This window comes from Grimontia indica, from assembly GCF_000333895.2.
Classification (GTDB): Bacteria; Pseudomonadota; Gammaproteobacteria; order Enterobacterales; family Vibrionaceae; genus Enterovibrio; species Enterovibrio indicus.
The window spans coordinates 57,672-114,423 of sequence record NZ_ANFM02000016.1 but is presented as its reverse complement, the minus strand read 5'-3'; the positions used below and the strand labels follow the sequence as shown (position 1 = coordinate 114,423).

The window sequence follows — 56,752 nt, the reverse complement described above, 5'->3', positions numbered from 1 at the left end:
TGTGACTCCAGCAAGTCAGAGTCACCGCCCTTTAATCAAAATATCTGCAGGCACCTGGACAACCATGCATTTGCTGGCGCATATCGACACGTTGTCTGGCTCGCCGCAAGATTGCCTTATCCGCTTTGTCACATCAGAAAAAGTGCTCGATATTTCTCACAGAGAAGTCGTTATTGGTTTTCGAAATCAGCGCCCAATGGAAGATAACCTCGTTTGTCGCAAACTCGGCAGGGTCGAGTTTGCACCATATGGCACTAAGGACGCGCCGCAAAGATGGATAAAGGTTATTGCCGAAACACCTTCAGCAAAATGGATTTCAAAGCATTCAGCAGCAGAAGTATTTGTAGAAGTCAGCTCACCAAGAAACAGTCTGGATTTGGCTCTCGCAGGAAGAGGCGTTGCCCTGCTGCCTACCTTCATTGGCGACACCGAAGAAACGCTCACTCGCCAGGGTTCCATCATAGAGGAACTCAGTCACGATCAATGGCTGGTTACTCACCATGAAGACCGTTACTTACCCGAAGTCAGGCGATTGATTAAAAGGCTAAATGAGGTGATAGATTCGTAAATTTCAACGGAAGTCTACCCGCTAGTCACCCAAGACTAACCACCTCAATTGGTGGCAAATTGTGCGATCTATGCCCACCAAAAATGGGGATTTGCTGACCCTTTCAATGCTAATATTCTTCCATAGCATTGAGCGTTTAACTTATTGATTCACGGTAAAAACCTTCTATTTACCCCTGTTAAGGTGAAACCAATAAGGAGAGATAAATGCTCAGATTTCAGTTCTATAAATCACAAGACGTTGTCACTCACGTAAAGCTAGATACCCCTACAACTGAAGATGAGATCAGGCAGCTGGCAGAGCAGGGTTTTACTGAGTCTGGCGATGTCATCTCTGCACCGACGATACTTAAAGCCATGGAGCAGCATCAAAACCGTCATGAAGATACGATTAAAGAGTACGCGACTATCGGCGTGATTTTGGGTCTTTTTTCCGGTTATCCCTAGGGTCTACTCGTTATAAAAAAAACGCGCCTGTTGGCGCGTTTTTCGTTGTTTCCGTTCATCATTGTTCGCAGAAACCATCAAAAAGTTCCGGCGTATTGTCAAAGCCTTCCGCTTCAGCCAGCTCCCATGGTCGCTCACATTGGTTCGTGTAAGCGCACCATTGATAGCCTGCAGAAGGAATACAACCAAACTCATCACGATCTGCACCTACCGCGTTGTTTTGCACATGGCCTTGAGTGCATCCAAACAAGAGTGAAACCGAGAGTGGGATCAGAAAGAGATGTTTCATAGAGCACCTTGTAGCGTTAGATATTTGAAGACTTTTATACCTACATAACCTGAAAATGCATGATTCAGGTTGTTTGGGTTTATATAAGCATCTTTTCGTTGGCAAGAAGAGTACGAATTTAGGATAAACCAACAAAAAGACGCGCCAGTGGCGCGCCTTGGTATCCATCAACGATGCGCATTATTTCGCTTGCTGCAAACGGCGGTAGAGCGAGTCCTTCAATACTGCGCGGTCATGCTTGAGCTTATGCATTTCCTCATCATCAATCGGTGAATCTCTGAGCTCCAGGCTTCGAATTTCTTTATCAAGTGCGTTGTAGGTTTTCGTGTCTTCTGCAAATGAAGCATCTTGAGAAGAGAGCTCTGAGATCAGATCCTTGAACTCTGGGAACTCATTCAAGAGTGAGTGGTTTTCACCTAACATATCAGCCCCTTATTTATTTCCTTTGTCGTTGAGCTTTCACCATAAAAAATTCTCAACCATGTAGATATACCCATGATTGAGAATAGTCGACTTCGGCTGATATCCAAACATTGAGTGACCTTAAGCAATACGTTCAATCACCAAAGTGAATGGCATACCCTTCTGTTATTAAAGAATAAAACTCTGTGTGATAGCGCTCAAGGATTGATGATTTTCTTTCTAGAAATCACCGCCATAATCAACTCAAATAATAGGCTTGATGCTCATATTTCAATCTGTGACAAATAGAGCATTACTGACTAAATACACCACCAAATTTTCAGGATATTTCTATTAGTAAAACACTTTTCAGTTCCACTAATAAAACTAAGAAGTATTAGGTGTTTAGATGGCATACAAACGTGACTGGATTCGTAGACGTTACACCGTTATGTTTAGTCGTCATAGATAAGAACTAAAAAGGTATGAGAATGTTCAATTGCATTCGACGTTACATCTTGGATGAGTCTGGGGTGACCGCCATCGAGTATGCCATTATCGGCGTTGCTGTTTCTGTGATTACACTTGCCATGTTTTCAGAAAATTCTGCGCTTCCAAGCGCACTGGTTAGCGCAATAACAGTCATAGAAACCAATATTAATGCCGCTGGCAATTAAAGAACGCGCCTTATCTGGCGCGTTTTTCTTATCCCGTTAAAGCACGGGCTCTACACCCATCTGGTCAAGACAGAAAGCATACACATCAGCGCCCAAGTCCAGCACCTTGTGCATTGGCATACCAGCGCCATGTCCCGCGTTCACATCAATGCGGATCAGCACTGGGTTTTCCCCTCCATGTTTTGCCTGAAGCTCTGCAATAAACTTATAGGAGTGCGCGGGCACCACGCGATCATCATGGTCAGCCGTCGTTACTAATGTCGATGGATACACAACACCTTCTTTCACATTGTGCACAGGTGAATACCCCAGCAGATATTGTAACATCTCTTCACTTTGCGCAGAGGTACCATAGTCGTACTTCCAGCCCTCACCGGATGTGAACGTGTGGTAGCGCAGCATGTCCAATACACCTACGGCAGGTAACGCAACTCTGAACAGGTCAGGACGCTGCGTCATACATGCGCCCACCAGCAAGCCGCCATTAGATCCCCCGCGAATAGCCAGTTTCTCTGATGACGTGTACTTCTCAGTAATCAAAAATTCAGCTGCCGCAATAAAATCATCAAACACATTTTGTTTCTGAAGCTGAGTGCCAGCCTGATGCCAGGCTTTACCATACTCACCGCCACCTCGCAGGTTGGCGACGGCATAGATGCCGCCCATCTCAATCCAAGCTGCAATACTTGGGTTGAACGCAGGCTCCAAGCTGATATTGAATCCACCGTAGCCATACAGAATAGTGGGATGTGAACCATCGAGCTCGATGCCTTTGCGGTAGCAAATGGTCATCGGTACTTTGGTGCCATCTTTGGAGGTATAAAACACCTGACGGGATTCAAGCTTCTCACTGTCGATGGTGCAGGCGCTTTGACGATAAAGTGCAGTCTCACCGGTAACCGGGTCAAAGCGGTAAGTGTCTGCTGCTGTGGTGTAGTTGGTGAAGGTGAAATACAGCGTTTTGTCTTTTCCGCGACCTGAGAAGCCAGACGCTGTGCCTACATCTGGCAGAGCCACATCACGCACCTTCTCGCCACTCAGGCGATACTGCTTAACCTGGGTCTGAACATCGACGAGGTAGCTGGCGAACAGGTAGCCCGAACCCGTTGAGATGCTAAGTTCATGTTCGGTTTCAGCAATCAAATCTTCCCAATTTTCCTGCTGCGGATTTGCAACGCCCACCGCCACAATACGCCCCATCGGTGCGTGCCAATTGGTGTAGATAAGGAGTTTGCCGTCGTGATGATCGATAACATCACTGTCTGCGCTGTCATCGTCAGTCAGACACACGCGTTCACCACTGCCTTTCAGGTCTTGCACATAAAGCATATTTCCTGAGGTGGCATTAGCACCAGAGATCACCAAATAGCGGTCATCCTCAGTGGTGTAGCCGCCAACATAACGGAACTGCGGATCATCATCTCCACCAAACACCAACACATCGTCCGTCTGTGCGGTGCCTAAAGTGTGGAAGTAAAGCTTATGGTGTTCAGTTCTGGCTGAAAGCTCGCTACCTTCTGGCTTGTCATAGGTCGAGTAGTAGAAACCCTCACTGCCACGCCACTCGATACCAGAAAACTTCACGTTCTCGATTTTGTCAGTCAGTAACTCGCCAGTTTTTGCATCCAATACATAGATGGTTCGCCAGTCGCTGCCGCCTTCAGAGGTCGAATAGGCAATGAATTTGTCGTCGCGGGAAAAGCGCAGTTGGTCAAGTGATGTGGTGCCCTCTTCACTCCAGCTATTTGGGTCAAGAAACACCTCGGCGTCCGCACCCTCTCCGCTGGTACGATACACCACTGACTGGTTCTGCAGACCGTCGTTGCGATAGAAATAGGTGTAGTCCCCGCGGTCGAACGGTGCTGACTCTTTCACATAGTTGTTGGCCGCTTCGAGTCGCTCACGAATAGCATGACGGAAGGGAATATTATGCAAACAACCAAAGGTGACCGCATTCTGGGCTTCTACCCATTGCGCGGTTTCGTCACTTAAATCATCTTCCAGCCAACGGTAAGGGTCGGCCACTTTCTCGGAGAAATATGTATCGACGATCGTATCTTTGCGTGTTTTTGGGTAATCAAACATGACTTCTCCATCCATGGTTTGGGTCTAAATGAGCGAATTATAGAAAGTGGGCTTTAATGAGACCTTGGTCATACAATATTTTTCATAGGTCGATCGCAAACTCACTCATAGGAACGTTGTAAACCAATAATTCCAGCAATAACTGAGTGTCTTTAACTTTGAGACGATTTACCTCGCAAAGTCGTGATAGCTTAAGGCCGTTTTTCGCTAACAAACATAAGCTTATACTTATCGACCTCAGCGAGCCTTCAGCTTAGGTGGGGATAATGATTCAAGGACTGACAGGATACCACTATGGATATGCTCGCCGGACTGCTTTCAGGTCTGCCAAACTTCATCATCTATTTTGCTGCTTCGCTGGCATTTGTGCTGATTTTTAAGTTCATCTACATCCGCATCACACCCTACGACGAGTGGTCATTGATCAAAGATAAGCAAAGCGTAACAGCAGCAGTTGCTCTTGGTGGTGCGTTCTTGGGTTACTGTATTGCCATTGCCGGTGCGGCGCAGAACTCCGTCAACATCGTCGACTTTATGGTATGGGGCGTGATCGCCATGTTAGCGCAGTTCATTGCCTTCGCCATCGTTCGTTTTGTCATGCTGAAAGAGCTGACTACTCGCATTGAAAACGACGAATTGCCAGCCGGTATTATTCTGGCAGTCGTCTCTGTTTCCATCGGCGTGCTGAACGCTGCGTGTCTGACCTACTAACGGAGGCAGTCATGAAACGGAGTCAAAACGTTATTCGTCCAACCATGGACAAAGCCGCTAAGGTGATCCCCTTTGCGTTTGTGGGAGGTATCTCAGGCTGTTTTTTCGAGCCTGAAACAGAGGGTTTCGTGTTCCAGTCCGCACAGGATTGTGCCCGTTCATTTCCAGACCAGATTGAAGAGTGCCGAATCGCGTATCAGGATGCGCTTGAAGATGCCGCGCAATCTGCCCCACGTTACAACAATGAATACGAGTGCGAAGTCGACTTTTCAGATGGCTGTGATCGTTACAACAACTGGTACATTCCGGCGATGGCAGGCTTTTTCTTTGCCAACATGTTGGATGATGACTACTTCAAGAAAAAGAAGAAACGTTACTATTCAAAGCCGCTGTATGGCTATCGTGGCAAGTATTATTCTGGCGATGGTAACTTCTATAGCTCATCGAGCAACAAATCGGTGAAGGTCTCTACCAGCTCAATCACCAAACCAAAATCCAGCGGCACCATTGGACAGGTCATGTCTCGCGGCGGCTTTGGTAAATCCGTCTCGCGCGCATCTTCTTCACGTAGCGGCGGTTAGAACATGTTCCGGCGGCAAATCCCAGAGCGTCCACACTGGCGGGAACTGGCAAAGCAATACGGCTTTGGGTTTCACACCATGTATGGCGAACCTTATTGGGATGAAACCGCCTACTACCAGTTCAACCTCAAGCAAATTGAAGAGGATCTTGAAAAGCCCACCGAAGAGATCCACCAGATGTGTCTTGATGTGGTCGAGCGCGTCACCCGCAGTGATGAGCTGCTGACCAAGTTCGGCATCCCTGAAGCCATGTGGGATTTGGTCGCAGGTTCCTGGCGACGCCGGGATCCATCGCTGTATGCCCGTCTGGATTTCACCTATGACGGCGTCAATCCTGCCAAGCTTTATGAAAACAACGCTGATACTCCCACTTCCTTGTTTGAAACCGGCTTCTGGCAATGGGTATGGCTGGAAGACGTGGTGAACAGCGGGCGCATCCACCAAAGTGCCGACCAGTTCAATATCCTTCAGGATTACATCATGGAGCGCTTTGCCGAGCTCGCCAAACGCCAACCGGGCCAAACGCTTCACTTCAGTTGCTGTAAAGACACAGAAGAAGACCGTGCGACAGTTCAGTACCTTGAAGACTGCGCCAAAGAAGCCGGGTTACACACGGGCTTTGTCTACGTTGAAGACATTGGTGTGAATGATGGCGGCGAATTTGTCGACATGAATGGACGAGTCATTCGCTGGATGTTCAAGCTCTATCCGTGGGAATTCATGTTCGATGAGGAATATGCCCAATTCCTGGGGAACGCGACCATTAATTGGCTGGAGCCGATGTGGAAGTCTGTGCTTTCCAACAAAGCACTGCTTCCGATGCTTTGGCAGCTTCACCCGAATCATCCCAACCTGCTGCCTGCCTACTTCGCGGATGATCCAAAAGCATCTTCCCTGTCTGACTATGTGGTAAAGCCATTATTTTCACGCGAGGGAGCCAACATCGAAATCGTCAGAAATGGCGCGTCGACCTTTAAAACTGATGGGCCTTATGATATTTCCCAAGCTATCGTCCAGCAGTACCAACCACTGCCAAAATTCGGCGACAACTTCACCCTGATAGGCAGCTGGCTGGTCAACGATCGCGCTGCTGGGATTTCGATTCGCGAAGATGCCTCCCTCATTACACAGGATCTTGCCCGTTATCTGCCTCATATTATTCTCTAGGGTCTGTTGATCTTTGGTGATGATTTTTGCAGCAGTTTGTGGGGACTTTATGCAAGGCAGAGGCTTCGATGTGTAGCTAGCCTACATGAGAAGCTGATAACGCAGCAGAAATTCCCCACAAACGCTGCCCGAAGGGTTCGACTGCGCGTCCCGTACTCTAAGCGTTTTATGCTTTGTTGAGGTGTATTTGCTTAGAATGACTAGGCGGCACACACCTCGCCGCGCCTAAAACGCTTATAGCCAGAACAAAATTTAACCACCAAAGGTCAACAGACCCTAAGGTCTGTTGCTCTTGGAGATAAAAAAAGCGACTCAGATGAGTCGCTTTGGCTTAGGGGGATGTTTTCTTTAAATGATTACTGCTGATTTACCGCAGGGATCACTGGATATTGGACGCCCGCCATCTGCTCGATGCAGTGAATCACCTGACAGCTGTAACCGAATTCATTGTCATACCAAATGTAGAGCACGCAGCGATTACCGTCGGCGATAGTCGCTTCGCTGTCTACCACACCCGCATAACGAGAACCTACGATGTCTGAAGAGACGATTTCAGTGGATTGGGTGTAATCAATCTGACCCGCCAGTGGTGACATCAGCGCCGTCTCACGCAGGTAGGTATTCAGTGAATCGCGGTCCACGTCTTTGCCCAAGTTCAGGTTGGCAATCGCCATCGAGACGTTGGGGGTTGGAACGCGGATAGCATTACCCGTCAGCTTTCCTTTTAATTCAGGTAAAGCTTTCGCAACGGCTTTTGCAGCACCTGTTGATGTCAGCACCATGTTTAATGAAGCTGCACGTCCACGGCGATCACCGTTGTGGAAATTATCAATCAGATTTTGATCGTTGGTGAATGAGTGTACCGTCTCGATGTGACCCGACTCCACGCCATAACGATCGTTCATCGCTTTCAGCACAGGTGTAATTGCGTTAGTAGTACAGCTTGCCGCTGACACTATGGTATCGCTGTCTTTGATGTCACCGTGGTTAACACCAAATACGATGTTCTTGATGTCACCCTTACCTGGTGCGGTCAGCAACACTTTACCTGCGCCTTTGGCGGTCAGATGATTACTCAGGCCATCAACATCGCGCCACATGCCTGTGTTATCAACGACAACGGCATTATTGATACCATGCGCTTCATAGTCCACTTCAGAAGGATGGTTCGCGTAGATGATCTGAATGTAGTTACCATTCACGATCAGAGCGTTACGGGCATGGTCTACCAAAATGGAACCGTTAAAAGGCCCGTGAACAGAATCACGACGCAGTAAGCTGGCGCGCTTTTCAAGATCGCCATCTTTACCGCCACGTACAACAATCGCGCGTAGACGCAGTGGGTAGCCTGGTCCGCTTTTTTCTACCATCAGGCGCGTTACCAAGCGCCCAATTCGGCCAAAGCCATACAACACGATATCTCTGGGCTCCTTAAGACTCGTGGACGGCGGCAGGTCTGCGATTGCTGTTTTGAGGAAATCATCTAGTTGGGCTAAATCTTCATGGTCACGCCAGTAAACGTTCGCAAGACGACCAATGTCGATTCGGCAAGGAGAAAGTGGCATTTGTGCCAATGCTTCCAGAATAGGGAGTGTGTGTGCGGTAGTGACTTCCTGTCCTGTATACCAGCGCGCTACACGGTGTGACTTCAGCAGATCAATCGTACTAGCGTTAATCACAGCACGACCATAAATTTGAATTTCGACGCCCTTCTCACGGTACAGCTTGCTAATGAGAGGTGACATGGTTTCTGCGTCGGCCTGACTTTGTTGCCATTGGGTAAGATGTTGTTCTGGACTCATCGTGACTTTCTTTGCCTTTTTGGGATTTAGGGTATAAAAGTGTAATCAGTAACTGTTTTTATTATTTTGGCGACGAGTCTAACGGCCAGATTATTATTAACCTAGCAAAAATAAGTCATTGTTTATCTCATTAAAATTCAGCCAGTTACTCCTCTTTCTGTTAAAATATTACAAGTGTAAAACGCTTTCATTTTCTTTCTCTTAAAATCTGATTGAAAGTTTACTACGTAAACCTTTCAGTTCTTTCCTCCAAATCAACTTAATATGCCTCACTAAAAAACGACAGACCCCAGAGCCTGTTGATCTTTGCTCAGCGAAACAACAACAGTTAACACGGGATCTGTCGCTGTATTCGGTTTTCACCTCTTATCGATACAGAATGATTAACTTAAAGCACATTGATTACACATCTAAATGTTTCAATTTTGCGTCATTTTTATTGAGCACATATAAAACAGCGACTTATAGACATAAATATGCTTATTTGTGACTCAGACTTGATAAATATTCCATCAGATGTATCATTTAAAGGGCTTAAATGCTTAGACCTCTAAAGGAATAACTGAAACAATGAGTACCGAGACGATACACCAGAGCGCGACATTGACGCGTTTGAGGACGGAAAACGACGCCTGGGTATTTCGCATTCCGCGAATCGAAGATGGCATCAGGATCCACGAGCTTATCGCCAGTTGTCCCCCACTCGATGAAAACTCCTCGTACTGCAATTTCCTTCAATCTTCCCACTTCAATAAGACCTGCATCCTCGCAGAGCACAAGGGTTCTGTAGCCGGATTCATTTCTGGATACTTAAAGCCAGAAGCCCCTAATGAGCTGTTTGTCTGGCAAGTCGCTGTTTCTCCAGAAGCACGCGGCAAAGGTCTCGCTTTTCAAATGCTGCAAGAGCTTTTGATGCGCGATCACCTCTCAGACGTCAATGTTGTAGAAACCACTATCACTGGATCCAATAAAGGCTCCTGGAGCTTATTCCGCAAGCTCGACGCCGCACATGGTGAAAACGGTGAAGTCACAGTGTTTCTGGACGAAAAACAGCATTTCAAAGGAAAACACGACACGGAGTTTTTGTTCCGCATTCCTCTGAAATAAAACCATTCTTAAAAATATAAAATGGATTCCAAATGGAAATTTTTAACAAGCAAGAGTCAAACGTTAAGTCATATTGCAATAGCTTCCCTGTTGTCTTTACCTCGGCAAAAGGGTGCTGGCTGACCACAGACTCAGGAGCACGCTACATTGATTTTCTGGCCGGCGCAGGTTCGCTGAACTACGGCCATAACAACCCAATTCTGAAAGAAGCCTTGGTCGAATACATTTCCAACGACGGCATTACCCATGGCCTGGATATGTTTACCGAAGCCAAAGCTGCTTTCCTAACCGCACTCCGTAATCACATCTTCGCGCCACGAAATCTTGATTACAAAGTGCAGTTCACCGGCCCTACCGGTACGAATGCAGTAGAAGCAGCGATGAAGTTGGCTCGCAAAGTGACGGGCCGAACCAACATCGTGACTTTCACCAACGGTTTCCATGGGTGCACCATGGGCGCACTGACAGCTACCGGTAACCAACACCACCGCGGTGGTGCCGGCACTCCGTTGTTTGGCACGTCCCGCATTCCTTATGAAGACTATGCTGGCATTGATGGCCTTGCGCTGTTCGAAGCCATGCTGAACGACAACTCAAGTGGTCTTGATAAACCTGCAGCAGTGCTGCTGGAAACCCTACAAGGTGAAGGTGGTCTGAATGTCGCTTCAAACGAGTGGCTACAGAAGCTGAGCAAAATCTGTAAAGCCCACGGCATTCTGTTGATCGTTGATGATATTCAGGCTGGTTGTGGCCGCACTGGCACCTTCTTCAGCTTCGAACCTTCTGGTATCAACCCAGACATTGTGACCCTGTCTAAGTCTATCGGCGGATACGGTCTGCCAATGGCGCTTGTGCTGCTTAAGCCTGAGTTGGACAAATGGCTTCCAGCTGAACACAACGGTACTTTCCGTGGTAACAACCACGCCTTCGTTACGGCAACAAAAGCGATTGAGCATTACTGGCAGAATGATGATTTCGAAGGCCACATTGCTGAGCGCAGCCAACAGGTCTCCAAGACTATCGACCGTTCGCTGAAGCAACTTTCTTCTCTGTTCGTTCGCGCAAAAGGCCGCGGCATGATGCAAGGTATTGAGTGTAAAAGCGGTGATATCGCCAGCGCGATTTCACGTCGTTGCTTTGAGAAAGGCATGATCATTGAAACCGCGGGCCCTGACGATGAAGTCGTGAAGTTCTTCTGTCCGCTGACAATCAGTGAGTCAGAGCTTGAGCAAGGCCTGCACATCTTTGAAAAAGCAGCTCAGGAAGTTGCTAATGAACTTACCCGCAAAGCGTCTTAAGGGAAATAAGAAACATGATCGTAAGAACTCTGGAAGAGTGTAGAAATAGCGAACGCCGCGTAGCATCAGAAACCTGGGAAAGTGTTCGTATGCTGCTGAAAGATGACCAGATGGGGTTTTCATTCCACATCACGACCATCTTTAAAGGTACTGAAACTCACATTCACTACAAAAACCACTTGGAGTCTGTGTACTGCATGTCTGGTGAAGGTGAAATCGAAGTGGTAGGGGGCGAAACTTACCCAATCAAACCGGGCACACTTTACATTCTGGACAAACACGATGAACACTTCCTTCGCGCTTACGAAGGTGCGGACATGGTAATGGCGTGTGTCTTTAACCCGCCAATTACTGGACAAGAAGTTCACGATGAAAACGGCGTTTATCCGCTGGTAGATTAATAAAAATTAGCGTCTTTTGGGGGCCATTTGCCCCCTTTTTTCTATTTACGACAGACAAGGATTGCAATTATGACTTACACCGTTGAGAAAATCGGCGGCACGTCTATGTCGGCATTTGATGCCGTATTGGACAACATTTTCCTTCGCCCCAAGAATCCGTATAACCGTGTATTTGTGGTTTCAGCCTATGGCGGTATTACTGATGCCCTACTTGAAAGCAAGCGTTCTGGCGAGCCAGGCATCTACCAACTGGTTGCTAAGCGTGATGAACAATGGGCAGATGCGATCGATGCGCTCGAAGTGCGTTTGAAAATGATCAATGAAAACCTGTTTGCAGATCCGCTCAACCGCACCCGTGCAGACAACTTCATTGCTGAGCGTCTGAAAGATGCCAAAGACTGTATTTCCAACATTCTGGCGACCTGCAGCTATGGTCAGTTCACGCTGCGCCAATACCTGCCACAAATCCGAGAGTTTTTATCTTCAATCGGCGAAGCCCACAGCGCTTACAACACTGCTCTGAAGCTAAGAACTCTTGGTGTAAATGCCAAGTTTGTGGATCTCTCAGGATGGGACAACACGCTTTCCGGCACGCTGGATGAAGTGATTGTTGAAGCGTTTAAAGAGATTGATGTCACTACCGAGCTGCCAATTGTGACTGGCTACGCCTACTGTGACGAAGGCCTGATGAAGACCTACGATCGCGGTTACAGCGAAATGACCTTCAGCCGCATTGCCTGCCAAACCTCTGCAGATCTGGCGATTATCCATAAGGAGTATCACCTCAGCAGCGCAGATCCTCGCATTGCAGGCCCAGAAAACGTATTACCCATCGGCCAAAGCAATTTTGATGTCGCAGACCAGCTAGCCAACCTCGGCATGGAAGCCATCCACCCGAACGCAGCTTCCGGTCTTCGTAAAAAAGAAATTCCGCTACAGATCAAAAACACCTTTGAGCCAGAGCACAAAGGCACGTTGATCTCTCAGGCTTACCAGCCAGATTCCGAAAAGATCGAGATCATTGCAGGTCGCGACAAGGTTTTCGCCCTGCACATTTTTGATCAGGCAATGGTGGGTAACGTTGATAACGTTGGCTATGAACTGATGGAGATGATCGCTGACGAAAGCGTAAATCTGGTCGGTAAAGAGATGAGTGCCAACTCCCTCACTTACTACCTGAGCGGCGTCGCCAAGAACCTTAACAAGCTACTCTACCGCGCAGAAAAACTCTTCCCTGACTCGACAATCACGAGCCACATGGTTGCTCTGATTTCCGCGATTGGTTCGCAGATCAATACCAACACTACCTTGAGCAAAGGTGTGCTGGCACTGATGAACAGCGATATTTCACCGATTGCTGTCCACTCTTCAATGCGCAACGTGAACGTGCAGTTCGTGGTAAAAGACGAGATGTATGAAGGTGCTATTCGCGCACTACACGACGAGTTTTTTGTGCAAACAGCGAAGAAAGACAAGCAAGTCGCTTAATACCAATCACAGTAGGTAGATGGTCAGAAATAGCGCAGGAAAAATGCTCGAGAACAAGGCTAAAAAATTTCGATAAGTAGTTATTCTACAATCAAATTTTTCAACGCAGTTATCGAGCATTTTAACAAGCTAGGATGAGCAGATATTTACGACGATTGGTATAACACTCAAAACAACTAAAAAGGCCAGAGCAATCGCTCTGGCCTTTTTTATTTTCGGCTCTTATTTCTGGCTGGCTTTAATCAGCACAGAGGTATCCATTCTTCCAAGCCCTTGCGCTTGAAGGCTGGCGTATTTTTCATCTACCTCTTTGGTGAGTGGTAATTCAATACCCTTGCCAGTGGCCTCATCCAAACATATCCCCAAGTCTTTACGCATCCAGTCGATAGCAAATCCAAAATCGAATTTGTCCTGCGCCATGGTGACAGCACGGTTTTCCATCTGCCACGAACCCGCTGCGCCATGCTTAAGCACGTTGACCATTTGTTCGATATCCAAACCCGATGCTTGCGCCAGAATTAGCGCTTCACTTAATCCTTGCAAGATACCCGTGATGCAAATTTGATTGGCCATTTTACAGCGCTGACCCTGGCCATTTTTGCCCATCAAAACGGCTTGCTTGGCGTAAGCATCAATCACAGGTTTCACCGCATCAAAGACTGTCTGGTCGCCGCCACACATCACGGTTAACACGCCATTTTCCGCACCTGCCTGACCGCCTGAGACTGGCGCATCAATAAAGTGAACACTTTTCTCCTTGCATGCTTCGGCGAGCTCTTCGGCCAATGTTGCAGATGTAGTGGTGTGATCCACCAGCACACTCCCTGCTTTCATACTGGCCAGTACGCCATCATCGCCATAAATCACGCTGCGGACATCATCATCATTGCCAACACACACAAATACCACATCACAGTCTTGTGCCGCCTCACGTGGCGTAACGGCAAAGTCACCTTTGTATTCATCTGCCCAGGCTTGAGCTTTTGCAGTGGTACGGTTGTAAACGGTGGTATTGAATCCAGCGTTTTTGAGATGGCCAGCCATCGGATAGCCCATAACGCCGAGACCGATAAATGCGACTTTTTCCTGAGCCATGATGACTTCTCCTTTTGGTATTCGTTGATGTCCGTAATGGAGGTTGTTTAACTATCTCTTGAGCGACTATAATTGCATCAATTGACATATGTCAATTTTAAATAATGACATAATTAAGTTATTTCAATTATTCGTACCTTTGGTCATAATTTAGTCCATGCCGCGAGCAGACACAGGGAAGACCTTTTGAGTGAAACCAAATTCAAAGACATTGCCAATCAGATAACCTCTCGAATCGAGCAAGGTATTTACGCTGCTGGGGCCAAACTACCGCCTCACAGGGAATTGGCCAATGAACTTGGCACCACGCCAGCCACTGTTTCAAAAGCCTACAAGCTGCTGGCGGAGTTAGGGCGCGTTGAATCATTTGTTGGGCGTGGTACCTTCGTTAGGGACAAGTCTGCTCTTAGTCAGGTTATCCAACCTCAACATCAGGAATTAGATTTTAACTTTTCTATTCTCCAGCCCTGTTTGGGTTTGAACCTCAATGCACTTACTCAGGCATACTCCCGGGCAGCTGAAACCCTTTCACCGACGTTACTCGCGTATGCTGATGACTCAGGCCATTCTTCCCACCGGGCGGCCGGAGCAATCTGGTTACAGAAACATGGCCTTCAATCTGCAAGCTCCGAGAATGTACTGCTAACAAACGGTGCGCAGCACGCATTGTCGCTCTTAGTTGAAACCCTGACAGAGCCTGGGGACACCATCGCGGTCGAAGCGCTGACATACCCCGGCATTCTGGCGATTGCCAATCTCGCTGGCCGAGAAGTTGTCGGTGTTAACCTTGATGAAGATGGCCTCTGTCCCAAACATTTGAGGAAGGTGATCAAGCAGCACTCCCCGAAGCTGGTTATCTGCATTCCCTCACACCAAAACCCGACTGGCATCACCATGTCTGTTTCAAGACGTCAGGCAATCGCCGACGTCATCAAAGCCTCTGCAACTTATCTGGTCGAAGATGACATCTATGCCTTCCTGAATAATGCTCCTATCCCGGCTATTTCTGACCTGCTGCCGCAGCAAAGCATCTATATCACCAGTTTGTCGAAAGCTGTCAGTCCGGCGATGCGCTGCGGTTATATCAAAGCACCGGATACCTTGCTGCCTGTTCTGGCAGCTCATATCCGCGCGAACATCTGGCTGGCTTCTCCCATTAATTTCGCCGCTGCGACAGACCTGATAGAACAAGGCTCCGCCTTTGAACTGGCACGAGCACAACTTCGCGAGGCTGAGTATCGCCAAACTCTGGCAGCAAATATCCTCAAAGACTTCTACGACACAGCGTCGGGTTTTCATATCTGGCTGAAGTTGCCGGAGCATTGGCGAGTAGACAGATTGGTAGAAGAAGCTAAAAAGAGAGCGATTCTTGTCAGTCACGGCGGGTATTTTTCAGTCGGTGACACCCCTAATTGCGTCCGACTGTCGCTGATGGCTATCAGCTCAAGAGATCAGTTTGAAGAAGGGCTGGGCCAATTCGCAGAATTATTGGCCAGTAAGCCTATGCCATTCAGTGATTTCCTGAATTAACGACACAGGAATAAAGCACCTTTGGAATGAAAGTGTTACTCTAACGGCGAAATTTCCCATGAGAATTGAAAAATGAGCAAACTAACTGCAGACGTTCAGGCAAATCTGATGTTGTTCGTTGAAGAAACCAAGCGTACTAACGTGGTTTGGGGTCTGAAAAACGAAGAGGAAGGCTGGCTGGCTTGCGACTCGAGCGAGTTCGAAGAAAGCGAAGTGATGCCATTCTGGTCTTCAAAAGAAGATGCTGCGCAACACAACGTCGATGAGTGGGCTGATTTCGAAATCACTGAAATCCCACTGGATGTGTTCGTTGAAGACTGGCTTATCACGCTGGATGAAGACGGCGTGCTGGTTGGTACCAACTGGAATGCAGAGTTGGAAGGCAAAGAAGTTGAGCCTTCTGAGCTGGCGAAGATGTACCTGTAAAGGTCATTACTTCCAAAAAAAAGCCGCGACCATGTTCGCGGCTTTTTTGTTTAGGCGAAAATGCCTTTCAGCCTTGGCGTCCAGTCTTCTACTTGCTGCGTTTCCATGCGTTTGTGGACGGTACGCGTCCAGCTAGCGGACAACCCTTCCTGTGCGGCAATTAATCTCAAGCCTTCCAGGTTTAGTGGATCACCAAAGTAGTAATCGCAGGTTTGTTTGATGGTCAAAGCGTTTTCAGCGCGCTCAATCAAAATCAGTGGCTCCGCAGCACTGACAAACCCGGGCGTGATCACACGGTACAACCAGCCGCATTTGGCTGTTTCCTGCATCACCTCTGAAAACGTCTCTACATCCCAACGCTTGTTGAGCTTGTAACAAGGTGATCGGGGCTGACTTACCTGAATTACGGCTTTACCCCACTGATATTTATCACCAATGCAGACATCGTCTTCTGTCATGCCTTCAGTGCTGATGTTTTCACCCATCCCTGCAGGCTGCCAGTCGGCCTTATCACCAAACTTCGTGCGCCAAAAGTCATAATGCTCAGAAGGATACTGATGCAATGCCCTTTCAACACCACCATGGTGTTTGTCAGACGCGCACTCATCCCCTTGAAGCCCCAGCACGGACAGGAATATCTCCCCTTCGACCGGCTGCTTCCCCATGGCGGTCATCATGCCAAACTGACTTTTCACTTTTCCGGTAAAGACCTTCTTGATGGGATACATTTTTTGCATCGTCCTTCCCTGTTATTCGTGGTTCGAGAATTCGATTTTCTTTTTATTGTCGAGCGATCGCAGAAATGCTGTCATGTCGTCAACATCCTGCTCATTGAGTTTGACACCCAGTTGATGCCACGCCGTATCGCGCACGGCCTGTTCCAGCGAAAATACTGCGCCATCGTGAAAGTAGGGTGAAGTCTGACCGACATTTCGCATCGTGGGAACTTTGAAGATGAAATTATCTGCGCTGTTTCCAGTCACTGACGCTCTTCCCTTGTCGATTTCATTGGGATATGGATTCACCAACCCCATTTTCATAAAGAGTTGGCCTCCCATCAAAGGGCCATTGTGGCATGCATGACAGCCCACCGTAATAAACCGCTTCATTCCCCGCTTTTCCTGCGCTGAGAGTGCGGTGTCGTCACCCATCAGCCATTCATCAAATCTGTCTTGCGTCACCAATGTACGTTGGAACGCCGCTAAAGCTTGCGTGATGTTATTGAACACCAGTGGGTTTTCATCCTGAGGAAAAGCAAGGTCGAATTTAGACTGGTAGCCTTTCTCTTTCAGTCTTCGCACTGCTTCTTCTTCGGTAGACAGCGCCATTTCAATCGGGTTCAGAATTGGGCTTCTGGCCTGTTCATGCAACGTTTTCGCTCTGCCATCCCAAAATTGTACGAATTGGAAACCTGCGTTCCATGTAGTGAGGCTGTTGCGGGTACCCTGTTTTCCCAATGCCCCCACAGACACCGATAACGGTTCTGTACCCGAGCCGGATTTATCCAGGTCATGGCAACTGTTACACGACTGACTGCCATTGCCAGATAGCGTGGTTTCAAAGTAAAGGGCTTTTCCCAGTGCAACTTGTTCTGACGTGTCGTTCTCACTGCTGGGCATAGCCATCGGCATGACACCAAACACACTTAAGCCCAATTGCCGCAGATCTTCTGAAGCCATGACATCCAACGAAAACAACCACCCAACTGCCAATGCAGCTTTGCTTAACCTTGCCAAACTGTTTCTTTGCATGTGCTTTTTCCTTTCGCTGAGGATAGAAAACACTTAGCACATGGTTTCGACTCAATACAATTAATTTATCCGATAGCCATCCTCGGAATTATCAATGAAGATGATTCGCATCAATTTTGGACTGTTCTAGTTCATTGATACACGAGGAAATATCGACGGTAAGTGCAGATTAGGCGGAAGAAAGGCCAAAAAAGAAGGGGCGCTATTTCGCCCCTTCTTTCTCAATTTTGCTAGTTAAGCTGTCGCGATTGGCGCCCCAACCGCCACACTATCGAACAGCGCAACACCCGTCAGTTTGGACACTTCATCCAAGTACTGACGAACATTGCCTGGATAGCGCAAACCTTTCGTCACTGTGTAGTTTCGAAGGAATGGGAATATATTGATGTCGTCATAGGTCAGCACGTTGTTGCGCTGTGAAGGTGGGACCAACCAATCAAGTTTCAGCAGTTCAACATTCAGCTTAGCAATGTACTCTTCGCTGTTAGCAAACGCCTCATCGAAAGACATTTTGATCATGGCTGATTTGTTTTTAGTAAACCAGGCTTTCGCTTCTTCACTCTGGAATTCCGGCAACTCAATCATCGTCCAACGTGGATAAATCAGGCGTGAGCCGAACTGGCCAGCAATGTTCATCCAAGCTGAAATACGCTCACCCATTGTGCCCTCAGCAATCGCTGGATTACCGTCGAGATTGTCGAGGTATGAGGCGATATCCAGACTCTCTGCCATGTAGCTACCGTCTTCTTTTTGAAGGATCGGAACCAGGTTGGCGCCGACTTTTTCGATACGGGCGTCGACGTCGTGGTTTTGCAGATAAACCATTTCCAAGTCTATCTTCTTCAAGCCTGCAACCATCATCGCTTTCACGCAGAACGGGCAGTGGTCAAACACAAACAGTTTCATGAGACATCCTTTTTGAAACAGGTGCGCCTACACTCTTGTGGCACAAATATGACGCGCAGATTGTAGAGCGTTTTCTCTCAAAGGAAAATGATGATGTTTCAAGCAGGATCACACCGCGATTAATTCGCGAACAAAATCTCATCGCCACAAAAAAGCCCCTTGTCGGGGCTTTTCAGGTTATTCGAGTGGCTCTGTGGGAATCCAGCAGTTTTCAGCGTCATCGTTAGCGTCTGACAACACCACCAGAAGCCCCATATCAACCATTTCTTTAAGCGTTAGGTCGTCGGCAAGATGCATGGTTTCTCCACGCTCATTTTCCAGTTCCATATCACTCACTCCTCAACGGTGATTCACTAAAGATAGCAGTCGAAAGGCACTGAAAGCGGGTTTTCTGAACCCGAAAAATAGAGCAAAAGAAAGAGGCTAAGCCTCAACCTTTTTTGGTGTTCTGGTAAACAACAGATAAATAAGAGGAACTGCACAAACAAAAGGAAGCATCACCAAATTCAGGGTCTGCCAACCTAAGTTCACCTCAAGGTTACCGGCCATCAATGCTGTCAGTGTGACGCTACCAAACACGGCAAATTCATTGATTGCCTGGGCACGTGGCTTGTCTTGTGGCAGGTAAGTTTGGGTCAGTTGACTGGTCGCGCCGATGAACATGAAATTCCACCCGACGCCCAGCAATACCAATGCAATACGGAAATGCCATTCAGAGACGCCGTTAAGGTTCACCAGAATACAGCCAACGAAAAACAGACTTCCAAGAAGTATCGTCATGCGTGCACCAATTTTCCCGATAATACTGCCGGTAAAGAAAGAGGGTACAAACATCCCCAGTACATGCCATTCAATGACTAAGGCCGCCTGCTCAAAATGGAAACCGTGTTTATGCATGGCAATCGGTGTCACTGTCATCAACAGATTCATGACCGCATAAGCGACAACGGCAGCGATAACAGCCACTAGGTAACCCGGCGCTTTAAGAATTTGACCTACTGGGCTTTGGGCAGGTTGGTCTTGTGACGGTACAGCTGCAGGTAAGGCAATAAAATTCAATACCAGTAAAGAGAGAATATAAAGGACAGTGATTCCGATAAAAGCGCCACTGAAATGGGTACCAGGTAGCCAATGTTGGCTGGCAATAGCAAGGTTAGGTCCAAGAATCGCTGCTAACACGCCACCTGCCATGGACAGAGAAATCGCCTTGTCACGGCTTTCCGGGTCGCTCACTTCTATCGCTGCAAAACGATACAAGGTGCCAAAACCAATGCCGATACCTAGTAACAAGGTACTAAAGCAAAACAGCCAAAACGCCCCTTGTTGCAGGGCATAGACACAAAGTAGCGCCCCGAAAATACCGATGATATTGCCGAGTCGGAAGCCATTCTTGCGTCCAATTTTCGCCATGATAAGAGACGCAGGAATCGTCGCCATCATCAGGCCGACAAACTGGGTTGAAACCGGCAGCGTCACCCAAGTGTCGCTGGGTGAGAGTTGTTGGCCTATCAATCCGTTTACAGATATCAGCACAATGTTGCCGCTCATTAACAGCGCCTGACAAAGTGCCAACAACCAAACATTTCTATTCATTCCATGAAATTCCTGAAAAGGCGGGACGAAGTTTCGAGTATCCCGCAGCATGTGATATACAGCAACCTCTTGGCCTGACTTTATCGACACTGAAAACCATAGCTTCCAACAATATAGTCATCCGGAAAATCTGCGAATCCGCTCAAACCCGCGCTCCACTTGGTGTAAGGAGTTCTAACACGCCTGTCTCGAAATTAGTTCATGCAAATCCGACAATTTGTGTGAATCTGTATGTGGTAGGAATTCACTATCAAATCAACAAGGAAGGTGCTGAACATGTCGGTGATTTCGAATGAGCCAGTTGAGATTTATGGCGAGTCTGATGTCGATTTCCTTTACGGGTCAATCCAGCGCGATTATTTCAACTTGGAACAAGACACTGATGATATCACTGTCATTGCTTACAATGGCGATGACGATATCTTTGGAAGCTACGGCGACGACCTGCTCGTTGGCGGCGCTGGTAATGACTTCATCTATTCTCGCTATGGTAGCAACGTCATGCGCGGAGGCTCGGGCGACGATCAACTGCTGAGTAAAAACCACCCCAGCGATGATCGTGGTGAATACCGTGATGTGCTTTCAGGTGGCTCAGGTAACGATGTGCTGTCATCAGAAAGTTCACAAAACTGCACCATGGATGGCGGCTCAGGCGACGACATTTTCTCCTTCCGCGATTTAGGGGCGGCGCAGTCTGGCGTCAGCTTTTGTATTGGTGGAGAAGGTGCGGACATATTCCGGTTCTACGAATTCGAAGCCCATGAAGATATCGACCCGACTAACTCAGTGGTTCGCATCAAAGACTTTGAAGTCGGTGTCGACAGCCTCAACTTCCACTATTACAGCGATGAATACCGCACGGATGAGGATACCTCCTACATCATCAAACAAATGGGTTCTAATATGGTCATCGACTTTGAGGACAAAGTGACCATTATGCTGCACGGTGTTGATAGCAATACCGTTACCATGAGCGATCTCTTCGCCAACAACCAACCCGACCCAATAGACCCGATTTTGTATTGAATAGAAACAACCGGAAAAGCATCGCTCAGGCGATGCTTTCTTGTTTGGTGACTGCGAAAAAAAACCTCAGCGCAAAGAGGCTGAGGCCATGGTCTGTGACCTTGGTGTTTAAACCCTTTACAGGGACAAAACCAGAGAGTGAATAGTGCATACCCAAACAACCTGATGAAGCAGGATTTAGGTTGTTTGCTTATATCGGAGTGCACGGGTATGGTGGGTTCCCCATGTTTCAGTAGCATGAATATTCAGTCACTATTTCATGACGTTTCCTCTAAGGCTAATTAAGTGTTAAATCCCCACAAAGAGTGGTTGCATCCTGAGATGTTACTGCTCGAAGGTATTTGATATTCAGCTCACTTATTTCAGCCCCCATTCGAGTCACTTCAATCTATTGAACTTATGTTGTTAAACCCGCAGGGTTTTCTGGGCAATTCGTTGTTTTTTTCAACACTGTCAATAACATGATCTTGTGTTAAGTTGTTTTTGGAAACTAAAGCCTTGTCAAGCAAGTTGAGCCGCACCAATAATACGGCCGGCATCATCAATTCCCTGTGGCAATCCCCCGGCGTCTCTCGTATAGATGTCGCGGCAAAGCTGGGGTTGGATAAATCCACAGTCACCAAAACCGTCAACCATCTGTTGGACATTGGGATGATCCTCGAGCAACCACAGGTCGTGACGGGCAAAGGCGGTCGTCCTAAAGTTTCCCTCGTCTTCAACCCCGACTTTGGTGTGCTCATTGGTGTGGATGTCAACTCTGACACGTTGAAAGTTTCCGTCGTCAACTTGCTAGGCCAAGTCGTTTATCACGACATGTTACCCATCGACACTCAGGCTTCTATCGATAAGGCCCTGTTGGATGTCCTCGTTCCCTGTGTCGATACCATACAAAAACTGTTTCCGCGGATTCTCGCCATCGGTATTGGCATGCCGGGCGTGATCGACCCCGATAAGAGTCAGCTGTTGGTTTCCCATGCACTGACTGCCCGCACTAACATTAACTTCGCCAATCAGTTCAAACGCCTGTTCCCCTACCCTGTTTTTCTCGACAATGATGCCAATTGCGGCGCCTGGGGCGAACTGATGCAACAACGCAGCCTGCCTTACGATCATTTCCTCTATGTGCTGCTTTCTACTCACCATGCCCGAGAGCTTTACCATCGTCTTGGCATTGGTGTTGGCGTTATCCTCAACCGCCAACTCTTCTACGGTGAGAACTACATGGCGGGCCAGTTCAATAGCCAGCAGCTAATGCGCGGCGCAGAGCCGACACCCAGTGTGATCATTGAAGAGTTCTCTGCCCTCGCTGTAAACCTTTGCAGCTTGATGAGCATTCGCCGCATTGTTATTGGCGGCAATGGTCTCTCTTTCGGCTCTGAGCTGGCGTCTTCCCTTCGCAAACACAGCGACGCATTAACCGGCTCCCTGATCGTGAAACCCAATATTGAATTTTCGTTGCTGGGGCCACAGGCCGCAGCGATGGGCGCGGCCTCAATGGCCTGGCAAAAGTTGCTTACACCAGAACTAAAACTGGCAGAGAGCCTAAGTCTCAAACAGAACGGTAATCTTTCAATTTAGGGTTAATGACAAGGACGTCTGATGGTAACCATATTTCCTGCACCAAAACGTTATCTCGCTGGATATGCCAGTAAGCGTATTTGTGTTTCAAGTTTTTTGACGACTTGCCCGGTTAGTTTTGGCGCAAAATTGCATCATGCAGCGCTCACTTACCGACACGACCCTTCTTTACAGGAACAAGGTTTTAGAATCAGCTTTGCTGACAACAGTGTTTTAATTGAATACAGCGATCTCGAAGGTATTCGTTACGCACACCTCACGGTCAACCAATTGATAGAGACACAAGCGGTCGTCAGAGAAGACGCGGTCATTGAAGATTGGCCCGATTTCCCAACACGCTCAGTATTGCTGGACATCAGCCGGGATCGCGTTCCAACCATGGAGACACTGAAAAGGTTGATTGATTACTTCAGTGCCCTGCGCTTCAACCAATTCCAACTCTATACCGAGCACACCTTTGCCTACCAAAAGCACGAAACGGTATGGCGCAACTATTCGCCGATGACAGAGGAAGAAATCCGGGAAATCGATGCTTACTGCCACCAGCAAGGCATCGAGCTGGTGGCAAATCAGGCGACATTCGGGCATATGGAAAAGTGGCTGTGTCACCCTGAGTATCAACATCTGGCAGAGCAAACCAGCGGCTTTTTGGATCAACGCGGTGACTTCAGGGCCGGTGCCTTTGGCTTAAACCCCATCAGCGAACAAACCGCAGAATTTGTGGACGGATTACTCTCAGAGCTCACGCCCAATTTTTCCAGTGACATCCTGAACATTAACTTCGATGAAACCATGGATTTGGGGATTGGCGCGAGCAAATCCGCCTGCGAGATTTTCGGCAAAGGAAAAGTGTTCCTCAACTACCTTAACAAGGTGTTGGAAATCGCAAACTCAAAAGGCAAGCAATGCCAGATTTTCAGTGACATGTTGTTCCGTTATCCGAATCTTATCGATCAGCTCCCCGAAAACCTCACCTTGCTGAACTGGGGTTACGAAGCAGACCACCCCTTCGACGCAGAACACAAGCAGTTGGCGCTGTTCAGATACCCATTCCACGTCGTGGTTTCCACAGACTGCTTTGCTTCTGTCGCAGGCAGATGGGACGCCGCCACGACACATATGCGTCGCGCCGCTAAATCTGCAAAACGGTATGGTGCAGAAGGCTATATGGTGACCGAATGGGGTGACATGGGACACGGCCAACAGCATGCCATGCCGATTCCTGGCTATGCTTTCGGCGCTTCCATGGCATGGGGGGAAGAGCAGCAAACTGACAGTGATATGATTATCCCACTCAGTTGGTATTACCCTGACGCGTCTGAGATTGAATTGAATGCGTTGACCGCACTGCAAGATATTTACCGAACCACCGGGATTGAAACACCTAACTGCGCCTTTTTTGGTCCCGTATTGTTTGACCAGCAATCAGGACGCCATATTAAGCGGATGAAGGGGCTCAGCACCCATAATCTTGATCACTCACTCGCTGAACTGAACAGCTGGAAGGCACGGCTCGGCCCACTCCCAGATAACGAACTGAGAAAAGACCTTCTTTGGACTATTGATGCGTTAGAGATGGCATGTCTCATTGTGAAAGGGTATACAGAGGAAGAGCATCGCCTTACACAGAATTTCAGTGATGAACGCAAACAGATGTTGCAGGCGAGTTTGCAGCCGTTGATTCAGCGTTATCGCGAACTTTGGCAAGAACATTACCGACCCGGAGGCATGATGCAAAGTAGCAGTCGTCTTGAGTATTTGTCTTCGCTTCTGACGATCAAAGAAACTGATAAGGAAACCTCCCTGTGAGTACCACAGTGAATGACATAAAGACGGCAATCGAAGCACTTAATCTTTCAGGCAAAGTCGTTTTTGCACATTGCGCAATGCGTTCGTTTGGCGGATTTGAAGGCGGCGCAGAGTGGCTGCTGGAGACTTTTCTCTCTGCCGGTTGCACCGTGGTCGCGCCGACATTTACCTATTTTCCTATGTGTCTGTCGCCCGATGGTGTCGAATACTCGCAAAATGGTTATCGTGGAGAACTTGAAACAGACCCCTCTCCTTACGACGCCGATGCTAATGACATTGAGCCTTCAATGGGCGCTTTTGCCAAAGCGGTACTTAACCACCCCAAACGCTTCAGAACTGAGCATCCGATGAATAGCTATGCGGCAGTGGGTCCGCTCGCTCAAGCAGTGCTCGCACCCCAAGACGATTTCAATGTCTACGGTGTTTACCAATCTCCTCAAGCCAGAAATGCCGTTGTGCTTTCAATAGGAGTCACCCCAAACAGCATTACACCTATTCATTATGCAGAGCAATTGGCTGGAAAAGCGCTGTTCCGTCGCTGGGCGCAAACAACCCATCGGGGCGTCGTTGAGACATGCGTAGGGTCATGTTCTGAAGGGTTTACCCATCTTCAGCCTTACCTATCAACAATCCAGTCTGAAAAACTGGTAGGGGAAAGCACTTGGACAGCATATCCACTCGAAGCGTTACTCGACGTATGTACTCAGGCATTTCGCACGAGTCCATCCATAACACGTTGTTCTGATGATTGTCCGCGATGTGAAGATATGGCACTTGGTGGAGTTAAAATTTAAAACTAGCCCCCGGGAATCAGAACCTGAACCTCCCTCCTTATTTCTGCCCTTAGCCTGAAGTGTGTGACGCCGTCACCTTTTAGGCTTTTTTTATGCAATGTGTTCAAGTGAATACACATACCAGCACTTATACTGAAAGAACTTTGACGACCTCAGCTTTTATGTCTACTTTGTTAAACACATGTAACAATAAAAGGACAAAGAGCATGAAAGGAACGCACAATAATATCAGTTACATAGTGAAGGTTAACGAAAGGGAAGATCTGGGAGGGTTCGCTGCCTCATTTTCTTTCACTTCACCTTCAGGACAAGGTGAAGCCGAATCAAAAGCCTATGAGCTCATGAACTCTGATAAATCACTATCAATATTCAAGAGTCAGGAAGATGCGACCAAGGCTGCAGAGCGCTGCGTGAGAATTTGTATCGATGATGGCTTTGTCCGATAAGCCTAAACCCAAACAACATGAAGCTAAAAAAGCACCTTTCGGTGCTTTTTTGTTATCGGCCAGGCTGCCACTCATCATATTGTGGCATGTCGTGTTCATAACTCAGCCAACTGACTTCATCTGACTTCCATATGCGAAGCTCTGGGATCTGCCCAGGATCTTCATCCAGCGATGCAACCCGCAGCGCGTGAAAGGCACCGCCCTTTTTCATTTTCACCAGTGGACTGCCGCACACCGAACAAAAGTGGCGTTTTGTGCCCGGTGAGGATTCAAACTGAGAGACTTTCTCTTCACCTTTCAACCATTGAAAATCTTCTGGAAGAACCGCCGCCGCGGTGTTAAACGCAGCCCCGTTAGATTTTCGGCAGGCACTGCACGAACAGTGCGTAATGGGTGAACTTAACTTTTTAACTTCATATTGAACAGCACCACAAAGACAGCTTCCTTTCATCGCTTCTCCTTATTGAGTCATTACCTTTCTACTGCTCCGGTAATCTTTTTATAATTCAGGCAACAATCTCATCGTTTTATCGATAAATCAACAGCATAAAAAAAGGCATCTCTATGAGATGCCTTTTTTACACTTCTATCAGTTTATGCCGCTTCGGCCGTTTCCAGCTTCTGCGATTTATCAAACATCAGCTTGTAACTCATGATGCCGATAACCAGCGCCTTGATGATCATCATCTGCGGGTTGCCATAGTAAGCCGCCATACCAATAAAGCCAGATAGCAGCATCAACTTGCGATAGTTGGTTAGCGTAGTCATGTAGAGTGCCAACAAAATGATACCTAGGTCAGCGAACTGCAGTGCCACTGGCAATGTTGGATCGGCAATAAAAGCGGTAACCGCCACATAAGCAATATAAAGGATACCCGCTGCCATCACGCCACCTAACGCCAATATCACTGTCTTAGAGGCATTGGTGAAATCTTTCGCATAGCGGTAAGTGTTCAGTGAAGCCACCGAAAGGTTCAGAATAACTTTCGGCCACCAACCCATAAGAAATGCCCACAGCGTGTCATTTGCCGCCGAGCCGAACGCGGCAAAGCGGGTGAATTTCATGCTGTTGAAAATCGTGATACCAATATAAAAAGCGACAGAGGTCCATCCTAGGATTTCTGTGATCAGGTCTAACGTCATTCAGGGTACTTCTCTTACAGGCGAGCGGTTTGCTCTGGGGTGTGTTTTCCATAACCGACAGATAATCATGCCGAATCTTTAACCAATCATTAACACATTTACAGAGTGTTATCAGGCCGAAGCCTGATAATAAAGTGATATTGATGTACTAATCAACGAGTATTTTGGAATTTGTAGTGTGGTGGTGGGAAGGCTTGATGCCCAGTTAAATCAAGCCTATTTCGTTTTCTGGCTAAGGTACTGAATCCACGAATGGCTTTGCGATGATGGTTTAAGCGCATCGGCTCTTTTCGCATGGAGGAGTGCTTTATCGAGCTCATCAAGCTTGTCGTAGGCCAGCGCGCGGGCAAGCTCTACGTCTGAGGCTTTTTCGGGATTGTCGACTTTATCAAGTAGCGATAATGCCTTTCGATAGTGGCCATGTTGAAGCGATAACTGCGCAGCAACCCAGTAATACTTGGGGGCATCGGCGGCGGCACGTTCCCAAGCACCAATCGCCTTATCCCACTCTTTGGCTTGCTGCCAATAAGATGCTTCCATCACAAGGCGCGTTGTATCCTCACCACCTTGATTCACTTCCGCCATGACTGCGGCAGCTTTCTCCGGCACGCCCTGTTGCTGGTATAGCTGCGCCATCATCATCTTTTCAGAATCGAACAGCTTTATACCTTCGCGCGTTGCCAGCACCAGGGTATTGAGCATCTGCTTTTTGTCACTCAAGCGTTGGTAACTGCCTACCAACTGTATCCACCAGGTTTTCTTGCCAGGTTCAATCGCGATCAATTGCTTAAGCGTACGGGTCGAACCTTTCCAGTGTTTAAGCTTCAGTTGCGAACCTAATTTCAACGATAAAGAAGAGGGCTTATCAGATGCTAGCTTCAAATGGGTATTGATACCTTTAAGCGCTTTACTGTACTGCTCATCCTGATAATGGGCCTGAGCGATACGCAGCCATATCTCGCCATGGTCTTTGCGGGACAGTTCTGGTGTTTCTGACAGCGGATAGTAAAGCTTGAGTGCATCCTGATAACGCGATTGAGTCATTAGCAAATCTGCCAACATACGTTCAGAATCCTGCTGCGCTTCTGCTTCCAGCACATGGCTGTTCACCGCCGCATAGAGAGCATTGATAGCTTTGAGTGTCTCGCCTCTTTGCCAATAAACCACCCCGAGCATACGATTCACAAAGGCGCTGTCATAATCGGTGGGTTTGGGTGCACTTTCCAATGCCTCCGCGGCTTGTTGCCACTGTTCTTCCGCTTGGAATTCAAGCGCCTTTTGCAATTGCCTCGCCGTCACAGCGGATAGCTCAGCCGCATTGGAAGAAGGTAAGAACAATGCGCCCACTAGCCAAATAAGCACTGAGCGACGACTCACTAATTGTTGGATGAAACGCTTCATTTTGTGAGTGCAAACTCCAGTTTTACTGTCTGACCCGGCTGAGGAACAGGTTTTCCTTCAACCAACAACGGCGAGTATTTCCATTTTTTCAGTGCCTGCAGCGCTTCTCGGTCAAAGATGCGTTTTGGAGACGCCTCGATGATTTTCAAGCCGGTGGGACGGCCTTCTTCATCAATCGTAAAACTCACCACCACATAACCTTCAATACCGCGGCGCAAGGCTTTGGCAGGATAGCTAGGTTGAACACGCACCAGTGGCATCGCGGCCTGATTACCCTGTCCAAATGACGGCGTTAATTCGCCCACGGCTGGTGCAGGCGCAGCTTTTATCGCAGGCATGTTGATGTTCATACCATCGACCTGAATATCCATCGCAATATCCGGCATCACAGCTTGAATGGAAGGGGTGGTCGCTGCCGCTGTAGGCGCGCTCATTTGCATACTTGGCGGTGGAGGTGGAACGTCTGGCTTAGGCGGTGCAACACGGTCACGGCGTTCTATCTCACTTTCCGGTTCAGTCATAAAAACGTCGAAAGCAAATGGCAAATCTTCGTCTTTTGAGGAACCAGAAGGTGCAGCAACCATGGTAGCCATGAGCGCGAAAAGACCAAACGCGCTCAGCAACCCCATCGGCATTGCTAATAGCATTCGCAGCATTAGGGTTTCTCCGCTGCCAACGCAATCTTCACGATGCCTGCACCTTTCGCTGCATCAATCACTTTCACAACCGTACCGCTGTAAGCGTGCTCGTCCGCCTGAATCACCAGTGATGCTTCAGGTTGCTCACTGACCAACCGTGTCAGTGTGGCTTCCACACGTTCTTCATCAACCCGCGTTTTATCAATGTAGATATCATTATTCGCTGTTACCGCCACATAGATGCCCACACTCTTTTGTGCAGTGGCGTTGCTTGCTGTGGGGCGATTCACATCCACACCAGACTCACGAACAAAGGTGCTGGTGACGATAAAGAAGATCAGCATAATGAAGACAATATCTAACATCGACGTCAGATCGATTTGTGCATCTTCACGCTGCTTTTGATGACGTTGGAATCTCATGCCTGCCCCCTCAAAGCCTGCGCCAATGATGCTTCACGGCGTTCACAGGTTTTCTGTAAACGGGCATGGGCAAACAACCCTGCCAATGCGATGACCATACCTGCCATGGTGGGCAAGGTCGCCAGTGAAATCCCCGCCGCCATTGAACGGGGCTCTCCTGTCCCTTCCAGCGCCATTAGGTCAAACACGGATATCATCCCTGTCACTGTGCCCAGCAAGCCAAGCATGGGGCAAATTGCCACCAGCGCTTTCAGGAAATTAAGATTACGATAAAGCTGGGTATGAGCTTCAAACAACCAGCTTTCACGCATAGAACGCGAAACCCAGGAAGTTTTGTCTTCCCTTGATTGCCACTTAGCAATGGTTTGTTTCTTCAAACCAGGATACGCCGCAATCAGAAACAAAAGGCGCTCAAAGACCAGCAACCAGCTCAGAGCCGCCACCAAGGCTAAGCCCCACAAAACCGGGCCGCCTTGCGTCATAAAATCATTCAGAGAGAGCCACCAATCTTGAACGCTCGGCAGCTCCAGAAACGTTACTTCTGTCATGCCAGCTTCACTATTGGTCGAACGTTATTCGAGGTTTCAGATTGCTCCGCTACAAGGCTAACACCCACTTTTTCCAGCGTGCCACGCAGCGTATCTGCCTGAGTGCTTAGAATGTTGTGGGCAAGCAGAAGCGGGATAGCCGCGACCAAACCCAATACCGTTGTCACCAATGCCATCGAGATGCCGCCCGCCATAATTGTTGGGTCGCCGTTACCGTACTGAGTGATCACCTGGAAGGTTTCAATCATCCCTGTCACTGTGCCAAGAAGCCCCAGCATTGGCGCCAGTGCTGCCAGCAGTTTCAGCATCGATAAGCCTTTCTCGAAATGTTGCTGTTCATCCATGATGGCTTCCATCAGGCGAAGCTCCAGCGTGTCGAGTGAGCGATCTGGCTCGTTTCGGTACACATTAAGAATACGGCCTAGCGGGTTGTTTCCAGGCTGCATTGGCGTTCTGATTTGTTTGGCAATAGCAATACGCGCACGGAACATGCTGAAGCCACGCACCAGTGCGATGATGAGTCCTACCGCCAACAGCGCTGCGATGATTTTCCCAACGACACCACCTTGATCAAATCGGTCTGCCAATGACGGTGTGTTTGCTAACTGTTTGATCACAGTGCCACGGGTGGGATCCACCAGTGCAAGTTCTCCACTTGGCAATGAAGAAACCGACGCGCTGTTCAGCCCCCCATCTACAACTGGAAGCTCATTAGCTTGCTGGCGGGTGCTGTCCCACTCCAGATAACCATCATTGTTAACAAGGCCAACATTACCGAGGCGCAACACGTCCTGAGGCGTCACCACACCGTTACTGTCACGTACACTGACGGATTCAGACCCAATCTCACCACTGTTTTTAAGCTCTTGCAGCATGCCTTTCCAGAAAGCCGTTAACGTTGGTAAAGAAGGTAAAGATTTCGCATCGGAGATAGCATCCAACGCCTTGTCCATGTCAGGTTGATTCATGGTTGCCGGGGCGTTATACCGCTCAGCATTCACTTCACGGCCCGCTTGACGTACCACGCCAAACACTTCGCCTAAGCTGCCGGTTTCCAATCGCAGTGTTTCTTCCAACGCTGCCAGCGTTTCTTCATTGGTACTGAACGTTTTGCTCAGTTGTTCCGCTTCTGTTTCCAATGCAGTTTGCTGGGCTTGCAGCTCTGCAAGTTTGGTTTTCAGTGCTTGCTCGGCCGCGTTGAATCCTGCTTCACGGACAACATTGTGCTGTTTTGATTCAGCTTGAGCGGTTTTAGTGTCACTCACCAGATTCGCCGAAGAAGGCGAACTCAGAAGTAAGGCGCTCAGCACTAATACAGAGAATGTTTTCATTGCGCTGCCCCCTTCACCATAGAAATAGACAACGGCAAGGCCATCAGTGTAGGAGGCTGCTTTTTATTGGCGACATCAAACGCTTGTTGAATGGCTTCGTAAGCTCGCTTATCAACAGGTAGCCATTTGGTGGTCGACTGTTCATAGAACCAAAAAGCATCACCATTGAGGCTTCTCGCCACGAGAGACAGGCGCCCAAGGTGCAAAATGTCGACATCTCTTTCGACACCATCCAGAGGCAGCGTTTCCTGATAGATGCCAAGCTTAGCGCCGTAATCCAGTTCGATTTGGTAGGCTTCGAGAATGCGACGGAATTTTTCCGCATCTGCCACATCGGCGCGTGTCATCAGGGTTTTCAGACCATCCACGCGGTTTTGGCGCTGTGCTGATTTAATAGGAAGATCCTGACTGACCCAGACATCGAGATCATCAATCATGCGATACATCAGAGGGACAATACCCTGACGTGTCTGAGCGATCTCTTCCAACTGCTGGTTAAGGCTTGCCTGTTCCTGTTCCTGATTTTCAACCAAGGATTTAAGATGATTGCGGTAAAGCGTGAGATTCTCAATTTCACGCTTCAGCTTTTCAATTTCCGCTTTGGTTGACTGGGCTTGCTCGTCGCTGACATCAATACGTTGTTGCGAGGCCGCTGCCGCTTTCACCGTTTGGGTTTCAATAGCAGCCGCTTTATCAATGTCCGTTGCTTGGGCAAGTAAGGGCAGGCTTAACAAGGTCGCAGCGCCGAAGCGCTTTACAGCATTCATGAAGTTGTGTCTCTCTGGGCGTAAAGCATAGTGTAAAACAGCACACATATTTCAGGGTTAATTGCCAAACGGATTTTAATCCACCCGGCAAGTGGTGTCAGAACTATGTGCGTCAGATACCCTCACTCCGTCAGACATCGACAGGCTTAGGCGGTGTATTGTCATAAGCAGTTTTAGCGGTTTCCCATAACTCATCTCGGGATGACGTTGCGCTGACCAAGCCGTTAACCCCCGCATAATGCAGTGTTGATAAATCCTCAGCACTAGTCTGCGGCAGCATCACAACCAAAGGCAAAGACGTTGACTGGCGAAGCCTTTTTACATCGGTCACGCAAGGCAATGCACCTTCTCCTGCCAACAGGATCATATCGAACTGGGTCTGGCTCAGCGCCCGCTCGGCCTGTTTAACGTGAAGCACTCTTGTGACCTTGCAGCCATGCTCGGCAAGTACACTTTTCATCCAGCCACAAGGCGACAGCACATTTTCGATAAGCAGCAGTTCACGCATTGCATTCAAAACCGCTAATGATATTCATTCTCATTACTATCTCACATCCCAAGTCACAAATACAACTCAATTTATTTGGGACTATTCCCCTATTTCTCTCTGATTAAGAGTAACTTACTGTTTTTAGATCATGGTCTCATATTTTCGCTATTTATAGATTTGAAACTATTGATAACACAATGCCCAGAAGCGTAGACTTTACGCATTAATAATTAGAAACTTAATTTCACTTCAGTTGGTACGGATAGCGCTATGTCTAACAACAAACCTTTAATTATTGCCACCGCAGTATTGCTGGTTGCGATGATTGCTCTGACACTTTCTTCCATCACCTATTCCAGCAAAATCTACACAATCCAAATTCAGAAGCAGCATGAGAAACTGCTAAAAGATCCTGAAGATGCAAAGATTGCCGATCTGATCGGTCTGGCAGACATTTGTGAAGACGTCCGCTTCAGCGGTACGCTTTCTCTGCACATGAATGACGAAGATACCTTTAGTATTCAACGTGCTTGTGAAGACATCAAAACCCGTCTTCGCATGAACCAATTCAGCGACCAAAGCCTTTCAATGCGTCGCTAAGTTCAGCCCCGCTGAAACATAAAAACTTAGACAGAGGCTTCCGGGCCTCTGTTTTTCGTTGAACAGCCCCACTCATTGTGGCACATTCGCCGCTGTCATTACCTATTCAAGCAGTATTATGGACCATCAACCAAACAACCCGCTTCATGGCGTGAAACTCGAACAAATCATCAACAAGCTGGCGGAACACTATGGTTGGCAGGCACTTGGCAATGAAATCGCCATCAACTGCTTCCGAAGCGATCCTTCGGTGAAATCCAGTCTGAAATTTCTGCGCAAAACCCCTTGGGCGCGTGAGAAGGTCGAGCAACTCTATGTCGACACCTTCGCTGGCAACACAACGACTGAAAAAGCCGATCCTTGGGCAGCCGCACTCAAAAAACTAGATAGCGACGCCTAGGACCTATTAACCTTGGTGGCTAAGTTTTGTTCTTGCAAAAAGCGCTTTTAGCAGAACGCTATGGGAAGCGCTGATCCCGCAGTTGCCCACAATTGACTGATCTTTGGCAAACATTCCGGTTCACACTCACATTGTGTCATCGTGAGTGTGAACATCGATAAAGCCGGGAGCCAGCACCAAACTTTTCCCGTTTATCTGCTTCTCAGCGGAGAGAGAGCCCGGGCTGCTGATGGCTTCTTTCCGGTCATCCTTCACTGCCACATCGGCCTCAAAGGCTGGCTTACCTGAACCGTCAATTAGATTTACTCGACTTACCACAACATCGAATTCCATCGATCTGTCCTTGTTGCTTGTAGAATTGGGAGAGATTTGCTGTAGCCAGCACCGCATCGAAGCCTTAATATTTTGAGTACTTATCAGCCAGCGCGATGGCACACAGTGGATGTTAGGAGAATAAGGAATGAGTCACTCTGCGGAACAACCTATTGATAACTATCAAGTGTCACTCCAAAAAAACTTCCCGCCGGGTACAAAAGGTGTTTGGGCTGAACAGAAAGACGATGGACGTTACAGCCTGACTTTGGAAGAGATCAGCCTACCCGCAGCCGTCATATTGCAAAGCGCGGTCGACAGCAACATCCAGTGGATGCAAGCGTTCGCTGATCAGCACCAGGTTAAATTATGTCCTCATGGTAAAACCTCCATGACACCTTACCTCTTCAAGCGCCAACTTGAACAAGGCGCCTGGGGCATGACAATCGCCACACCAGCTCACGCAGAAGTTGCAGCCATGACAGGCGCACAAAACATCATCATGGCCAACCAGTTGGTGGGGAAAGCCAACATGGCCGAGGTTGCCAGACTCCAATCCTGCTTCGATGTGAATTTCTACTGCAGCGTTGATTCAACATTGAATGTGGAGCAGCTATCGAGCTTCTTCGCAGAACGTGGCCAGCAAGTGAATGTTTTTATTGAGTTGGGTGTCGCTGGCGGACGGTGTGGGGTGCGGGGAATTGAAGCAGCGACTGAGCTTGCTAAATGTATTCATCAATTACCAGGTACAGCCCTCGCAGGCGTCGAAGTCTATGAAGGCGTCATTTCAGGTGACGATGCCGAAGCGCGTGTCCGTGCCTTCATTGCCGAAACTGCTGAACTTGCGAAATCCCTCAAAGATCAGGGGCTGATTGACACCAAAGATGCCATCGTCACTGGTGCAGGTTCGGCTTGGTATGATGTGGTGGCAGAGACCTTCTCCCAATATAACGACTTACTCCCTGTTATCCGCCCCGGCTGTTATCTCACCCACGACACCGGTATTTACGATGTTGCGCAGAAGAAGGTGATGGCCCGTGCAGAGAAAAATCAGGGAGTCGCTTGCCGCTTGGGTGGTGATTTGAAGAACGCGCTGGAGGTATGGGCTTGCGTGGTTTCTACTCCAGAGCCGGGCAAGGCAGTGATTGGTATGGGCAAACGTGATGCCTCCTATGATGCAGGATTACCTATTGCAGAGCGCGGCTTCCGAAACGGCTCGCCAATTGATATCAAAGGGTTGACGGCTACCGCCGTGATGGATCAGCACACCTTTGTCGATGTCCCAGAAGAATGCGATTTACAGGTAGGTGATGTCATCGCTTTTTCCACGTCACATCCTTGCCTGACTTTCGATAAGTGGCGCTATATTGCGTTAGCTGATGACGACTTTACTGTTGAGCATTGGTTACCCACCCAATTTTAACTTCCTAAGATGCTCACATCGGTGAGCATTTTTTTTGTCTCTATACGCATCTAACGACTTTCTTCCACCGTCCCTTTGTTTGTACCTCACTGTTTTATCGGTTCCGAGAGATCCGTCTCTCCAGGTGCTGACTACGCTTTTTGCAGCACATTTAAAACGGGCTTGTAGAGGAGTAACTGACACTAGTTACCAGGATGTTGGCTAAAAGAAGGAACGCAGTATGAAAGAAGAAGACAAAAACGCACCAAAAGGTATCTACGAGTACTACGAAAAAAATCCAGAAACAGCGGATGGCAAAGTGTTCGGAAGGGTTAGTTACCCAGACAGACGAGGCTTTTTGAAAGGCGCAGGGTTAGCCACTATGGCAGCCGTGTTGGGAGGAGCTATTCCCTTTCACCGAAATATGCCTGCGGGCATGATTCCCGCCGCTTTTGCAGAAGGCCTTGAAGATGTGGTGATTGAGGGAAAAGACGGTTTGACCGTTTTAAACGACAGACCCATGAATGCAGAAACGCCACCTCACCTTTTGAACGATGACATCACACCCACCACACGACACTTTATCCGTAATAATGGTATTCCCCCAACAGATGTCGATGCAGATAGCTGGACACTGACCATTGATGGTCTGGTTGATAAGCCGATGACGTTGACCATTGGGGATCTTAAGAAAAACTTCGATGTGGTTGAACAGCAACTCGTGGTGGAATGTGGAGGCAATGGCCGCGCTTTCTTTGAGCCCAAAGCCAAAGGCAACCAGTGGACTTACGGTGCCGTGGCATGCTCAAACTGGACAGGCGTTAGGCTCGCAGATGTGCTCAAAGCCGCGGGTGTTCAGGACGGCGCCGTATACACCGCACACTACAGCGCTGACAAACACCTTTCAGGGAAAGCAGATAAGCTCCCTATCTCCCGTGGATTACCTATTGCTAAAGCGATGGGCGGAGAAAATCTGATAGCCTTTGAACAAAATGGCGAACCGCTTCACCCAATGAATGGCGCACCACTTCGTCTGGTGGTTCCAGGGTGGCCAGGCTCCTGTTCACAAAAATGGCTAACACGCATTCAGGTAAGGGATCAGGTTCATGACGGCCCAAAAATGACAGGCAAGGCTTACCGCGTTCCCAACCGTCCTGTCGCACCGGGAGAGAAAGTGGCGAAAGAAGATTTCGTCATCATTGAGCGCATGCCAGTGAAGTCGCTCATCACGTCGCCACAAACCAACACTGAAATCAGTGGTAACGAGTTAATGGTGAAAGGCCATGCTTGGTCAGGAGACCGCAAAGTTAACAAAGTACAACTATCCACAGACTTCGGAGCAACATGGATGGATGCGGATCTAGCAGATCCAGCAAACGAAGGCGCATGGCAGACCTTCAATGCTAAGGTGCAATTCCCCCAACCCGGCTACTACGAAGTGTGGGCAAAAGCCACTGACGACCAAGGCGTCAGCCAGCCTTTCGCCATTGCATGGAACCCCAAAGGCTATCTCAACAACAGCTTTCACCGTGTTGCAGTTGTTGTGAAGGGGTAAGTGGATGCATGGATTCAACATCATTGAGCGGTTTACTCCGCTCCCTCTATCTTTGCTTTTTGTCTTCAGTACTGCGCTTTTCGCCAATGAAGAATTGATAGCGTCAGGAGAACAGCAAGCCCTGGTTTGCAAAGCCTGTCATCAGGTAGAGCCTGATGGTGTTGCGGTTGTCGGCCCACCCCTGTGGGGGCTGGCCGACCGTAATATCGCCTCTTTCGAAGGATTCAACTACAGCGATGGGTTCAAACAGCATCAAGGGCAATGGGACGCAGAAAAGCTTGATGCCTTTTTGCAGTCTCCAGCAACATTCGCTCCGGGTACCAATATGGTGTTTCCCGGTGTTGAAGACCCGGGTGCAAGGGCTGCCATTATTGCCTGGCTTGCCAGTAAAAATCCGAATCCTCCACTATGGACAACCGCTGCCGCGGGAGCTCCTGTGAAGTCTGTTGGAGACGGTATTCTCAAACCCGGAGAAAACATGGCACTGGTTGCTGCTGTTTGTTCAGCCTGCCACTCACTTCATCTTGTCGTCCAGCAAGGTTTGAGCAAAGACAGCTGGGATGAAACCCTCGAATGGATGGTGGATGAGCAAGGCATGGACGAGTTAGATCCTGATGATCACGAAGCTGTGCTGGTTTATCTCTCTACGTACTACGGTTTATAAATCCCACCGCCGGAGACGTTTGTCATTATTGGCAAACGTTTCTATTTTCCAATTCAAATCTCACCTACCGCAGCCTTAATTACTTCAACTTACATGGCAACGTTATTTGCCTCAAAAAAGCCGACAGTTTGCTAGATGCTGGCCACCTTTGTGTATATACATTGTATATCTATTGGCGATACGGATTTTGTACATGGCCAGTAAAAAGAAAAGCGACACCAACAAAAAAGACAGCCAACTCATCATCCGGATCAATGGCCAACAAAGGGATGAATTCGTGTCGCTCTGTGAAGAGCTGGATAGTTCGGCGGCACGGGAAATTCGCAAGTTTATTAAACAGTTCCTAAAGGAAAATGGGTCAAATGGCCTTTAACAGGAGTTCTTCGGATTAAGCATTACCAAAGGGCCTCATTTGAGAATTAAATGGAGATTGCATCATGGCAAAGTCAAAGAAAGAACTGAAAAAATCACTGAAGAAAGCAAAAGCGAAAGTGAAGAAAATCAAAAAAGCGCTTAAGAAAGCCTAAGCTTTTTCTCGCTCAAGAAAAAATGCCCCATTCGGGGCATTTTTTGTTTCTGCGGTCACCCTTGGCGTTGAAGGTCAAAGTTCCTTTTTCCAGAACAATAAACTGGTCAAGAGAGAATCTGGCCAATTCGGGGCAGTATTTAAACACTACAGTGGCGACCCAAACTGGTCAGTCGCAATCAGTACATTATCATCGGGGTTATCCACCACTTCATCTGCAATCCATGGGCTCATGCAGTCCCTGTCCCTCACGCAGGGATCGGTCAGCGCATTCAGAAACGCTTCGAGTTGGTTTCTCTCGTTGCCGTTAATATTAATGTTGCCAAAAAGCGATGTGCCTTCATCCTGCTCATCATCCAACTTGTTCAATGCACGGAATGAATTCTGACGGGCATCGGGGTAGAGGCTGGTGCAACCCGATACATTTTCAAACTGCGGTAAATCGCACAGTTCACCGTCATCAAAGAAGTCGTCGACAGTATTTCTGGGGTTATTGTAGTGACGAAGCACATCATTCAAATCAGCATACGCGCCAGCATGACCATAAGGCGCGGTCACTGCGACGTTTAACAATGAGGGTGTACGGTAGCGATACCTGTCGTCACGATCTCCAGTGATGGACTCACGGCCAAAATCGTCATCATTCCCTACTCCTTTGCCCGGGCCAATTTGCGGAAAGCCAATGGTGTGCTGTTGACCATCACTAAACAGCGACCCACTGTGGCAGTTTACACAGCCTCCGCCATCGTCGTTTGTTGAGGTATAAAACAGAATGGCTCCTTCAATGGCATCATCACTTAACGCGCTGGTATCTCCATCGAGATAGTTCTGCCAAGGCGAATTCACAAATACCATGGAGCGTTGATACTCAGACAGAGCCAAAGCAATGTTGTCGAAAGTAATCAGTGTTGCTGCGCCATCACTGCTGCTAAAAGCAACCTGAAAAGCCGTCAGCCATTCGTTAGTAGCAAGTTCGCCAACACCTTCACCGTAGTCGCCGAACCGTGCGGCAAGATGGTCGCGAATTGAATCATTGGTTTCCCCAAACTCAAAGGTGGTGTCTTTCATCTCTTCATCGGATGTCACTGGAAATCTAGCCTGTGCCATAACAAGGTTGTTACCCGCATTGGTATCTGCAACACCAAAACCGGAATCCGGCGTACTGATGCCAGAGACTGAACCATTTTGCCCAGCCTCTTTGCCTAGACTTTCGACACGAGAATCCCAAAACAAGCTGGTATCCCAAAGCGCGACATTGAAAACGGTTGGGCTATTTCTCGGAACATCTGGCAGGTTGTCCCCATCTACCCGACCCTCTCCCATGACCTCCGGCTGTATCGCATTGACACCAACAGGAAGGCTCAGTCCATCAGCACCACCCAACATGGGGTGATGGCAGCTTGCACATGCTACGTCCTGATCGCCGCTCAAGCTTTTACTGAAGAACAGCTTTTTGCCGAGCTGAGGAAGCGGATCACTGATATTAGGAAATGTCCTGCCCGACAATGGGCTTTCCGCTAATCCCAGACTCTCGATTATCCCCGCCAGTTCAGTTTGTTCTGCTGTCTGCATCATTTGGGCACTGCCTTCATCGCCGCCCCCACCACCACACCCGATCAATGCACTACTACATAACATCAGCGCAGCCCAATGACTGTTATTATTTGCTGCAATTTCCATTGTCTTTCCCCTAAACACAACCTGTGCTTTTTTAGGTTACAAAGGAAAAGTGCATGCCTTGTGCAAGAAATGTGGATCAATTGTGCAAGTTGGCGACAGGGTATTCGCAGCGACACCACTCTACTTATACTCTTGTTAAGTCAAAGAATTGGAGTTTTCATGTCACTGTTTGTCCGCTTATGGCTTAGTTTTCTCATTACGTTGGGTGCGATTCTCATGCTGCTCTACATCGCTATTCAATGGAGCTTCGACCAAGGTTTAATCCGCTATATCAATCAACGTGAAGCCGTCGTTTTCCAAACATTGGCGGACAACATCAAGCACTTCCATGAGTTAAATGGCAACCTTTCCCTCATAGAGGAAGAACCCTATTACTGGCGACAACTTGTGGAGAGTTCAAAGCAAGGTGAAACCCTCACCGATGAGTTGATGAGCAGCTGGGTGATGAGCATACTTTTTGAGCCAGATAACGCTCGACGGCCGCCACCAAGGAGCAGAGAGTTTGGCAGCAAACCACCGCCACCTCACGAGAGGAAGCGGGGTCGACATCCTCCCCCACAATATCAACTTCGTGTCTCTCTGCTCAATGAAGATCACGTCCCCGTCAAAGGACCTTATAAGAAAGACTTCTCAACATTACCCATCACTGCCGATGGCACCCTAATCGCTTACCTTGCCTGGCCGCCATCCAAGGTGCCGGAAGCTTCTTATGACGTAGCTTTCGCAGAAAGCCAGAAACATGCATTTCTTTTGTTAGCTCTGGTTGCGCTTTTGTTGGGTGCCATTGCTGCTCTGTTCTTCTCAAGAGCTTTTATTCGACCTGTCACCCAGATCGCCTCGACCACAGGGGAGATCGCAAAAGGTAACTATACTGCCCGCACGAAGGTTTATGGAAAAGACGAAGTGGCCAAGTTAGCGGCTGACATAAATACGCTTGCAGCCACACTAGAATCTGCAGAAAGTGCCCGCAAAGAGTGGTTAGCCAGTACAGCTCATGAACTCAGGACGCCTCTATCCATCATCAAAGGAGAATTCGAAGCAATCATTGACGGAATCCGACCTGCTAACCAAAAAACGTTAGCCTCTATTGAAGAAGAGATCGTTCATCTACAGAAATTGATCGAGGACTTGTATGAGCTGACAAATGCAGACATAGGCGCGTATCGCTACAAAATGTCTGACTTGGATATCAGCGAACTGGTGAAAGAAACCTGCCGGCGACGCGCGCTTCAAATGCAAAAGCTTGGGCTAAATCTGGAATGGGAAGTAGGCGATGAATCAATCTGGATTGACGGTGACGAGACTCGAATACAACAGCTTATTGAGAACCTGCTGAGCAATAGCGAGAAATATACCGATTCTCCGGGCACTGTTCGATTATCTCTGGCAAGAGAACATAACCTAGTTAGTCTGATCGTCGAAGACTCCGCACCCGACGTACCAAATGAATCTTTACCCTGTTTATTCGAAAAACTCTACCGGGTAGAAAGCTCAAGAAACCGGGAAAAAGGCGGTTCAGGCCTTGGGCTCGCTATCGTGCATAAAATTGCCGAAGCGCATGCTGGAAGTATTCAGGCCAGCCACTCACCATTAGGCGGGTTAAGGATTACCGTGAATTTACCCAATGCCTTTAACTCAGGAAAAGAGCATGGCTAAGATACTTGTTGTTGAAGACGAACCTAAAATTTCTCAACTGATCACAGACTATCTCCTTCAAGCAGGCCACGACGTCACCCAACAGTTTACTGGTGCTGAAGCGGTAGATTGGGAGCAAGTTCATCGGCCGGATTTGATTTTGTTGGATCTGATGCTGCCAGAGAAAGACGGACTGACTGTATGCCGTGAAATCCGACAGCAAAGTGATGTTCCCATTATCATGATTACCGCCAAAGTCGAAGAGATTGATCGGTTACTCGGATTGGAGTTGGGTGCCGATGACTATATCTGTAAACCTTTCTCCCCCAGAGAGGTGGTTGCCAGAGTAAAAACCGTGCTTCGTCGCCTTGGAAATCAGACGAACCAACAAGAAACCCCAAGTAATCTGGAGCTCGACGAGTCACGTTACATCGTGACGTTCAAACAACAGGAAGTGGCATTAACTGCCATCGAGTTCAACCTGTTGAATCTTCTATACAGCGACCCTGGGCGGGTATTTTCGCGACAGCAACTTATCGATAATATTTATCAAGATCATAGAGTTGTCAGCGAAAGAACCGTTGATAGTCATATCAAAAAGCTGCGCAAAAAACTCAATGCTATCAGTGCTGAAGACGAAGTCGTGCAATCCGTCTACAGCGTCGGCTATAAGCTGGTACTTTAAACAGCTTGCGTAGGGGCTGTTGACCTTTGGTGGTTGAATTTTGTTCTAGCCCTAAGCGTTTTAGGCGCGGCGAGGTGTATGCCGCCTAGTCATTCTAAGCAAATCCACCTCAACAAAGCATAAAACGCTTAGGGAAGAACCCTTCGGGCAGCGTTTGTGGGGGACTTTCTCCTGCGTTATCGGCTTCTCATGTAGGCCTGCTACATTTCGAAGCCTCTGCCTTGCATAAAATCCCCACAAACTGCTGCAAAAACCATCACCAAAGAACAACAGCCCCTAGAATCCAACATTTGATTCTCAGTCATTTAAGTGACTTCTAAAACAATTTGCTAGTCTTTATGTGTTGGCATGCAGTTCTACTTCATCCATTTAAACGTGATGAATGGTGTCTTCTGCATACCTAACTAATCATTAGCACTGATTTATTGGGCATTTTCTCCATTGATGACAGTGCACATGGAAGGTTAGGTATTGGCGATTATTCAATTTGGTATTCGTAAAAAGGATTCAGCTATGAAATTGAACATCCGACTTTTTGCGTTCATTGCTGCCTTCGTTAGCCTGCCTTCAACGGCGCTGGAAGGAATGGTTCAGGTACAAAGCCAATACGATGTACGAACCACTACAGACCGTCTTATAGCGGCAGTAAGAGCGCATGGTTTGAATGTGATAGGCCGTATTGACCACGAAGATGGTGCGCGAGAAACAGGCAGAGACTTGCGTCCTACGGAATTGGTCATTTTTGGGAACCCTAACGTCGGTAGCTCTCTGATCGAGTGTAATCAGACCGCTGGTATTGACCTGCCGCAAAAAGCCCTGATATGGGAAGACGATGATGGAACTGTCTGGCTTGGTTATAACAACCCCGCCTATGTCGTTAAACGCCATAGGTTGGATAAATGCGATTTGGCGGTGAGGAAAGTAGAGAAAGCGTTGGTGACTCTAGCAAGACTGGCCACGCAACCAACGCCTCAGCAATAAAAAGGCGTTCTTCAGGCAAACAAAAACCCCGCAGCAAGCTGCGGGGTTTTCTTTTAGAAAGTCGTTAAGAATTACTTCTTAGCGTTACGCTCTTTAACTTCAGCGATAACTTTCTCAGCAACGTTTGCTGGACATGGTGCGTAGTGTGCGAACTCCATAGAGAACTGACCACGACCTGAAGTCATAGTACGCAGGGTACCGATGTAACCGAACATTTCTGACAGTGGTACATCACCCTTGATGCGAACGCCAGTTGCGCCAGCTTGTTGGTCTTTGATCATACCACGACGACGGTTCAGGTCACCGATTACGTCACCAACGTGATCTTCTGGAGTGAATACGTCAACTTTCATGATTGGCTCAAGAAGCTGTGGACCAGCTTTTGGCATAGATTGACGGAATGCACCTTTCGCTGCGATTTCGAACGCGATTGCTGATGAGTCAACTGCGTGGAAGCCACCGTCGAACAGCTCAACTTCAACGTCCAGCGTTGGGAAGCCAGCCAGAACACCCGTTTCCATCATGCCCGCGAAGCCTTTCTCGATTGCTGGCCAGAATTCCTTAGGAACGTTACCACCAACAACAGTAGAAGTGAAAGTGAAGCCTGAGTTTGGCTCACCTGGCTTGATACGGTAGTCGATCTTACCGAACTGACCAGAACCACCAGACTGCTTCTTGTGAGTGAAGCTGTCTTCAACTGGCTGAGTGATAGTTTCACGGTAAGCAACCTGTGGTTGACCAACGATCAGGTCTACACCGTAAGTACGCTTCAGGATGTCAACTTTGATATCCAGGTGAAGTTCACCCATACCTTTCAGGATGGTTTCGCCAGAATCTTCGTCAGTCTCAACTTGGAATGATGGATCTTCTGCAACCATCTTACCGATCGCGATACCCATTTTCTCAGAACCGCCTTTGTCCTTAGGAGACACAGCGATAGAGATTACTGGTACTGGGAAGATCATTGGCTCAAGCGTACATTCGTGCTTAACATCACACAGAGTGTGACCAGTTTGAACGTTCTTCATACCAACAACAGCGATGATGTCACCCGCTTGCGCAGAGGTCAGCTCGTTACGCTCGTCTGCTTGCATCTCAACCATACGGCCGATACGCTCAGTTTTACCCGTCGCTGCGTTCAGGATGGTGTCACCCTTCTTCATAACGCCTGAGTAAATACGGATAAAGGTCAGGGCACCGAAACGGTCGTCCATGATTTTGAACGCCAGTGCGCGCAGTGGCTCGTCAGCAGAAACAGTTGCAACTTCACCAGTTGGCTCACCAGTTTCTTTGTCAGTCAGCGGCTGTGGGTCAACTTCTGTTGGAGACGGCAGGTAATCTACAACTGCGTCCAGTACCAACTGCATACCTTTGTTCTTGAATGCAGAACCACAGAAAGTTGGGAAGAATGAACAGTCGCGAGTACCTTTACGCAGGCAGCGCTTGATGTCTTCGATAGAAGGCTCTTCGCCGTCCATGTAAGCCATCATCAGATCATCGTCTTGCTCAACAGCAGTTTCGATCATCATCTCACGATATTCTTCCATTTGCTCCAGCATATCTTCTGGAACTTCTTTGATTTCGTAGTTTTCTGGCAGACCAGTGTCATCCCAAACGTATGCTTGACGGTTCAGAATGTCTACAACACCTACGAACTCATCTTCACGACCGATTGGCAGAGTCATCACTACTGGGTTTGCACCCAGAACGTTTTTAACTTGCTCAACAACGTTGAAGAAGTCTGCACCCATACGGTCCAGCTTGTTTACAAAGATGATACGTGCAACTTCTGATTCGTTAGCGTAACGCCAGTTGGTTTCTGACTGAGGCTCAACACCGCCAGAACCACAGAAAACACCGATACCGCCATCAAGTACTTTCAGAGAACGGTAAACTTCAACGGTGAAATCAACGTGTCCCGGAGTATCGATAACGTTGAAGCGGTGGTCTTTCCAGAAACAGCTTACAGCTGCAGACTGGATAGTAATACCACGCTCAGCTTCCTGTTCCATGAAGTCAGTAGTCGATTCACCATCATGAACCTCACCAGTCTTGTGGATTTGACCGGTTAGCTTCAGGATACGCTCGGTAGTAGTGGTTTTACCCGCATCAACGTGCGCGAAAATACCAATGTTTCTGTATTTACTTAGATCTGTCATTGTTCGTCTCTATAAACAATTACTGGCTTATATCAGGGCCGGGAGTATAGCAGGCGTCGTCGCGTAAAGAAACATGTAGAACACAGTGATATCAGATAAGTTTTCACTGATAGCCGATTCGATACATTTCTGCGCATCTTGGTGCCACTTTCCTCGCTTCTAGTGCTTGCCTTCTGCAGTTTCGGCAAGCTCAGAATATCCAAACACCCTTCATGAGAAATCGCTTCCCACAGGAATAGGGTCGTTCGACTATACAGGGTAGACCCGAATGCGTGATTAGGTTTGGCTTTTCTAAGTGGAGATTTGCCGATGCTTTTTCAACCAATCACTTACAATTTGCAACGCTTTTAATTCCCGTCTTCGCATATTCGAGAATCACGCCTCAGATTAAGGACGAAAATTACATATAGTTCGCGTTCACTCTGCTTTTTCTACTTGTGCACGCTGTGCAATTTGAGGAGACCACATGTCCAACGCCCGTATCCCTTCATTAGAGATGGGTCGTTTATTGGCTATTCTGGCCGTTGTCATCATCCACGCTGGCCCTCTTCGTGGGGATACTTATAGCGAAGGCATCAACACACTGTCCGATGTAATTAACCAAATCTGCCGTTTCGCCGTTCCTTTCTTTTTTGTTCTGACGGGTTACTTTGTCCAACCTAAAATGACAGAAACCCCAACCCGCACTTTTATGCACTATGCCAAGCCACTGATGATGATTTGGTTGGCGTGGAGCCTGATTTATCTTGCGATGCCTTTCCGGTTGGATGTTGCCATAACAGAAGGCTATCTCACAGAGCGCACTGGATACTGGAACTATCTACTTCAAGCTCCCCTCAACACGCTGTTTGAAGGGGGCTTGGTGCATCTTTGGTATATCCCGGGGCTGCTTTCTGCGCTTGGTATACTCGCTTTGCTGATTAAAAAGAACCAGCAAGGCCTTATCATGCCTCTGGCACTCGGTCTGTATGTTTGGGGGCTGGGTGCGGGTAGCTACCAACCTATTATGGAAGGGGAAGCACCTATCTTCACCCGCAATGGACCCTTTTTCAGCTTATTGATGGTCACCGCTGGATTTGAAATGCGACGTCGCAATATCCGCTTCTCCAACAAAGCGGCTTGGACAATGACGATTGGCGGCATGGCGCTCTGTTTAGCAGAAGGCGTTAACCTGTCTCGATACGATGTGTGGATGGCCAATCATGACTTCCTGATAGGCACACCGGTGATGGCGCTAGGATTGTTTGCCCTTTTACTGAATCACCCGAATCTGGGCAACACGCCACTCACCTTTGCCCTTAGCAAGCGTGTTTTGGGTGTGTATGTCGCGCATTTCGTGCCGTTGATCTTGCTGTTTAATCTGTTCGGCATGTACGCGATTGAAGGACCAGTGAAAGACATGCTTGTGGCACCTTTGACTATTTTGCTCTCACTGGGCTTGGTGTGGTGCTTAGAGAAGACACCGTTGACGCGATTTCTGGTGGAAATGACGCAAGGAAAAAGAAAAGCGCTGGCGCCAGCAGAAACCACTAAGTAAAAGATAGCCCGGAGATTCCGGGCTTTTTAATGGTGGTCATCAACGACTTTATCTGTCACTAAAGCCTCGACCTTTTTCAGAAAACTGTCTCTCAGGTGGGCTTGGTCGTATTTCAAATCATAGGTGTTGTGGAACCCGATATGCAGTTCGACGCCATTACCCCTTAGATAGACGTTGTAACCGTCATAGTCTGTCGATGCTTCCACACCTTCATAAATCTTACCAAATTCGGTGTCTTCGCCTTTTTCCATTACCACTTCAAAAGCGGCCAGTAACTTCGCTGGGTTGAGTTCATTTTTCATCGCCATTCCCTCACAACTGCCACGTTTTAGCAGCAAATGCAGAGTGGTTTCTCTGCATTAAAATTATGATTTTCAATACAGAAACGTGCCAATCACGGATCACTGAAAGTTGATCAGTAATGGCATCTCATGCGGCAAGAATGAGAGGGTGACTTATTGCTGGGGAGCGTGAAGCATGAACCTGCGAGTCATTTCGACTTCCTGCGCTTCCATCAGCTTCTGAGCTACTTCCATATGTTCACGCATAATATTGCGGGCATCCCCAGAGCGTCCCTCTTTCAAGGCCAGAATCAAATCTCTCTGGTGATTAAAGCCTTGCTCCCAAAGCTCATGATTATGAGGTTCATAAAGGTGTCTGTTGACCGTGAGATCAGCGAGCATACGAGCCATAAAACGGATGATAAAGCCCAATAATTCATTTCCGGCAAGCTCAGCCAGAATGATGTGGAACTGGAGAGAGTCGATATGCTGCGCGCGCTCAACTTCGGCATTGAGCGCGGGTTGGGCGTACTTTTGAATATTCGCTTCAAGCCTTGCCAGATCTTCTTCTGAAAGACGTCCTGCCAGTGAAGCGACAAGTTCCGGCTCTAACAGGCAGCGTAACTGATAGATGTCTTTGACAGAGAGTTCGTTAAAGAAGAAGTAGTTGCTCAGCAGGCTGCTTGCCATCGCTTCAGACACGGCATTGATAAACGCCCCGCCCTTTGGACCCGTTCGCGTCACAATGAGACCTTGCGCTTCTAGCACCCGCATGGTTTCGCGAATTGTGCCTTTAGACATGCCAAACAGCTCCATCAGTGTTTGCTCATGGGGCAGTTTATCTCCTGGCTTTAGTCCCTGTTCGACAATCCAGGTTTTAATGGCGTCCGCTACTTTATAGGGACGACGCATTTTTGCAGAAGGAGTTGGGTCATTCGAGCGGGAAGTAGCAGGCGACAAATTCATTCTCCTTAATTTGTGTCAGCGGCGGCGAAGCAGCAAGGCACTCAGATTGTGCATTGGGACATCGACCCGCGAATGCACAACCTTGAGGTGGATTGAGCGGGTCTGGCAGTTCTGCATGTTGTGTGGGTACCTGTAACGGCCTCCCAACAACAGGCGCACTGTTAGCTAATAACTGAGTGTACGGATGTTTTGGAGAATTGAAAATCCTTTCAGCAGGTGCAAGCTCAACCAGTGAACCAAAATACATCACTGCGACTCTGTCGCTCACCGCTTCTACCACTGCCAGATCATGACTGATAAACAGGTAAGTGAGAGATAGTGTTTGCTTCAGTTCTGCCAACAGGTTCAATACCTGTGCCTGCACAGACACATCCAGTGCGGAGACGGGTTCATCAAGCACCAATATTCTGGCATTCGCTGCTAACGCCCGTGCAATACCTATACGCTGCGCCTGACCACCCGAAAACTCGTGGGGGTAACGTGCCAAAAACTCCTCTCGAAGCCCAACCTGCGAAAAGATCTCGGCAATACGTTCATCCCGCGTTGGTTTGTCCATACCGTGCAGATAAATAAGCGGAACTTCCATTAACTGACGAATGGTTTTTCTAGGGTTAAGGCTACTGATAGGATCCTGAAAGACATATTGAATACGTTTCCCATTTTCTTCGGGGCGATCCGGTGACAACACTTCCCCTTCAACCAACACCCGGCCTTCGGTCGGTGTCGTCAATCCCACCAGCATTCTTGCCAACGTCGACTTTCCGCAACCAGATTCGCCGACGATGCCCAGAGTCTCTCCTTGCTGCACATCAAGATTAATCGTCTGTACCGCTTTTACACCCGGAAATGCTGGTGCAAAAAGAGGTTTCTTAAAAAAGTACGTTTTCTTCAATCTTTGAATTTGTAGAGCCGCCGTCATGCCAACCTCTCTTCTGGATAATGACACAGCACCATGCGTCCTGACGCTTCGCTTCTTGCTACTTCACCGGTTTGGCAATTGTCTTTGGCTCTACTGCACCTTGCGGCAAACGCACAGCCTTGCGGCAGTTTGTCCACCACAGGTGGTAGTCCAGGAATCGCTTCCAAATCTCCTTTTCCTCGTCCAAGCTCAGGCACACAGGCAATCAGCTTTTTCGTATATGGGTGAGCCGGAGAATCCAGCACAGACTCGGTCGGCCCAGTTTCCACAATCTTTCCGGCATACATAACCGCCACCCGATCACAAAGCTGTGCCACTACCCCAAAGTCATGGGTAATAAACAACACCGAGACATTTCGGGTACGTCGAAGCTCGTCCAACAGTGCAAGAATTTGCCCCTGTACCGTCACATCGAGCGCTGTCGTCGGTTCATCAGCGATGATGAGTGAAGGGTTATTCACCAGAGCCATCGCAATCGCCACACGTTGACGCATGCCACCGGAGAGCTCATGGGGAAATGCCTTCATCCGTTCTTCAGCGTTGGGAATATGTACCGCATCCAGTAAAGAAATCGCACGCTGCCTCGCTTCACTCGCAGGCAATTTTTCGTGCACTAAAATCGCTTCCATCATTTGTTCGCCGACACGATAGAGCGGATGCAAGGTCGCCAACGGATCCTGGAAGATGTATGCCACATCCTTACCACGCAGGCTTCGAAGGGTTTCGTAACTTGCCCCAATCAGGGATTCGTCTTTAAAACGGATATCACCGCCACAAATCACCCCGGGTGGCGAGGCGACCAATCCCATCACAGAAAGTGCCGTCACCGATTTCCCTGAGCCACTTTCACCAATCAATCCCAGACACTCACCCGGTGCGATCTCAAATGACACCTGATTCACGGCCTTATAGACACGGTGGTTGATGTGAAATTGTGTCTCCAGTTTGTCGACTTTTAGTACCGAATGATTTGTTTCACTTGCTTCGACAGAATGGAACTCATCGCTCACTTTGGTGGCGGGTTGAGGACGGGTGAGTGCGCCTGATTTCAATCTTGGATCCAGCGCATCACGCACACCATCGCCCAAGAGGTTAATGCTCATCACGATAAGGAAAATCATGATGCCCGGTACCACACTCGCATGGGGATCAGTGATCAACGAATTTCTCGCTTCGCCTAACATAGATCCCAAATCTGCTTGCGGCGGCTGGGAGCCCAAGCCCAGAAACGACAGTCCCGCCGTTTCCAGAATCATCCAGCCAATCGTGGTAGACATCGCAATAACAATGACAGGAACGACATTAGGCACAATCTCAGACCAGATAATGCGTCGGTCGGACATGCCACAAAGCTTGGCTGCTTCAACAAATTCACGTTGTGCCAGCGAGACGGTCACACCGCGGATGTTTCTCGCAAAGAAGGGGATATTGACCGCCGCGACCGCGATCAAAGCGTTCAGCAAGCCGGGGCCCAGCGCTGCGACAATCGCCAATGCCAACAAAATATACGGGAAGGCCATCAACACATCGATACAGCGCATAAAGAGATTATCAACGCGACCACCGTAATAGCCTGCGATAATGCCAATCGCTGAACCAATCAACGCAGCAATGAGCGCTGCTGCAAAGCCAACGGCGAGACTCAATTGGGTTCCCCAAAGCAAGCGGGATAACAAATCACGACCCAAATGATCAGTCCCTAACAAGTGGCCATCACTGAAAGGGCGTAAAAAGCGGTTGGCAGTGTCTGTCACGGCGGGGTCTTGAAGCCCCAACAGTGGCGTGATCAATACAAGAAAGACAATCATCGACATCACAATGCCGCCAAAGGCTGCCAGTCGGTTTCGAACCAGAAGTTTCAAAAATGCCATCATGCTTTGATCCTCGGGTCGAGCCAACTTTGCAGCATGTCTACCGCAATGTTGAACAGCACGTAACAAGAAGCCACAAACACTACCCCGCCCTGCACAAGCAAAATGTCGCGTTTGAGGATCGCTTCCACCAGCATTTTTCCAACGCCGGGCCACTGAAAGACCATCTCGATATAGACCGCGCCTGAAAGCACAAAGCCCGCCTGAATACCGAGCACCGGAATAATGCTGACCATGGCCGCTTTCAGTCCATGTTTCCAAACCACCTGACGCTCATGTACGCCTTTGGCACGGGCAGTGCGGATGTAATCTTGTCTCAATACTTCGAGCATGGCAGAGCGTGAAAGACGGGCGATAACCCCCGTCGCCACAGACGCCAACGCCAGGGCAGGCATCACCAAATGTTTGAGCAAGTCCGGCAAGTCGCCACCGCCGTAGATCGCATACATACCGGAAACCGGCAACCAACGCAGATTGATGGCAAACAGCAGGATCATCATCATGCCGAGGAAAAAGGATGGAATAGAAATACCAAGCAATACCACCAGAGTGATGCCTTTATCCGTCAACGAAAACTGGCGTGCCGCAGACACCACACCAGCGATGATGCCAAGCAAAGAACACAACACAAAGGAGACACCCGCCAGAATCAGCGTGGCATTGAAACGCTCCAACACCTCGTCAAGCACAGGACGGTTGAGCGAATAGGAACGGCCAAAGTCACCCTGTAGCATGTTCGACAACCAGATAAAGTACTGGCTGACCAAAGGCTGGTCGAGACCAAGGTCTTTATTGATTTTGGCGACATTATCCGGCGTTGCGTATGCGCCCAAAATGGCCGTTGCCGGGTCGCCGGGAATCATCGACATGATGAGAAAGACGATAACCGTTATCCCGAGAAGCACCGGGATCGCGGACAGCAATCGTCGAAGAAAATAGTTACCCACGCGCAGTGCTCCTTTCTGCGTTCATCAACAGGAAAAAAGCACTCAGGCCAAAGACCTGAGTGCCTGATTATTATTTTTGTACATCCTTGAGAATAAGGAAGAACGAAGGCTGCAATTTGAAATCCTGCACCTGATTATTGGTGACGGCATTCTGTTTCCAGTTCGCCACAAACACCCAAGGCGCATCTTCCTGCACAATTTCCTGCATTTCGCGGTATAGCTTCGCGCGCTCATTTTGGTCAGTTGCCTCACGCGCAGCTTCAAGCAGTTTGTCGACCTCAGGGTTTGAGTAGTAACCCGAGTTGAAACCGCCTTTATCCGGCCATGCATCTGTGCGAAGCGCCAGGTATGGCAAGGTATCAGGGTCGTTGGTCATCCAAGCCATTTCCGCCATGTCGGCTTTGCCTTCCAGACCAGGGTTCACTTTGCCAAGGAAGGTATTCCACTCGTAAGTTTCAATCGAAGTATCAAGACCCACCGCTTTCAGATCTGCCTGAATCGCGGTACCCATAGGCACTGGATCCAACATACCGGAGCCACCTTCAGTGACATAGAACGTCAGCTTCGCACCTTCCTGACCGGCTTCTTTGATCAACGCTTTGGCTTTTTCAGGGTCATACGGGTATGGCTGCAAGCTGTCGTTGTAAGCCCAAGCGAAAGCTGGCGGTGTTGGGCCAGCGGCCACTTCTGCCGTACCTTCAAGCACACCTTCTACCAAGGTTTTTTTGTTGATGGCATAGTTCACAGCCTGACGCATTCGCTTATCCGCGAAGGGGCCTTCCTTGGCATTCAGGATAAGGAACCATACGTGTGGGCCAGCCTGCTCAGCGACTTGATAACGGTTATTCTGGAACTCAGACAACGCGTTTGGCGGTACTTCCACCATCATGTCGATACTGCCTGCCAGCATTTCAGCAACTCGGGTGTTCGCGTCTGTGATCGGGCGGAATACCACCGCTTCCAACTTGGCTTTGTCGCCCCAGTAATCGTCGTTACGCACCACAACCACTTTGCTATTTGACGCCCACTCAGCGAAACGGAAAGGACCGGTTCCCGAAGGTTGACGACCAAAGTCCTTACCATGCTTTTTCACCGCTTCAGGAGAGACAATTAAGCCCGTTGGGTAAGCGAGGTTGGAAAGGAAAGGGGCGTAAGGAGCATTCAAGGTGAACTTCACTGTCTTCGGGTCGACGGCTTCGACGTTTTCTACCGATGAGAAGAAGAAAGAGAGCGGGAAAGGACCCGTTTCATGATACGGATGTTTCTCATCCAGCATACGGTCAAAGTTGAACTTCACCGCATCAGCCGTCAGCGGTGTACCATCATGGAATGTCACGCCTTCTTGCAAAGTAAAGGTGTAAGTTTTGCCATCTTCACTGACTGTCCAACTCTTTGCTAAAGCAGGTTCCACTTCCAGAGTGCCATCTTTGTAACGGACCAAACCTTCATAAAGGTTCATCAGGATCCGGAAGTCGTTCACTGCGGTAACCGCATGCGGGTCGAGCGACTTAGGCTCAGCCACCTGACCAACGATCAATACGTTCGGTGGTGTCTGCGCCTGCGCAGTTAAAGGAACGATCGCACATACCGCTAACAACGCGGTTTTCGCTGCACTCCGCAGCCTTTGCATGAAATCACTTCTTATTTGTTTCATGGGGAAACTCCTTCCCAGTTTGTGGATGTGATGTTAAGAACTGTTTAACTTTTATTCACATTTATCACTATAAATTACTTGCCGCAAGCATTTATCATGATAAATTGACAGGACTGGGTGTTCAAATCACACTTAGATCACTGGCTCAGGAGCGAGACCTATGACTTATTCAATATTGGCACGAGATCCGGAATCTGGCGCGATTGGAGCTGCGGCGGCCACGGGCGCACTCTGCGTCGGAGGTTGGGTGATCAGAGGGAATTTAAAAGCGGGCATGTCAGCCTCACAAGGTGCTAAACCCAGCACACTCTGGGGAGATGATGTGCTGTCCAAAATGGCGTCGGGCGTCAGTGCGGTCGATGCGGTCAATGCCATCACCTGCACAGACTCTGGCGCAGCGCACCGTCAACTTGCCGCTCTCGACCTTCACGGTGCCGGCGCGGTGCACACAGGAAGCGAAAATGGTGCCGCTCGAGGCAGCCTGATCGAGCCCAATATCGTGGTTTGTGGAAATCTGCTCTCAGACACTCTGGTGTTGGATGCCATGATGAGAGCTTACAAAAACAGCGAAAAAAGCTTTGAAGAAAGATTAATCGCTGCCTTGTTTGCCGCAGAAAAATCAGGAGGCGACTACCGGGGCTTATTATCTGCAGCTTTGCTTGTTTACAGGCCCGATTCGCCACCAACAACCCTACGTATCGACTATCACGATTCGCCCTTGCTCGCCTTGCAAACGCTTTATGAATGCCACAGCGACCCCGACTATCAGGCATGGAGGGATACCTTGCCGACACAAGAAAATCCGGAGCGATAATCAATGACTCACTTTATAGGCCGACGAGCCCAGGAATATTTAAAGCAACTTGCCGAGTGTACGGACTCAGAAATCGGTGTGACTCGCTTTCCTTTTACGCAAGAACATAAGCGTGCCAACGCGCTACTGACGGTATGGATGGAAGAGGCCGGCCTAACCGTTCACAAGGATGACGCAGGCACGTTGATTGGTCGTTACGATGCAGGAAAAGGTACCAAAACGCTGCTGATGGGAAGCCACCAGGACAGTGTTAAACAGGGTGGCGCTTATGATGGAATCATGGGGATTGTGTTGCCAATCATTGCTCTTGAAGCGCTGAACCGTCAGGGGAAAAAGTTACCTTATTCTGTCGAAATACTCGCTTTTGCTGACGAAGAAGGTGTGCGTTTTCCCACTGCGCTGGTCGGCCCACGAGCACTGGCAGGCACTTTGGATAAGAGTGTCATCAACCGACCAGACAAAGACGGAATCACTTTGCGTTCGGCACTTTCCAGTTTTGGTGTTCAACCGGAGAACATTGACCGACTCAAACGCAATCCTGAAGATATTCTCGGCTTCATCGAAACACACATCGAACAAGGACCCGTTCTCGAACACGAAGGCTTGCCTTTAGGAGTGGTTTCGGCCATCTGTGGTATTGAAAGGCATCAACTCACGTTTATGGGCCAAGCCGCCCATGCTGGCACAGTACCCATGCACCTTCGTAAGGATGCTCTGACTGCAGCCGCGGAAGTCACTCTGGAAGCAGAAAAGCTCGCGATAAAACTGCCGGATTTACTCGCCAATGTTGGGCAATTGGACGTCACACCCAATGTGCCCAATGCCGTTCCAGGCAAAGTTTCCATGATGATCGAGCTACGCTCTCCCGTCGATGAAGTCAGGGAGAAAGCGGGAGAGCTACTGCAAGCGTTTGCGAAAGAAACAGCACAAATTCGCGGGTTGGGCTGCGAAGTCACCCGAATTTACAGCCAACCTGCTACAGCCTGTGACCCTGCACTGCAATTATCGATCGCAACAGCGATTGGTAGCCTTGATAAGCGTGTATTTACCTTACCTTCCGGTGCCACCCATGACGCCTCAGCCATGGCTGACCTTACCCGTGTCGCTATGCTGTTTGTCCGGTGTAAGCAAGGGATCAGTCATAACCCAGCGGAATACGCCAGCGACGAAGACATGGGGTCGGCTATTGAAGCCTTGATGGCACTGCTTCTCGATTTACAGTGTTAACTCTTTAATTCAGAGAATAACCAAATCACAAGCGAAAGGCCTTTCAACGGATGTTCCGGAAGCAAAGCTACCACGCTTTCGGACATCTATTGCACTTGATATAACGACTCAGGTTTCCACCTTAACCATCATCATTGCCTATCCACTAAGAAGTTCAGAAAAGACAAAGTCCATAAATTGATCCTTTAGGTATCAAAATGTGCAACTTATCAATCCGAAATTGAACCTCGTTTTATCGTGATTAGAATGGCGCACTCTTGTAACAAAGGGTGAATAGTGATGAAACTTAAAACCATTCTTCTGGCCAGCGCTGTCGTAATTGGCCTTTCTGGCTGCGTAATTCCAACGGACAGAACTTACTACAAACCAGAGGACAGTTTTGGTGAAGCAGTTGCTTCGCAAAGTTGCGGTTACCTGCGCACCAATCGAGATGCGCTAAAGCAGTCTTTCGATGACTACAGTATAAAAGTCAATGCCAGCCAGGATGGTAGAAATGGCGTAACCATAAGCGTTTCAGCCCTTGTTGATAAACCGCTACTCGACATCAATGACATCTTCTTTGATACCAATAAAGTGCGTCTTATCCAGCCTGAAGATCGTGAAAAACTGAAGACTAAAAACGCCTTCAGACATCAATCTGATGGCACCATCTGGCTCTCACGAACCTTTTTGCTGCCTGATGCTCCTTTCGAACAAGTCATAGAACTTGAGTTAGCTCCTGGCGCTATAACCATAAAAGGCAGCCCTTCAGAACGTATGGTATTCAAGTTTTCTCTAACAACGACCTTCGACGTATTGTATTTTTCGATAAACTGCTGATAGGAAATCGCGAAGGGCTGCACCATGCAGCCCCCTCTATACCTTTCCTTCTGACCGAGATGACTCCCCCACAAAGGAATGCCGCGCTCCCAATGCCAGCCAAACTCGCTAAGTTCTTCGTCTTTAGTTTGTTTGTCTATCAGAAGCTCGAGCCAGGCTGTTTCAGGAACTCAACTTCCTCTGGCGTACTATCACGCCCCAAAATCTCATTTCGGTGCGGATAACGACCAAAACGATCGATGATTTCTTTGTGGCGGATTTCGAACTGATAGTTGTCTTCAAGACCCGGCTGATTGAATAAGCGCAGCGCTTCCTCGTGAACAATCTTGGATTCGCTGTGCATATAAGGCATATACAAAAAGCTCCGTTGGAATGGCGGAAGCTCCCGGTCAATACCTAAAG

The 56,752-nt window shown here is 48.5% G+C and carries 59 protein-coding genes (2 of these 59 only partly in view); 30 read left to right on the top strand and 29 right to left on the bottom strand.

Annotated features, from left to right (window positions below):
* On the top strand, positions 1 to 568 hold the 3' portion of the coding sequence (locus D515_RS10180; RefSeq protein ID WP_002538237.1) for a LysR family transcriptional regulator. It extends 248 nt beyond the left edge of the window; 568 of the gene's 816 nt are visible here — the last part of the coding sequence; its start codon lies off the left edge, out of view; the stop codon is at positions 566 to 568.
* Between the two features lie 206 nt (positions 569 to 774).
* On the top strand, positions 775 to 1,014 hold the full coding sequence (locus D515_RS10175; RefSeq protein WP_002538236.1) for a hypothetical protein: 240 nt from the start codon (positions 775 to 777) through the stop codon (positions 1,012 to 1,014).
* 58 nt (positions 1,015 to 1,072) lie between these two features.
* Here the strand turns inward: D515_RS10175 and D515_RS10170 are convergent, their stop codons facing one another.
* Together D515_RS10170 and D515_RS10165 are read right to left on the bottom strand one after the other, a co-directional pair.
* Complete coding sequence (locus D515_RS10170) at positions 1,073 to 1,303, bottom strand: hypothetical protein (RefSeq protein WP_002538235.1); 231 nt, start codon at positions 1,301 to 1,303, stop codon at positions 1,073 to 1,075.
* Between the two features lie 180 nt (positions 1,304 to 1,483).
* A complete protein-coding gene (locus D515_RS10165; RefSeq protein WP_002538234.1) occupies positions 1,484 to 1,726 on the bottom strand; it encodes an HP1242/YdcH family protein in 243 nt (80 codons plus the stop codon).
* Positions 1,727 to 2,196: 470 nt separating this feature from the next.
* Between D515_RS10165 and D515_RS10160 the strand changes: the two genes are divergently transcribed.
* On the top strand, positions 2,197 to 2,382 hold the full coding sequence (locus D515_RS10160; RefSeq protein WP_002538232.1) for a Flp family type IVb pilin: 186 nt from the start codon (positions 2,197 to 2,199) through the stop codon (positions 2,380 to 2,382).
* Positions 2,383 to 2,418: 36 nt separating this feature from the next.
* On the opposite strand, the gene D515_RS10155 is transcribed toward D515_RS10160, so the two are convergent.
* Entirely contained in the window at positions 2,419 to 4,467 is a 2,049-nt protein-coding gene (locus tag D515_RS10155) for a prolyl oligopeptidase family serine peptidase (protein WP_002538231.1), read from the bottom strand.
* 294 nt (positions 4,468 to 4,761) lie between these two features.
* On the opposite strand from D515_RS10155, the gene D515_RS10150 reads away from it, so the two are divergent.
* The 3 genes from D515_RS10150 to D515_RS10140 are packed head-to-tail and all read left to right on the top strand — an operon-like array spanning position 4,762 to position 6,926.
* A complete protein-coding gene (locus tag D515_RS10150) occupies positions 4,762 to 5,178 on the top strand; it encodes a DUF350 domain-containing protein (RefSeq protein ID WP_002538230.1) in 417 nt (138 codons plus the stop codon).
* A gap of 11 nt (positions 5,179 to 5,189) precedes the next feature.
* Positions 5,190 to 5,759, top strand: a complete 570-nt coding sequence (locus tag D515_RS10145) for a DUF1190 domain-containing protein (RefSeq protein WP_002538229.1) — start codon at positions 5,190 to 5,192, stop codon at positions 5,757 to 5,759.
* A 3-nt stretch (positions 5,760 to 5,762) separates the two neighbouring features.
* Positions 5,763 to 6,926: a glutathionylspermidine synthase family protein gene (locus D515_RS10140; RefSeq protein ID WP_002538228.1), complete on the top strand. Its 1,164-nt coding sequence runs from the start codon at positions 5,763 to 5,765 to the stop codon at positions 6,924 to 6,926.
* Positions 6,927 to 7,282: 356 nt separating this feature from the next.
* Here D515_RS10140 and D515_RS10135 read toward each other — a convergent pair whose 3' ends face one another.
* On the bottom strand, positions 7,283 to 8,728 hold the full coding sequence (locus tag D515_RS10135) for a glyceraldehyde-3-phosphate dehydrogenase (RefSeq protein WP_002538227.1): 1,446 nt from the start codon (positions 8,726 to 8,728) through the stop codon (positions 7,283 to 7,285).
* 570 nt (positions 8,729 to 9,298) lie between these two features.
* Here D515_RS10135 and ectA point away from each other — a divergent pair.
* The 4 genes from ectA (at position 9,299) to D515_RS10115 (ending at position 13,022) form a co-directional block, all read left to right on the top strand.
* Positions 9,299 to 9,835 (top strand): diaminobutyrate acetyltransferase, encoded by a 537-nt coding sequence (gene ectA / locus D515_RS10130; RefSeq protein WP_002538226.1) that lies wholly within the window; start codon positions 9,299 to 9,301, stop codon positions 9,833 to 9,835.
* A 32-nt stretch (positions 9,836 to 9,867) separates the two neighbouring features.
* Positions 9,868 to 11,133 carry a diaminobutyrate--2-oxoglutarate transaminase gene (gene ectB, locus D515_RS10125; protein ID WP_002538225.1) on the top strand — a complete coding sequence of 422 codons (1,266 nt, stop codon included), beginning with the start codon at positions 9,868 to 9,870 and terminating at the stop codon, positions 11,131 to 11,133.
* A gap of 14 nt (positions 11,134 to 11,147) precedes the next feature.
* Positions 11,148 to 11,534 carry an ectoine synthase gene (locus tag D515_RS10120; RefSeq protein WP_002538224.1) on the top strand — a complete coding sequence of 129 codons (387 nt, stop codon included), beginning with the start codon at positions 11,148 to 11,150 and terminating at the stop codon, positions 11,532 to 11,534.
* A 69-nt stretch (positions 11,535 to 11,603) separates the two neighbouring features.
* A complete protein-coding gene (locus D515_RS10115; RefSeq protein WP_002538223.1) occupies positions 11,604 to 13,022 on the top strand; it encodes an aspartate kinase in 1,419 nt (472 codons plus the stop codon).
* Between the two features lie 222 nt (positions 13,023 to 13,244).
* On the opposite strand, the gene D515_RS10110 is transcribed toward D515_RS10115, so the two are convergent.
* A complete protein-coding gene (locus tag D515_RS10110) occupies positions 13,245 to 14,117 on the bottom strand; it encodes an NAD(P)-dependent oxidoreductase (protein WP_002538222.1) in 873 nt (290 codons plus the stop codon).
* 186 nt (positions 14,118 to 14,303) lie between these two features.
* Here D515_RS10110 and D515_RS10105 point away from each other — a divergent pair, with 186 nt between their 5' ends.
* A complete protein-coding gene (locus D515_RS10105; RefSeq protein ID WP_002538221.1) occupies positions 14,304 to 15,647 on the top strand; it encodes an aminotransferase-like domain-containing protein in 1,344 nt (447 codons plus the stop codon).
* A 72-nt stretch (positions 15,648 to 15,719) separates the two neighbouring features.
* Positions 15,720 to 16,073 carry a DUF2750 domain-containing protein gene (locus tag D515_RS10100; RefSeq protein ID WP_002538220.1) on the top strand — a complete coding sequence of 118 codons (354 nt, stop codon included), beginning with the start codon at positions 15,720 to 15,722 and terminating at the stop codon, positions 16,071 to 16,073.
* 50 nt (positions 16,074 to 16,123) lie between these two features.
* On the opposite strand, the gene D515_RS10095 is transcribed toward D515_RS10100, so the two are convergent.
* The 5 genes from D515_RS10095 to D515_RS10080 all read right to left on the bottom strand — a co-directional run bounded on the left by D515_RS10095 (position 16,124) and on the right by D515_RS10080 (position 20,323).
* Entirely contained in the window at positions 16,124 to 16,810 is a 687-nt protein-coding gene (locus tag D515_RS10095; RefSeq protein ID WP_002538218.1) for an MOSC domain-containing protein, read from the bottom strand.
* A 12-nt stretch (positions 16,811 to 16,822) separates the two neighbouring features.
* Positions 16,823 to 17,824: a cytochrome-c peroxidase gene (locus tag D515_RS10090; protein ID WP_002538217.1), complete on the bottom strand. Its 1,002-nt coding sequence runs from the start codon at positions 17,822 to 17,824 to the stop codon at positions 16,823 to 16,825.
* Positions 17,825 to 18,058: 234 nt separating this feature from the next.
* Complete coding sequence (gene grxB / locus D515_RS10085) at positions 18,059 to 18,730, bottom strand: glutaredoxin 2 (RefSeq protein ID WP_002538215.1); 672 nt, start codon at positions 18,728 to 18,730, stop codon at positions 18,059 to 18,061.
* 177 nt (positions 18,731 to 18,907) lie between these two features.
* Positions 18,908 to 19,057 carry a hypothetical protein gene (locus D515_RS26010; protein ID WP_002538214.1) on the bottom strand — a complete coding sequence of 50 codons (150 nt, stop codon included), beginning with the start codon at positions 19,055 to 19,057 and terminating at the stop codon, positions 18,908 to 18,910.
* Positions 19,058 to 19,153: 96 nt separating this feature from the next.
* On the bottom strand, positions 19,154 to 20,323 hold the full coding sequence (locus tag D515_RS10080) for an MFS transporter (protein WP_002538212.1): 1,170 nt from the start codon (positions 20,321 to 20,323) through the stop codon (positions 19,154 to 19,156).
* A 276-nt stretch (positions 20,324 to 20,599) separates the two neighbouring features.
* Between D515_RS10080 and D515_RS10075 the strand changes: the two genes are divergently transcribed.
* The 5 genes from D515_RS10075 to D515_RS10055 all read left to right on the top strand — a co-directional run bounded on the left by D515_RS10075 (position 20,600) and on the right by D515_RS10055 (position 25,976).
* The gene (locus tag D515_RS10075) at positions 20,600 to 21,349 is read left to right on the top strand and encodes a calcium-binding protein (RefSeq protein ID WP_002538211.1); all 750 of its coding nucleotides are present in this window, start codon (positions 20,600 to 20,602) and stop codon (positions 21,347 to 21,349) included.
* Between the two features lie 498 nt (positions 21,350 to 21,847).
* Positions 21,848 to 22,927, top strand: coding sequence for an ROK family transcriptional regulator (locus D515_RS10070; RefSeq protein ID WP_002538207.1), 1,080 nt, complete (start codon positions 21,848 to 21,850; stop codon positions 22,925 to 22,927).
* Positions 22,928 to 22,948: 21 nt separating this feature from the next.
* Positions 22,949 to 24,736: a beta-N-acetylhexosaminidase gene (locus tag D515_RS10065; protein WP_002538206.1), complete on the top strand. Its 1,788-nt coding sequence runs from the start codon at positions 22,949 to 22,951 to the stop codon at positions 24,734 to 24,736.
* A complete protein-coding gene (locus tag D515_RS10060; protein WP_002538205.1) occupies positions 24,733 to 25,530 on the top strand; it encodes an AAC(3) family N-acetyltransferase in 798 nt (265 codons plus the stop codon). The genes D515_RS10065 and D515_RS10060 overlap by 4 nt, the downstream gene beginning before the upstream one ends.
* A 206-nt stretch (positions 25,531 to 25,736) precedes the next feature.
* A complete protein-coding gene (locus tag D515_RS10055; RefSeq protein WP_002538204.1) occupies positions 25,737 to 25,976 on the top strand; it encodes a hypothetical protein in 240 nt (79 codons plus the stop codon).
* 52 nt (positions 25,977 to 26,028) lie between these two features.
* On the opposite strand, the gene D515_RS10050 is transcribed toward D515_RS10055, so the two are convergent.
* The 9 genes from D515_RS10050 to D515_RS10010 form a co-directional block, all read right to left on the bottom strand.
* The gene (locus D515_RS10050; protein ID WP_002538202.1) at positions 26,029 to 26,427 is read right to left on the bottom strand and encodes a GFA family protein; all 399 of its coding nucleotides are present in this window, start codon (positions 26,425 to 26,427) and stop codon (positions 26,029 to 26,031) included.
* 143 nt (positions 26,428 to 26,570) lie between these two features.
* Complete coding sequence (locus tag D515_RS10045) at positions 26,571 to 27,119, bottom strand: hypothetical protein (RefSeq protein ID WP_002538201.1); 549 nt, start codon at positions 27,117 to 27,119, stop codon at positions 26,571 to 26,573.
* A gap of 216 nt (positions 27,120 to 27,335) precedes the next feature.
* Positions 27,336 to 28,520, bottom strand: a complete 1,185-nt coding sequence (locus D515_RS10040) for a tetratricopeptide repeat protein (RefSeq protein WP_002538200.1) — start codon at positions 28,518 to 28,520, stop codon at positions 27,336 to 27,338.
* Positions 28,517 to 29,176 (bottom strand): energy transducer TonB, encoded by a 660-nt coding sequence (locus D515_RS10035; RefSeq protein ID WP_002538198.1) that lies wholly within the window; start codon positions 29,174 to 29,176, stop codon positions 28,517 to 28,519. The genes D515_RS10040 and D515_RS10035 overlap by 4 nt, the downstream gene beginning before the upstream one ends.
* A complete protein-coding gene (locus tag D515_RS10030; RefSeq protein WP_002538197.1) occupies positions 29,176 to 29,580 on the bottom strand; it encodes an ExbD/TolR family protein in 405 nt (134 codons plus the stop codon). Before D515_RS10030 ends, D515_RS10035 begins: the two co-directional genes overlap by 1 nt.
* Complete coding sequence (locus D515_RS10025; protein WP_002538196.1) at positions 29,577 to 30,128, bottom strand: MotA/TolQ/ExbB proton channel family protein; 552 nt, start codon at positions 30,126 to 30,128, stop codon at positions 29,577 to 29,579. Before D515_RS10025 ends, D515_RS10030 begins: the two co-directional genes overlap by 4 nt.
* On the bottom strand, positions 30,125 to 31,459 hold the full coding sequence (locus D515_RS10020; RefSeq protein WP_002538195.1) for a MotA/TolQ/ExbB proton channel family protein: 1,335 nt from the start codon (positions 31,457 to 31,459) through the stop codon (positions 30,125 to 30,127). Before D515_RS10020 ends, D515_RS10025 begins: the two co-directional genes overlap by 4 nt.
* Entirely contained in the window at positions 31,456 to 32,226 is a 771-nt protein-coding gene (locus D515_RS10015; RefSeq protein ID WP_002538194.1) for a DUF3450 domain-containing protein, read from the bottom strand. The genes D515_RS10020 and D515_RS10015 overlap by 4 nt, the downstream gene beginning before the upstream one ends.
* A gap of 130 nt (positions 32,227 to 32,356) precedes the next feature.
* Positions 32,357 to 32,734 (bottom strand): response regulator, encoded by a 378-nt coding sequence (locus D515_RS10010; protein ID WP_002538193.1) that lies wholly within the window; start codon positions 32,732 to 32,734, stop codon positions 32,357 to 32,359.
* Between the two features lie 252 nt (positions 32,735 to 32,986).
* Between D515_RS10010 and D515_RS10005 the strand changes: the two genes are divergently transcribed.
* Positions 32,987 to 33,316: a hypothetical protein gene (locus D515_RS10005; protein WP_002538192.1), complete on the top strand. Its 330-nt coding sequence runs from the start codon at positions 32,987 to 32,989 to the stop codon at positions 33,314 to 33,316.
* Positions 33,317 to 33,434: 118 nt separating this feature from the next.
* Positions 33,435 to 33,716, top strand: a complete 282-nt coding sequence (locus D515_RS10000) for a VF530 family protein (protein WP_002538190.1) — start codon at positions 33,435 to 33,437, stop codon at positions 33,714 to 33,716.
* 126 nt (positions 33,717 to 33,842) lie between these two features.
* Here the strand turns inward: D515_RS10000 and D515_RS09995 are convergent, their stop codons facing one another.
* Complete coding sequence (locus D515_RS09995) at positions 33,843 to 34,049, bottom strand: hypothetical protein (RefSeq protein ID WP_002538189.1); 207 nt, start codon at positions 34,047 to 34,049, stop codon at positions 33,843 to 33,845.
* Positions 34,050 to 34,176: 127 nt separating this feature from the next.
* On the opposite strand from D515_RS09995, the gene D515_RS09990 reads away from it, so the two are divergent.
* The 4 genes from D515_RS09990 (at position 34,177) to D515_RS09975 (ending at position 38,022) form a co-directional block, all read left to right on the top strand.
* Positions 34,177 to 35,451, top strand: a complete 1,275-nt coding sequence (locus D515_RS09990; protein WP_002538187.1) for an amino acid deaminase — start codon at positions 34,177 to 34,179, stop codon at positions 35,449 to 35,451.
* A gap of 220 nt (positions 35,452 to 35,671) precedes the next feature.
* On the top strand, positions 35,672 to 36,985 hold the full coding sequence (locus D515_RS09985; RefSeq protein WP_002538186.1) for a molybdopterin-dependent oxidoreductase: 1,314 nt from the start codon (positions 35,672 to 35,674) through the stop codon (positions 36,983 to 36,985).
* Between the two features lie 4 nt (positions 36,986 to 36,989).
* A complete protein-coding gene (locus D515_RS09980; protein ID WP_002538185.1) occupies positions 36,990 to 37,649 on the top strand; it encodes a c-type cytochrome in 660 nt (219 codons plus the stop codon).
* Between the two features lie 193 nt (positions 37,650 to 37,842).
* Positions 37,843 to 38,022: a hypothetical protein gene (locus D515_RS09975; protein ID WP_002538184.1), complete on the top strand. Its 180-nt coding sequence runs from the start codon at positions 37,843 to 37,845 to the stop codon at positions 38,020 to 38,022.
* A 300-nt stretch (positions 38,023 to 38,322) separates the two neighbouring features.
* On the opposite strand, the gene D515_RS09970 is transcribed toward D515_RS09975, so the two are convergent.
* Positions 38,323 to 39,855 (bottom strand): cytochrome-c peroxidase, encoded by a 1,533-nt coding sequence (locus tag D515_RS09970; RefSeq protein WP_051997494.1) that lies wholly within the window; start codon positions 39,853 to 39,855, stop codon positions 38,323 to 38,325.
* 216 nt (positions 39,856 to 40,071) lie between these two features.
* On the opposite strand from D515_RS09970, the gene D515_RS09965 reads away from it, so the two are divergent.
* From D515_RS09965 to D515_RS09955, 3 genes are all read left to right on the top strand, one after another.
* Positions 40,072 to 41,511 (top strand): ATP-binding protein, encoded by a 1,440-nt coding sequence (locus D515_RS09965; protein WP_239643961.1) that lies wholly within the window; start codon positions 40,072 to 40,074, stop codon positions 41,509 to 41,511.
* Positions 41,504 to 42,175 carry a response regulator gene (locus D515_RS09960; protein WP_002538178.1) on the top strand — a complete coding sequence of 224 codons (672 nt, stop codon included), beginning with the start codon at positions 41,504 to 41,506 and terminating at the stop codon, positions 42,173 to 42,175. Before D515_RS09965 ends, D515_RS09960 begins: the two co-directional genes overlap by 8 nt.
* A gap of 513 nt (positions 42,176 to 42,688) precedes the next feature.
* Positions 42,689 to 43,156: a DUF302 domain-containing protein gene (locus D515_RS09955; RefSeq protein ID WP_002538177.1), complete on the top strand. Its 468-nt coding sequence runs from the start codon at positions 42,689 to 42,691 to the stop codon at positions 43,154 to 43,156.
* Between the two features lie 71 nt (positions 43,157 to 43,227).
* Here the strand turns inward: D515_RS09955 and fusA are convergent, their stop codons facing one another.
* On the bottom strand, positions 43,228 to 45,315 hold the full coding sequence (gene fusA / locus D515_RS09950; protein ID WP_002538175.1) for an elongation factor G: 2,088 nt from the start codon (positions 45,313 to 45,315) through the stop codon (positions 43,228 to 43,230).
* A gap of 466 nt (positions 45,316 to 45,781) precedes the next feature.
* Here fusA and D515_RS09945 point away from each other — a divergent pair, with 466 nt between their 5' ends.
* Entirely contained in the window at positions 45,782 to 46,852 is a 1,071-nt protein-coding gene (locus D515_RS09945) for an acyltransferase (protein ID WP_002538174.1), read from the top strand.
* Between the two features lie 26 nt (positions 46,853 to 46,878).
* On the opposite strand, the gene D515_RS09940 is transcribed toward D515_RS09945, so the two are convergent.
* The 6 genes from D515_RS09940 to D515_RS09915 form a co-directional block, all read right to left on the bottom strand.
* Positions 46,879 to 47,154 (bottom strand): DUF3081 domain-containing protein, encoded by a 276-nt coding sequence (locus tag D515_RS09940; RefSeq protein ID WP_002538173.1) that lies wholly within the window; start codon positions 47,152 to 47,154, stop codon positions 46,879 to 46,881.
* A gap of 153 nt (positions 47,155 to 47,307) precedes the next feature.
* Entirely contained in the window at positions 47,308 to 48,099 is a 792-nt protein-coding gene (locus D515_RS09935) for a FadR/GntR family transcriptional regulator (RefSeq protein WP_039849880.1), read from the bottom strand.
* Entirely contained in the window at positions 48,065 to 49,018 is a 954-nt protein-coding gene (locus D515_RS09930; protein WP_002538171.1) for an ABC transporter ATP-binding protein, read from the bottom strand. Before D515_RS09930 ends, D515_RS09935 begins: the two co-directional genes overlap by 35 nt.
* Positions 49,015 to 50,892 carry a dipeptide/oligopeptide/nickel ABC transporter permease/ATP-binding protein gene (locus D515_RS09925; protein ID WP_002538170.1) on the bottom strand — a complete coding sequence of 626 codons (1,878 nt, stop codon included), beginning with the start codon at positions 50,890 to 50,892 and terminating at the stop codon, positions 49,015 to 49,017. The genes D515_RS09930 and D515_RS09925 overlap by 4 nt, the downstream gene beginning before the upstream one ends.
* Positions 50,889 to 51,836: an ABC transporter permease gene (locus tag D515_RS09920; protein ID WP_002538169.1), complete on the bottom strand. Its 948-nt coding sequence runs from the start codon at positions 51,834 to 51,836 to the stop codon at positions 50,889 to 50,891. The genes D515_RS09925 and D515_RS09920 overlap by 4 nt, the downstream gene beginning before the upstream one ends.
* Before the next feature lie 70 nt (positions 51,837 to 51,906).
* Entirely contained in the window at positions 51,907 to 53,490 is a 1,584-nt protein-coding gene (locus D515_RS09915; protein WP_002538168.1) for an ABC transporter substrate-binding protein, read from the bottom strand.
* Positions 53,491 to 53,650: 160 nt separating this feature from the next.
* Between D515_RS09915 and D515_RS09910 the strand changes: the two genes are divergently transcribed.
* The 3 genes from D515_RS09910 to D515_RS09900 all read left to right on the top strand — a co-directional run bounded on the left by D515_RS09910 (position 53,651) and on the right by D515_RS09900 (position 56,350).
* Entirely contained in the window at positions 53,651 to 54,304 is a 654-nt protein-coding gene (locus D515_RS09910) for a DUF1028 domain-containing protein (protein ID WP_002538166.1), read from the top strand.
* A gap of 3 nt (positions 54,305 to 54,307) precedes the next feature.
* Entirely contained in the window at positions 54,308 to 55,531 is a 1,224-nt protein-coding gene (locus tag D515_RS09905) for a M20 family metallo-hydrolase (RefSeq protein ID WP_002538164.1), read from the top strand.
* Between the two features lie 279 nt (positions 55,532 to 55,810).
* Positions 55,811 to 56,350 (top strand): hypothetical protein, encoded by a 540-nt coding sequence (locus D515_RS09900; RefSeq protein WP_002538162.1) that lies wholly within the window; start codon positions 55,811 to 55,813, stop codon positions 56,348 to 56,350.
* A 139-nt stretch (positions 56,351 to 56,489) separates the two neighbouring features.
* Here the strand turns inward: D515_RS09900 and D515_RS09895 are convergent, their stop codons facing one another.
* On the bottom strand, positions 56,490 to 56,752 hold the 3' portion of the coding sequence (locus tag D515_RS09895; RefSeq protein WP_002538160.1) for a DUF924 family protein. It continues 274 nt past the right edge of the window; only the last 263 of its 537 coding nucleotides appear in the window; its start codon lies off the right edge, out of view; its stop codon occupies positions 56,490 to 56,492.

Excerpts from the sequence above, each read along its gene's own strand:
- D515_RS10050 (WP_002538202.1), bottom strand. The coding sequence starts at position 26,427 with ATGAAAGGAAGCTGTCTTTGTGGTGCTGTTCAATATGAAGTTAAAAAG.
- D515_RS09980 (WP_002538185.1), top strand. The coding sequence starts at position 36,990 with ATGCATGGATTCAACATCATTGAGCGGTTTACTCCGCTCCCTCTATCT.
- D515_RS09915 (WP_002538168.1), bottom strand. The coding sequence starts at position 53,490 with ATGAAACAAATAAGAAGTGATTTCATGCAAAGGCTGCGGAGTGCAGCG.
- D515_RS10025 (WP_002538196.1), bottom strand. The coding sequence starts at position 30,128 with ATGACAGAAGTAACGTTTCTGGAGCTGCCGAGCGTTCAAGATTGGTGG.
- D515_RS10020 (WP_002538195.1), bottom strand. The coding sequence starts at position 31,459 with ATGAAAACATTCTCTGTATTAGTGCTGAGCGCCTTACTTCTGAGTTCG.
- D515_RS10035 (WP_002538198.1), bottom strand. The coding sequence starts at position 29,176 with ATGCTGCGAATGCTATTAGCAATGCCGATGGGGTTGCTGAGCGCGTTT.
- D515_RS10110 (WP_002538222.1), bottom strand. The coding sequence starts at position 14,117 with ATGGCTCAGGAAAAAGTCGCATTTATCGGTCTCGGCGTTATGGGCTAT.
- D515_RS09930 (WP_002538171.1), bottom strand. The coding sequence starts at position 49,018 with ATGACGGCGGCTCTACAAATTCAAAGATTGAAGAAAACGTACTTTTTT.
- D515_RS09935 (WP_039849880.1), bottom strand. The coding sequence starts at position 48,099 with ATGAATTTGTCGCCTGCTACTTCCCGCTCGAATGACCCAACTCCTTCT.
- D515_RS10160 (WP_002538232.1), top strand. The coding sequence starts at position 2,197 with ATGTTCAATTGCATTCGACGTTACATCTTGGATGAGTCTGGGGTGACC.
- D515_RS26010 (WP_002538214.1), bottom strand. The coding sequence starts at position 19,057 with ATGGAACTGGAAAATGAGCGTGGAGAAACCATGCATCTTGCCGACGAC.
- D515_RS10065 (WP_002538206.1), top strand. The coding sequence starts at position 22,949 with ATGGTAACCATATTTCCTGCACCAAAACGTTATCTCGCTGGATATGCC.
- D515_RS10175 (WP_002538236.1), top strand. The coding sequence starts at position 775 with ATGCTCAGATTTCAGTTCTATAAATCACAAGACGTTGTCACTCACGTA.
- D515_RS10090 (WP_002538217.1), bottom strand. The coding sequence starts at position 17,824 with ATGCAAAGAAACAGTTTGGCAAGGTTAAGCAAAGCTGCATTGGCAGTT.
- D515_RS10140 (WP_002538228.1), top strand. The coding sequence starts at position 5,763 with ATGTTCCGGCGGCAAATCCCAGAGCGTCCACACTGGCGGGAACTGGCA.
- D515_RS10100 (WP_002538220.1), top strand. The coding sequence starts at position 15,720 with ATGAGCAAACTAACTGCAGACGTTCAGGCAAATCTGATGTTGTTCGTT.
- D515_RS10000 (WP_002538190.1), top strand. The coding sequence starts at position 33,435 with ATGGACCATCAACCAAACAACCCGCTTCATGGCGTGAAACTCGAACAA.
- D515_RS09995 (WP_002538189.1), bottom strand. The coding sequence starts at position 34,049 with ATGGAATTCGATGTTGTGGTAAGTCGAGTAAATCTAATTGACGGTTCA.
- fusA (WP_002538175.1), bottom strand. The coding sequence starts at position 45,315 with ATGACAGATCTAAGTAAATACAGAAACATTGGTATTTTCGCGCACGTT.
- D515_RS10155 (WP_002538231.1), bottom strand. The coding sequence starts at position 4,467 with ATGTTTGATTACCCAAAAACACGCAAAGATACGATCGTCGATACATAT.
- D515_RS09955 (WP_002538177.1), top strand. The coding sequence starts at position 42,689 with ATGAAATTGAACATCCGACTTTTTGCGTTCATTGCTGCCTTCGTTAGC.
- D515_RS10165 (WP_002538234.1), bottom strand. The coding sequence starts at position 1,726 with ATGTTAGGTGAAAACCACTCACTCTTGAATGAGTTCCCAGAGTTCAAG.
- D515_RS09965 (WP_239643961.1), top strand. The coding sequence starts at position 40,072 with ATGCTGCTCTACATCGCTATTCAATGGAGCTTCGACCAAGGTTTAATC.
- D515_RS09925 (WP_002538170.1), bottom strand. The coding sequence starts at position 50,892 with ATGATGGCATTTTTGAAACTTCTGGTTCGAAACCGACTGGCAGCCTTT.
- D515_RS10030 (WP_002538197.1), bottom strand. The coding sequence starts at position 29,580 with ATGAGATTCCAACGTCATCAAAAGCAGCGTGAAGATGCACAAATCGAT.
- ectA (WP_002538226.1), top strand. The coding sequence starts at position 9,299 with ATGAGTACCGAGACGATACACCAGAGCGCGACATTGACGCGTTTGAGG.
- D515_RS09990 (WP_002538187.1), top strand. The coding sequence starts at position 34,177 with ATGAGTCACTCTGCGGAACAACCTATTGATAACTATCAAGTGTCACTC.
- D515_RS09910 (WP_002538166.1), top strand. The coding sequence starts at position 53,651 with ATGACTTATTCAATATTGGCACGAGATCCGGAATCTGGCGCGATTGGA.
- D515_RS09900 (WP_002538162.1), top strand. The coding sequence starts at position 55,811 with ATGAAACTTAAAACCATTCTTCTGGCCAGCGCTGTCGTAATTGGCCTT.
- D515_RS10115 (WP_002538223.1), top strand. The coding sequence starts at position 11,604 with ATGACTTACACCGTTGAGAAAATCGGCGGCACGTCTATGTCGGCATTT.
- D515_RS09985 (WP_002538186.1), top strand. The coding sequence starts at position 35,672 with ATGAAAGAAGAAGACAAAAACGCACCAAAAGGTATCTACGAGTACTAC.
- D515_RS10055 (WP_002538204.1), top strand. The coding sequence starts at position 25,737 with ATGAAAGGAACGCACAATAATATCAGTTACATAGTGAAGGTTAACGAA.
- D515_RS09905 (WP_002538164.1), top strand. The coding sequence starts at position 54,308 with ATGACTCACTTTATAGGCCGACGAGCCCAGGAATATTTAAAGCAACTT.
- ectB (WP_002538225.1), top strand. The coding sequence starts at position 9,868 with ATGGAAATTTTTAACAAGCAAGAGTCAAACGTTAAGTCATATTGCAAT.
- D515_RS10040 (WP_002538200.1), bottom strand. The coding sequence starts at position 28,520 with ATGAAGCGTTTCATCCAACAATTAGTGAGTCGTCGCTCAGTGCTTATT.
- D515_RS10145 (WP_002538229.1), top strand. The coding sequence starts at position 5,190 with ATGAAACGGAGTCAAAACGTTATTCGTCCAACCATGGACAAAGCCGCT.
- D515_RS09940 (WP_002538173.1), bottom strand. The coding sequence starts at position 47,154 with ATGAAAAATGAACTCAACCCAGCGAAGTTACTGGCCGCTTTTGAAGTG.
- D515_RS10080 (WP_002538212.1), bottom strand. The coding sequence starts at position 20,323 with ATGAATAGAAATGTTTGGTTGTTGGCACTTTGTCAGGCGCTGTTAATG.
- D515_RS10095 (WP_002538218.1), bottom strand. The coding sequence starts at position 16,810 with ATGCAAAAAATGTATCCCATCAAGAAGGTCTTTACCGGAAAAGTGAAA.
- D515_RS09975 (WP_002538184.1), top strand. The coding sequence starts at position 37,843 with ATGGCCAGTAAAAAGAAAAGCGACACCAACAAAAAAGACAGCCAACTC.
- grxB (WP_002538215.1), bottom strand. The coding sequence starts at position 18,730 with ATGAAACTGTTTGTGTTTGACCACTGCCCGTTCTGCGTGAAAGCGATG.
- D515_RS10170 (WP_002538235.1), bottom strand. The coding sequence starts at position 1,303 with ATGAAACATCTCTTTCTGATCCCACTCTCGGTTTCACTCTTGTTTGGA.
- D515_RS10120 (WP_002538224.1), top strand. The coding sequence starts at position 11,148 with ATGATCGTAAGAACTCTGGAAGAGTGTAGAAATAGCGAACGCCGCGTA.
- D515_RS10150 (WP_002538230.1), top strand. The coding sequence starts at position 4,762 with ATGGATATGCTCGCCGGACTGCTTTCAGGTCTGCCAAACTTCATCATC.
- D515_RS09945 (WP_002538174.1), top strand. The coding sequence starts at position 45,782 with ATGTCCAACGCCCGTATCCCTTCATTAGAGATGGGTCGTTTATTGGCT.
- D515_RS10015 (WP_002538194.1), bottom strand. The coding sequence starts at position 32,226 with ATGAATGCTGTAAAGCGCTTCGGCGCTGCGACCTTGTTAAGCCTGCCC.
- D515_RS10005 (WP_002538192.1), top strand. The coding sequence starts at position 32,987 with ATGTCTAACAACAAACCTTTAATTATTGCCACCGCAGTATTGCTGGTT.
- D515_RS10045 (WP_002538201.1), bottom strand. The coding sequence starts at position 27,119 with ATGACGTTAGACCTGATCACAGAAATCCTAGGATGGACCTCTGTCGCT.
- D515_RS10075 (WP_002538211.1), top strand. The coding sequence starts at position 20,600 with ATGTCGGTGATTTCGAATGAGCCAGTTGAGATTTATGGCGAGTCTGAT.
- D515_RS10135 (WP_002538227.1), bottom strand. The coding sequence starts at position 8,728 with ATGAGTCCAGAACAACATCTTACCCAATGGCAACAAAGTCAGGCCGAC.
- D515_RS10010 (WP_002538193.1), bottom strand. The coding sequence starts at position 32,734 with ATGCGTGAACTGCTGCTTATCGAAAATGTGCTGTCGCCTTGTGGCTGG.
- D515_RS09960 (WP_002538178.1), top strand. The coding sequence starts at position 41,504 with ATGGCTAAGATACTTGTTGTTGAAGACGAACCTAAAATTTCTCAACTG.
- D515_RS09970 (WP_051997494.1), bottom strand. The coding sequence starts at position 39,855 with ATGGAAATTGCAGCAAATAATAACAGTCATTGGGCTGCGCTGATGTTA.